Source organism: Pontibacter rufus (assembly GCF_015694705.1).
In the GTDB taxonomy this organism is placed as follows: Bacteria; Bacteroidota; Bacteroidia; order Cytophagales; family Hymenobacteraceae; genus Pontibacter; species Pontibacter rufus.
Genome location: NZ_JADQDR010000013.1, coordinates 1 through 57,671, shown reverse-complemented (window position 1 = coordinate 57,671; position 57,671 = coordinate 1). Strand labels below are relative to the sequence as shown.

The following is a 57,671-nucleotide window of genomic DNA, read 5'->3' as shown; positions in this document are numbered from 1 at the left end:
CATTCTGTAAATTCCGGCCGAGCCCGCCCACGAGTTTCGACAGCGCGGCTACGAGCCATACAAGGCCATCTACCACCAGCCTGTCGAACCAGCTTACTATTTTGGCAAACACGACCAGCAGCTTGCTGCCGAAATTCAGGGTATAATCTATCACCCGTTTGTCTATGCGGTACACGCTTCTGGCAAGCAGCAATACCGGCTTTATAAAGGCGACGGTATAAATACTGTTCAGATAGAACTGATGGTAAGACAGCCTGGCGAAAGCTCCTTCCGGCTCCTGCCGCCACAACGCCTCCTGCGGTTTGTTTTTATACTTGCTGATGGCGAAGCTTATACCTGCCACGCCCAGCAGTGTAGAAAATACGCCGAAAACAATATGCAAGGTATGATTGGCTTCGCCCTGCGCCAACACCGCCTGTACCAGGTTATCGGCCAGCAAAGTATACTTTGTGCCCGGTGCCTCTAAGCTGATGCCCTGCAGAAACCAGCTGCCGCTGATGCTGAGCGGATTCAGCGAAAAGAAAATCCCCAGCGAAAGTATAGCCAGCAAAATGACCGGCAGCGCCATAACGTTTTCGATTTCCTTTTTAGCAGACAACCGCAATTCCCGCACCTCAAAAGAAGCCCGGAAGCTGCCGAAGAAGATGAACCACATGTGGCGGGCCATGTAAAAAGCCGTGAGCAACACCACTGCAAACCCAATAACCGGCACGACAAAGTATAGCAGATTGCCTCCCCTGCTCATGGTTTGCGCCCAGGCCCAGCTACCCGAAAGAATTGCATCTTTGGATAGAAAGCCCGAAAACAGCGGCAAACCCACCAGCGCGGCGGTGGTCAGCAGGTACGTGTAAAAGGTAAGTGGTAAGATTTTGCGTAAGCCGCCCATGTTGCGGATGTCCTGCGGGTCGAGGTGCGTGAACGGGTGCGAACGGTGCAGCCCGCGGTGCATGGCGTGGATGATGATACCGGCATTGAGGAAAAGCGCCGCCTTGAAGAAAGCATGCGTGGTGAGGTGAAAGATGGACGCACTGTAAGCGCCCGTGCCCATGCCCATGACCATATAACCCAATTGCGAGATGGTCGAGAACGCCAGCACCGCCTTAATATCGTATTGCGTCAGCGCAACTATCGCCCCGACCAAAGCCGTAATGGCCCCGATAAAGGCAATTACGGTAAGCGCATCTACCGTAAAAAAGGCGTAGCAGCGTGCCAGCAGGTATACACCGGCCGCTACCATGGTGGCCGCATGTATGAGCGAGGAAACCGGCGTGGGGCCCTGCATGGCATCGGGCAGCCATACTTGCAGCGGAAACTGCGCCGACTTGCCCACACAGCCCATAAAAAGCCCCAGCCCCGCCAGCGTCAGCAGCAGCGGACTCAGTTCCAGCAGCCACGGCTGGCCGTTTAAAGTATAGCCAAGTATAAATCCGTTGCCGGTCCAGTGTCCAGCGGTAACAAGCGTGCGCAGCGCCTCCAGGTCGAAGGTGCGGAAGCAGGTATAAAAGGCAAACAGCCCAAGCAGCAAACCAATGTCTCCTACCCTGTTCAGCAGAAAAGCCTTTTTGCTGGCCGCCGTTGCTGCCGGGCGCTCAAACCAGAAGCCGATAAGCAGGTAGGACGAAAAGCCCACCAGTTCCCAGAACATGAACAGCAGCAGCAGGTTATCGACCAGCACAATGCCCAGCATGCTGAACGTAAACAGCCCAAGGTACGCAAAATAGCGGCTGTAGCCTTTGTCGCCATGCATGTAGCCCACCGAGAACAGCTGCACCAGCGTGGAGATGAAGGTAACCAGCACCAGCATCAGCACCGTCAGGTTGTCGATAAGGATGCCTGCCGTAAAATTGGCCGTGAATACAGCAGGAAGGCTAAACCAGGTGATGCGGGTATGAAAAGTAGCTGTGTTCCAGGTTTGGACAAACAGCCAGACAGACAAGGCAAAGGTGATGGCCGAAATACTGATGCCCAGCCAGCCGCCCTGGCCCGGCAACCGCCTCCCGAAGAAAAACAGCACGGCAAAAGCCAGCAGCGGCAGCAACAGCACCGCCAGCGCGGTAGTGGTTTGGGGCGTGCCAGCAAGCGGCTCTAAAAGTGCGGAAAGCTCCAAATTCTGTTTTGTCGTTTCGGGTTGTGGTTGTCCGGCTACAGTGTTGTGCTGTAACGGCGGCCAAAGTTAAGTATAAAGGACTAGGATTTATAAGATTTAAGGATGAATAGGATTATTATGCCAGTTATTACCCAGTTATTGAATCCTATAATCACTAAATCTTATAAATCCTAGTCTTAAATCCTAGTTGTTCTCTTTGCTTACTATCTCGTTCAGGTTGGCGGTTCTGAAATACTGGTACACACGCAGCACGATGGCCAGCGCCACGGCAGCTTCGGCGGCAGCTACCACCATCACGAAAAGCGAAAAAAGCTGGCCCTGCAGCAGCGAAGGGTCGTGGCGGCTAAACGCGACGAGGTTGAGGTTGGCGGCATTAAAAATCAGCTCAATGCCCATCAGCACCACCACCGCGTGGCGTTTGGTGATGACGGCCAATATGCCGAGGCTGAACAGCACGGCGCTCAAAATAAGGATATGCTCCAGCGGAATCTGCATCATACTTATACTTTGGGTTTATCGGTGGCGATGTAGGCGGCGCCAATCAGGGCGATGAGCAGCAGCAGCGATGCAAGCTCAAACGGCACCACAAAATCTGTCATCAGTTTGATGCCTACACGTTGCACCGTACTTTTCTGCTGGCCCAGCACATCGGTTCCGGCAGCCTGCAGCCACGGCAACGCGCTGATGTTAGCGTTCAAAATCGTATAGCTTAGCCCGACAAGTATAAACCCGGTCACCACAACGCCCCATACTTTGTTCACGCTCTCCGACAATACCGATTTGTCGTGTACCCGGCTGCTGAGCATGATGCCGAAAAGTATGAGCACCAGCACACCGCCCACGTATACCATCAGCTGCGTTACGGCCACAAAATCAGCGTACAGCAGCACGTAAATACCGGCCACACTCAGCAATGTTACCAGCAGCGAAAAGCCCGCATACAGCAGGTTGCGCGTCAGTACCATGTAAGCAGCCGAAAGTATAGCCAGTGTAGCGAAAAGGTAGAAAAGCATGGGTTTGGTTCTTTGAATTGATACTTGTCAATCAGCGCTGTAGCTATGATTTTGCAAAAACATTAATCATTTATCACTTACGTGAAGCGATTACAAAAATACCTATTACGCCGGCAAAGACAACAACAAAGCCTCCGAAGAAAAGGACAGAAGACAAGGGTTGCTGTTTTACCGCCTCGTACCCATACCAGGACATCACGCCGCCCATCAGTACAACAAACAGGAAGAATAAAATTTTTGCTACTTTCATATCTATAAAGCCTTCCTCAACTATTTAACTGTTAACGTTTAAGCCTGCTTCCGCGCTGCGAGGGCAGCCGCTTTGGCCGCGGCCATTTCTTCCTGCTGCCTGGCCAGTAGCTGCTTCTTTTCTTCAGCTTCTTCTGGCGTGAGATCGGTGAAGTGGTAAATCATGTTTTTGATGTTTACTTCCGCGAAATCATATACGGGCGTCATCGTCAGGCAGTCGGTGGGGCACACGGTGGTGCAAAGGCCGCAATAACAGCATTTGGCCATGTCGATGTCAAAAACCGGGGCAAAAAGCCGCTTTTTGGTGCCGTCTGAGGTAGCGCCGATTTCTTCGGTCGCCTTTACTGATTCGATGGTGATGCAGTTAACGGGGCATACTTTGGCGCACAAATCGCAGACAATGCAGTCGTCTATTTCGTTGTGCAGGCGGTAGCGGCCGTTGTCGGGCACGGGCAGCGCCTCGTACGGGTACTTCAGCGTTACAAGTCCGTCGGGCTGGCTGAAGTAATTCTTATCGGATACATACTCCGGCGTGCGGCGGCTTCTGGCGTTGCGGAAATGCCGCCACGTCAGGCGCAAGCCGCTCAACAGCGACTGCACTGATTCCCGAAACCCGCTTTTATGTTTAATTGCTTTTTCCATTTCAAATTTCCCTGCCGCAAGTTTAGCGAAGCGTAACTTGTGGCACTGCATAAAGCAAGTTTTCAACTTGCGAAATCATACTTTATACTATAGCTACGCAAGTTGAAAACTTGCTGCCAAGTATAACCACAAGTTACGCTTCGCTAAACTTGCGGTATGATTATTTTTAACTCTCTAACTAATTTCATACCATCAGCAGCCGCCAGATGCCGGCCAGCAAAACCACGCCCAACGCCACCGGTGTTAGCACTTTCCAGCACAGGTGCATGAGTTGGTCTACACGCAGGCGCGGGTACGTCCAGCGGATTTGCAACTGCAGAAACAGCAACACAAACGTTTTGCTCAGCAGCCAGAACGCGCCCCATAGTATACCTGACAGTTCTCCCACAGTGCCGCTCGTCCAGTAAGCCAGGCTGACAGGGCCGATGTTCGGGAGCGGCGTGTTCCAGCTTCCCAGGAAAAGGACTACCGCTACCAGGCTCACGAGCACCATCATACTATACTCGGCCAGAAAGAGCACGGCAAACCGGAAGCCCGAATATTCCACATGAAAGCCCGCCACCAGCTCCGATTCTGCCTCCGGAATGTCAAAAGGCGCACGGTTGCTCTCGGCCAGCGAGGCGATAAAGTATAGCACAAAGCTCACCAGCAGCATAGGCGCCCGGAAAATGTTCCAGGTCAGTATGCCGCCAATTGTGGTGGTATTGATGCCCAGTTCCCGGATGCCGAACAGCCAGTTCATATCATACTCCAAACCCGGAAACTGGTTGATGAGTGCCCCCTGCTGGTAGCTTATTTCCTGGAAATCCAGCGACTGGCAGACCATCACGGCCGAAAGTATGGCCAGTCCCGCCGGAATTTCATAAGAAACAATCTGCGCTACCGAGCGCATGGCCCCCAGCATGGCATACTTGTTATTAGAGCCCCAGCCTGCCATCAGCAAGCCTACCACATCCAGCGAAATAATGGCTAATAAATAAAATACGCCAATGCCAATACCGGCCGGCACCAATGCGGGCGCAAAAGGTATCACCGCGAAACCCGCGAACACAGCGGCAAAAATGAGGATGGGCGCCAGCTTAAAAAGCTTTTTATCGGCGGCGGCAGGCACAATATCTTCTTTCTGCAGCAGTTTCAGCACATCCAGCACCGACTGCAGCGAGCCGTACGGCCCAGCCTCCGTCGGCCCCAGGCGGTCCTGCATAAAAGCTGCCACTTTCCGCTCTGCATACGCCAGCACGATGACTATCCCCAGCAAAAGCACAAGTGTGAGCACAAAAGCAAGCATACGCGGTTGTTTGTTTTAAGCAAAGATAAGGGTTTAATCTGAAGATTTGGGATGAGCAGATTGGTTAATGTGCTGCTGTTTTAATGTGCTATTGTGGCAGTATAGTTGTAAACCGGATTTTCGGCCCCTCAGGATACCCCGGGCCTCACAGTATCTACAAAGTCACGGGCCGGAAACCCGCGCCAGCGGCATCACTTCCTATTCGTAACTTATAATTCGCACAGCGCACACCTACTCCCACAGCGGATAATGCTTCAGGCGTACCTGGCGTTTAAAGAAGATACGGGTGCTTTCCTCGAAAGAGCGGGTAAAGTCGGAAACGTAGAACTGATGGTCGCCTTTCCGCTTTTCGGCGGCCAAATCGTGTTGCTCCAGGAACGCTTTTACGTGTGCAGCTACTATCTGGCTGGCATCCAGCACATCTACTTTGCCTTCGTAAAACTGCTCTATCTGCTTTTTGATAAGCGGGTAATGCGTGCAACCCAGTATAAGGCCCTCAATATCGTTCAGCTCTGCGTTAGAGAGATAAGCATGGATGACGCTTTCGGAGATGGAATCGTTAAAAAAGCCTTCCTCTATCATGTCGGCCAGCAAGGGCGTGGCAAGCGATTTCAGCGTAATTTTTACATCCAGGTCGTCTATCTTCTTCTTGTATACATTGGAATTTACGGTTTGCTTGGTGCCAATCAGGCCGATGGTTTTGCCGGGGTAAGTATGGCCGATGTACGCAACGGTGGGGTCAATCACGTTCAGCACTTTGGCCTTGCTGCCTACATATTCGCGCACCAGTTCATAGGCAGCCGCTGAGGCTGAGTTGCAGGCAATCAGAATCAGTTTGCATTGCTGCTTAATCAGCAGGTCGCATATTTTTATGGCGTAGGATTGTATGGCTGCTGTAGATTTATCGCCATAAGGCAGGTGAGCGGTGTCGCCAAAGTATAGCAGGCGCTCGTTTGGCAATACATTAATAATTGCCTGCGCCACCGTAAGGCCGCCGATGCCGCTGTCAAAAATGCCGACAGGCCGTTGTTTCAGTTCATTTACCATCAGAAGCGAAATTATATAAAAAGCAAATAACCCGCTACAGACTTACAAATTATATCCGTTCACTAGTATTTTCAGCCTGGTTGAATTTTCAGGCACATCAAAAAGTTAAGCTTTTAAGTGCTATCCCCATGCTTTATATATTTGCTATTATTATAGTTTAAAAATTTGTTTGTTTTAAACTATATAAGTATATTTAAATACACTAAATACGGGCTGCGGCTCTAAAAACAGACACCTCGTCGGGTACATCCCTGTAACTCCTTTCATCCAGGCCAGCTTTCATTTGTTATTTTATTTTTAACCGGTCCGTCAATGCAAACTGCTATACCTTCTCCTATCCTGCTGAAGCGTTCCACGCTATACGGCAGCCTGACAAACCGGTTTGTCGCCTTCCTGGTTGATACAACGCTGCTCTTTTTCTGGTATACTATCCTTTTATACGCTATGGCCAAAAAGCCTGAGCACCTGTATACCTGGAAGGATTTATGGCAGGAAAATAACCTTAACCTGCTGAACATGATCCTGATCGGCAAAACGCTGTTTTTTAACCTTTATTTTCCGGTATTGCACTGGCTATACTATACCCTGCTGGAGGCTTCGCCCAAACAAGCTACTATCGGCAAATTTACCCTGGGGCTGGAAGTAACAGATGTGCGGGGCAACCGCATTGGCCTGGCACAAGCCAACCTGCGTTACTTTTCTAAATTTGCCTCTGCGCTGCCCCTGTGCCTTGGTTTTCTGCTGATTCTGAATACCCGCCGCAAACAGATGCTGCACGACTACATAGCGCAAACAGTGGTTACAACCAAGTAAGTATTTACCACCGGAGCAAGTACTTCCCTCCGAAAAATCAGTATAAAAAATTGCACCTTTTTTGTTACGCCTCTTAAAACCATCTCGTATAAAAGCCTGGAAATTAACCACAAAGGAGACAAATATATGAGATTCATTCCAACCCGTTTTCACGGCATATTAGACTATATCGTGGGAATCATTTTTGTGATAGCCCCCTGGGTATTTGATTTTGCAGACAGCTCTGCTGCTACCTGGACCATGGTGATTGCAGGTATAATAGTACTGGTACAGGCAGTCTGCACCAACTATGAACCCGGCATTATCAAAAAGATACCCATGACATCGCACCTGATGATGGACTTCGGCCTTGGCGTCATTTTGGCCCTGACACCCTGGATGTTTAATTTTGCCGATGAGGTATATGTTCCGCATGTAGTAGGCGGCATCTTCTCTATTCTGGCATCATTAACCACACACCGCGTACCCAGCACCTCTTACCGCACTGTACATCCGCAGCACGACAGGGTAAGGCCCTAGTTTAGCTGAAGCGCTTTTCCGGTAAAATAAAAGAGGCAGGCCAAATGGCCTGCCTCTTTTATTTTACCGTGTGGCTTACGCGCAGAATAGCTAAATTTGCGCCATGAATTATTTATCAGCAGAAAATATTTCCAAAAGTTTTGGCGAGCGGTGGCTTTTCAAGAACCTGAACTTCGGCATAAGCCAGGGTCAGCGTGTGGCTTTGGTGGGCGTAAACGGCTCGGGCAAAACAACCTTGCTTAACGTACTGTCGGGCAAGCTGCCGCCCGATGAGGGCAGCGTGAGCGTCCGCAAAGGTATAAGCATCGGCTACTTAGGTCAGAACCCGGAAATGGACGAAGAACTGACAGTGCAACAAACTATTTTTTCGGGCCAAAGCGAGGTGGTGGAACTGGTGCGCGCGTATGAGGCAGCCCTCGAAAACCTGGACACCAGCGCCAATCACATGCAGCAGTTGATGGAGCGCATGGAAGAATTGCAGGCCTGGGACTTTGAGGTGAAGGTAAAGCAAATCCTCTCCAAGCTCGGCATCCATAACCTCGACAATAAAATAAAACACCTCTCCGGCGGTCAGCGCAAGCGTGTGGCCATGGCGCGCGTGCTCATAGAAGAGCCCTCCATGCTGATACTGGACGAGCCGACCAACCACCTGGACCTGGACACCATTGAGTGGCTGGAAGGTTTGCTGGGTACGCAGAATACCACGCTGCTGATGGTAACGCACGACCGTTATTTCCTGGACAGGGTGGCCAACGAAATTGCAGAACTCGACAATGGCGAGATTTATACTTACAAAGGCAACTACAGCTATTTTATTGAGAAAAAAGCTGCGCGCGAAGAAATGGATGCCGCCGAAACCGAGAAGGCACGCAACCTGATGCGCAAAGAGCTGGACTGGATCCGGCGACAGCCCAAGGCGCGCGGCACCAAAGCCAAGTATAGGGTGGATGCCTTTGAGGAACTGAAGGAAAAAGCAGCAAAAAAAGTAAGCGGTCCGGCACTGGAGCTATCGGTAAAGACGACGCGACAGGGTGGAAAAATCATTGAGGTGGATCATCTTTCCAAATCGTTTGGCGACAAAAAAATTGTGGCTGACTTTACCTATGTTTTCAAGAAGAAAGACCGCATCGGCATTGTGGGCCCGAATGGCACCGGCAAGTCCACCTTCCTGAACATGCTGACAGGGCAACTGCAACCGGACACGGGCACCATTGATGCCGGTCAAACTACTGTGTTTGGCTACTATACCCAGGGAGAACTCACGTTTAAGGACGACCAGCGGGTTATCGATATTGTAAAAGAGATTGCCGAGGTAGTGGAAATGGCCAATGGCGAGGTGATTACCGCCAGCCAGTTTCTGCAGCACTTCCAGTTTGCGCCGGCACAGCAGTATACGTTTGTGAGCAAGCTGAGCGGGGGCGAAAAGCGCCGTTTGCAACTGCTGCGCGTGCTCATCAAAAATCCGAACTTCCTGATTCTGGATGAGCCGACCAACGACCTCGACATCATCACGCTCAACATCCTAGAGGATTTCCTGCTCAACTTTGGCGGCTGCCTCCTCATCGTGAGCCACGACCGCTATTTTATGGATCGGCTGGTAGAGCACCTGTTTGTGTTTGAGGGCGAGGGCAAAATACGCAACTTCCCCGGCAACTACAGCGAGTACCGCACCTGGCAGAAAGAACAGGAGCAGGAAGAAGCCGCACGCATCGCCGCAGCACCCGCTATCGAAAAAAAGCAGGAACAATCATCAGACAAACGCAAAGCTACTTATGCCGAGAAAAAAGAGTATGAGCAGCTGGAAGAAGAAATCTCGCAGCTGGAAACCCGTAAAACCACGCTCATAGATACCATGAACGCTGGTGGCACCTCTGATCATGAGCAGCTGGCGGCCTGGGCCATAGAGTTGAAAAGTATAAACCAGCAACTTGAAGAAAAGGAATTTCGCTGGCTGGAACTGGCAGAATTGATGTAGCAACTTATTATTAAGTATAAAGGCAGCCCCCGGGCTGCCTTTATACTTACCGCTATATTTATACTTAGCTCACGTTCAAAATCAGTTATTCGCTATTCCACTTCTTCTAATCCCTTTACTACCACATAGCTTTTCTGATTCTGCTGCCCTATCCGCACAATAGCAGTGCGAAAAGCCTTGGGGTTGTTAATTGTCTCATAAAAATCATCCAGATAAGACAGGGTTTGCTTGAGGTACTTCTTATCCAGCAATGTGCAGCCTGTGTATACTCTATATATATCTGCCTGGTGTATGTTAAAGAAATTAATTACCTCCCTGTAAGTTTTATCCGGAAAATGGTAGCCCCGGTATAACCGCTGCCGCACAGTCCTGATGCCCAGTTCGGGAGGCGGTACCGCATAAGGTGCCGCTACTATGCCGGCATAGTCGTAATCGTATGGAACAGCAACAGGTATCATGGCGGTGTCCGCAGCTATAACCTTTATGTTGTGCCGGTATGGCACCGACCAGTCGGTGTTGCCAATCAAGTACTGGAACAGCGCCAGTTTCGCCATGGCATACGCATCCGTTTGATCCATTCTGATTACGTGCGCATCAGGTACTATCTTCGCCTGGAGCCGCTTAGCCATTTCTTTATCATCTTCGATCAGGAAAGCATACCGGGTTTCCGGCTTTCGCTTGCCCTCCATATCCACATACTCTACCTGGCACAACCTGACCCGGAAGCTCTTCTCGTTTACAATATTATACACCTTATACACCAGGTACTCCCGTATTACATACTCGTCGCCGATGCAGTGGGTAACCAGTTTCAACTTGTTTACCTTTTCGAATACAGTATGGGGAGTGGTTTTCCGGGAAAAATTAAGCATTAGGGGCGGAAATTTACAGACAGCGGGGTCGCGGCGGCGGTTTCCGCGGACCATAACCTTCAGGTCTACCTGTACGGGCGTGCCGGCTGTATCTGTGTAAGTGAGCGTGGCTTTATGATATACGCGCATCTCTTCCCGGTCTTTCTGCAATTCCTGATAATTGAAAGTGAGCTTAAAGCGGAGAACCTCTTCGTCAGTGAATAGCGCATTTTCTTCTGCAGGAGTTGGTAGCGGCTGAGAATAAAGTATAGCAGGTTGCGGCCATGCCTGTATCTGAGGGCAGCAGGCTATAATCAAATAAACAATACAGGATATAACACGTTGCATTGCTCCTGCCACTTTCCCTTTCGACATCTCTCAAAATTTAAGGTTGCGTTTAATCAGTTTCAGCGCCAAAACTAAACCTGCCGGAAGGCAGCAGATTCTTACGGGAGAGGTATGTTAAGCCTAAATAGTATTTGAAATCACTTAAAGGGCCGGTATCCGAAGCACTTCTGTGGCAGCGCACATCATTGTCAGGCTGGTTCCCGTCGGTTTATGTCCGTTTTCACAAACTGTTTGCAACAGGAGCGCTGTACCGGCTTTGTGCTACAGGTTCAGTTCTTTCAGCCTTTTCTTCGGAAACAAATCCGGAATAACATGGCCTTGTGCCTGCTCGAAGTTAAAACCCAGCAGCCAGGCTATGGTAGGCGCAATATCAACCAGCGTATACTGCGTTGCCACCATCCTGCCTTTTTTAAAATCCGGCCCCAGGGCTAGCAGGCTTATATGCTGGCAGCCTGCACAGTTATCGCCATGTTCTATCCAGCCGCCATCAATGCCATCCAGATGCCGGCCATGATCATTGGTAACCAGCAAAGTAGTGTTGTTCTTATAGTTCTTATTTTTTCTCAGAAAGTCCCAAAGCTGTTTTACGTACCTGTCGTCTCTGGAAATACCCTTGAGATAGTAGTCCCAGTTGCCTGCGTGGGCATAGCCATCCGGCTCCATAAAATTAATCAGTACTAGGTTAGGCTTGTCTCTGGTTAAAATCTGCTTCGCAACTGCCAGCGTCAGCGAATCTGCCCGGTAGCCGCTTCCAGGACCGTTTACACCGCAATTCTGCGAAGGCAGATATTTGTTCTGCCAGTCGGGGTGCAGGGTGTTGCCCAGTATGTTCAGTTTATCCTTGCTGGTAATAATCCAGGCGGCTGTGGCAGGCTTGCCGGTGCTTTTAAGCCAGTGCTGGAAGATAGAAGGATTGGCCGGCAGTTCGTTGCCGTTGTTATCTATAGGCTGGTTGATGCCTGTGGTGATGGCCGTGTGCCCCGCGTTCGTATAGGTATAAGCATCATTCAGAAAATTACTGAAAAAAACTCCTTTCGGCCGCATCCGTGCCGACATTGCAGGAATATAGCCCGGCACATTGCCCCATGTTTCAGAATACCGCGGCCCGTCTATTACCACAATAATTACATTTTTGGTACGGAAAGGCTTGGGTTTGGCAGCAAAACTGCTGAACGAAGCCAGCAGCAGAAGTATACCGGAAAGAACGAAGGTATAGAATTGCTGATAAGTATACCTTGTCAGCAATTGTTGTTTAGCTGGAGAATAACAGAAACGTATAGCCATTGCCTTTTACGGAAAGCTGCATTATGCCTATAGTATACGAGGTTTAAACAGGAACAGCAATATTATTACCTACTGAAAATCAATTAAATACAAGTATACTTTACATCAGCTGTGCCAGCTATAAAGCGGCTGCAGAAGCCTGCCGGAAAGGGTAAGTATGGAAAAGCATACCCGGACCATGCTGCCCGGGCGCTTTATACTTCTATCTTATACTTCCTTTGGCAGAGATGTTTAGTTTGTCAGCTCGTGCACTATCTGGAAACCGAGTTTGTGTGGCCTTGTCAGGTGGGTGTTTTCCAGTTTTTGTTTGAGGGTAATACGCTCTATTTCGCTTATGTCCTGTCCCATCAGGTCGTTGTTTACGGCAGCAATCATCGCGCTTTCCACAATAACACGGAGCGTCTTGTCAGTTATCTCGTTGCGGGCAATGTCGGAGGCCTGCTCGAAGGACAAGTCCAGCTGCCTGACGCCCTCAATACAGAAATGATTCTCGATGTTAACCAGCATCCGCCCTACCAGGTAACCTGGGTCATCGAGGCGGTTATACTTGATGGTATCAGCCATAAAATTATAAGCCATAATGTGGCCAAAGAAGCGGCGGCGGAAATCTTCCTGCACATACACACTCTGCATAATTTCAGAATCATCCGGAAAAGTGATGATGTTGGAGTGCATGACAAACACCAGTAAATCGCCGGAAAATTTTACGTGAAATTCGTGCTCATTCAGGTTCCGGTATTCTATCAGCACTTCTGCATCCTGCTTTGTTACGCGCTCCGTCAGCTCGGCCACCAACGCCTGCGAGATCTCTTTCATGCGGTTAAAAGTCTGTTGCGTGTTGCGGTAGATGGTCTGCTTGGTTTTCGACTTCTGGTGAAGCCCGTTTATAATGTCATCTAATCTATCTTCCATAACCTGTTTACAAAGTGTAGTGAGTCCTCAGATTACCTATTTTACCTAATTGCGCTATACTTTGTTCAGCTGGGCACATGGTTGTTATAGCCGGGCGGTGAGGTCAGGGAGGCAGGCTGCTGATTATTCAGCTTAAAAGCTACCTGCCGCACGCCGGGCTTGGCAGAAGCACTGTACAGCAGCATACTTTGCGCCGCAGGCAGCTCAAAAACTTCGGCCACAGTGTTTACAGCACCGGCGGGTACGTGCTGCCGGTAAAGCGCCTCCAGCAAAGGCTCCCGATTCTGAAGGGCTATCAGTTGCCGCAGTTGCTCGTTTACTTCCGCACGGTGCTGCACGCGGTTGTGGTTACTGCTATACTTTGCATCATCGGCCAGCGCTGGTGCACCCAGCACCCCGCATAGCCGCCGGAACTGCCGGTCATCACCAATGGCCAGCACCAACTGCTTTTGGTCTTTAGAGGTATATACGCTGCCATAAGGCACAATATTGGGATGCCCGGAGCCCATACGTTGCGGATTATGGCCGGCCACCAGGTAATTGGTCGCCTGGTTTGCCAGCGCCGAAACCGCAGCCTCCAGCAATGATACCTGTACCAGTTGCCCCTTTCCGGTACGCTCCCGCTGCAGCAGCGCCACCAGCAGTCCCTCCTTCAGTTGGTGCGCCGTTAGTACATCTATCAGGGCTACCGGCATTTTGGTGGGCGGCCCGTCCGCCTGCCCGTTCAGGTACATAAAGCCGCTCTCGGCCTGCACCACCGCATCGTACCCGGCCCGCGCATCGTCAGGACCATACCCGGTAATGTGGCCATAAATCAGGCGCGGATTTATACTTTGCAGCGTTGCATAATCGACTCTCAGCTTTTCAGCATCACCGGGCTTGTAACTGGCAACAACAAGGTCGGCTTTGGCAGCTAAAGTGTAAAACTGCTCCAGGTGCTGCTGTTGTGTGAGATCCAGCGCCAGCGAGCTTTTACCCCAGTTTACGGCCGAAAAGTAGGCGGGCACATCTGTGGTGGCGTCTTCTGTTTTAAGTTTCCAGGTGCGGGTTACGTCGCCTTTGGTGGCCGCATTCTCCACTTTGATGACGCGGGCTCCCAGTTCAGCGAAAAACTGCCCTACACTTGGCCCGGCCAGCACACTGGCCAGTTCCAGCACCAGTAAATCTTTAAACACAGGTTCTGCCATACTTTATATTTATACTTAAATCCACCTTGATCCCTCCAGAGAGGGGAATTAAGGTAGTTTCATAAAAGTCCTAAGGTTATTTCTCCTGAACAAAAATGCCGCAAACTTATAGGCTTACGGCGCTTTTTATACTTTGATGGCTTTATAAGTACAAACTAGTACCTAGTCAATTTAATTATTAGATTCTCCAAACTATACTGTTTCCTTCAACTTTACAGCAATTCTTTAGCTTTTCGCCTCGCCGGCTAGGCCTTACTTTTCTCCTTGATGAGAAAAAGAGAGGGCCCCTACCCCCGTAAGCAAAAGAATCAAGACCCTCCAAACTCGCTGAACGCTCGAACAGTGGAGGCTCAAATAATGCACTTAGCTAAGGTATCTGCTTCGTAGCTTTGAGCGGTTAAAATATTATAAATTTTAAATTTACCGTTTACATCAGGCTTCCAGTTCGGCCAGCACCTCTTCGTTCAGCGCCAGGTTATGGTATACTTGCTGCACATCGTCGTCGTCTTCCAGTGCGTCAATAAATTTCAGCAGCTTGCGCACGGCGTCCGGGTCGTCTACAGCAACCGTGGTTTTCGGAATCCGCTGCAGTTCGGCGCTTTCCAGTTCCAGGCCCAGCTCCTCCACTTTTTTCTGCATCGAGCCAAAATCCTCCATGGCGCAGGTTACGGTTACCACATCTTCTTCAAAATCTACCTCTTCGGCGCCGCCGTCTATCATTTCCAGCATAAACGTATCTTCGTCGTAAGTAAAATTCTCGTCTTTCTTTATCACAAAAACGCCTTTCCGGTCGAAGATAAATTCCAGGGAGCCATTGGTGCCGATGCTGCCGCCGTTTTTATTGAAAATGGTGCGCACGTTCTGGAAAGTGCGGTTGATGTTGTCGGTCATGGCTTCCACAAAAATGGCAACGCCGTGGCTGGCATACCCTTCGTAGCTTACTTCGGTGTAATCGTTCCCGCCGCCTTCGCCTTTTTTGATCGCCCGCTCCATGTTGTCTTTTGGCATGTTGGCTGCTTTGCTGGCTTGTATGGCTAGGCGCAGGCGCGGGTTTGCAGCCGGGTCAGGGCCGCCGCCCTCTTTAACCGCTACGGTAATTTCTTTGATGAGCTTGGTGAATATTTTGGAGCGTTTGGCATCTAGGGCTCCTTTTTTACGCTTGATGGTTGACCATTTGCTATGTCCTGACATGGCTGTAAGTATGGTTGTGCTGTTAATAAGATGGTTTTACGCTTGTCCAGATAACAAGCTAAAGTAAAGTATGAATTCCTTAATATAGCATAAAAAAACAGCCCTACCAAAGGCAGGGCTGCTACTTTGTAAAGTATAGCCAGAAAAATATAAGTGCTGCAGGAGCTCCCTAACGGATAAGCATAAAGATGGCATTGATAATGTTGAGCGCCACCAGTAAAAAGAAGTTGGGGGAATTTTGTATGATTTTTTTCATCGTGAATACATAATAAATAGTTTATTTAATCTACAAAGCTTATTTTGATGATTTACGCGCTGACAGCCTAAAAGTTGCTATAACATATTAGTTTTACTATATTTAATATAACAAAACTATACATACTACCTTAATCATGGCTTTCCGCGATCCGGAATCTACGCTACAGGCCTGGTTTTGCACAACAAGGGAGGCCACACAACACCACAGCGAAGGCTGGTACACAGGTTTTTGTAAACAGCTGGCGTGGCAAAGTTGTTTATACGCATAAATCAGCGGGCTACTACCCGGATTTTGCACTTGCCAACTATATTTTTTGTATCTTTACCTAGAATAGGAATGCTTTGCTTCAGTGGCGGAGGTTTCTTTATTGTTAAAACATAACTTAATTGACTTTTGGATTTTCGTTCCTTTAACTTACACGACGACGTACTGACCGGTATTGAATCGATGGGATACCGTACGCCCACTCCTGTGCAAGAGCAGGCCATACCGCTCATACTTGAGAATAAAGATATGATTGCCTGCGCTCAGACCGGCACCGGCAAAACTGCCGCCTACCTGCTTCCGCTTTTAGACCGGATTTCACATGGCAACTACGACCATACCAGCACGCTGGTACTGGTACCTACCCGTGAACTGGCCAAGCAGATTGATGAGCAGGTTGAAGGCTTTGGCTACTATGTGTCGGCCAGTTCTATTGCCATCTATGGCGGCAGCAAAGGCGATGAATGGGATCAGCAGAAACGCGCCCTCACTGGCGGCGCCGACATTATTATTGCCACGCCGGGCCGCCTGATGTCGCACATGGCGCTGGGCTACGTGAAGCTGGACAAGCTGAACTACCTGGTGCTGGATGAGGCTGACAAGATGCTGGACATGGGCTTTATGGATGATATTCTGAAGATTGTGCGCTCGCTGCCAACAAACCGCCAGACGCTGCTTTTCTCGGCTACCATGCCTAAAAAAATCCGCGACCTGGCGCAGCAGATTCTGCAGGACCCGGCCCAGATAAATCTGGCCATCTCTAAGCCGGCCGAAGGCATCGATCAGCGTTTATACCTGGCTTACGACAACCAGAAGCTGCCTTTGCTGGAGCACCTGCTGCAACAGCAGGACGTGCAAAGTATGATTATCTTCACCTCGCGCAAATCTAATGTGAGCCAGATTGTACGCTCGCTCCGCAAAATGGGCTTTGCCGCCGATGGCATCCAGTCGGACCTGACGCAGGAAGAGCGCGAGAAAGCTTTGCAGGGCTTCAAAAACAAGCAATACCAGATTCTGGTGGCCACCGATATCATGTCGCGCGGCATTGATATTGACAGCCTGAGCCATGTGGTGAATTTTGATATGCCGCAGGATGCCGAGGATTATGTGCACCGCGTGGGCCGTACAGCACGTGCCGCCTCTACAGGCGTGGCTATTACTTTTGTGAACGAAAAGGATATGTACCGCGTGCGCAAAGTAGAGCAACTGATAGAGCGCGAGCTGCCGAAATTACCGTTACCGGAAGGCTTTGGCGCAGCACCGACCTACGACCCGACCCGCCGTGATGATGGCCGGGGTGGTGGCCGCGGCGGACGGCAAAGCAGCGGCGGAAGCCGCAGCAGTAATGGCCGCCAGAACAACCGCAGAAGTTCTAACCCGGGCAGTTCCGGCACTCCGCGCAGCGTAGATAACAACCGCCCGATAAAGCCGGCCAACTACAAGCCCCGCCCGGAAGGCGAAAGAGCCCCACGCGCAGAGGGGCAGCCGGCAAATGACAAGCGCAGACGCGACAACCGGAACAGCAACAAGGCAGCAGGCGCAACACCTGAAGCGCAGCAAAACCGGCAAAATCCGCCGCAGGAGTAAAATATCATCTATTATAAACAAGAGGAGCCGCCTTTACATAAAGGCGGCTCCTCTTGTTTAAGCCCATCGCTACAACTCAATATACTATAGAAACCCTGCTGCAGCTTTGTAAAATATGCAGGTACGGCTTAAACACGAGCAGTATATTGTGACGGCATATAAAGTTATTTATACTTTAATTTAAATTTAATTAAACTAAATTTTTAGTTTAAAATGAAAGTTCTTATATTAGCAAGCACATATTTAAAGCGTATGCATCAGTTGCTGATGCACATTACAGGGCATCCCGGCAAAGAAGGCGCTATTTTAAGACAGTAGAGAGAAGTTCGAAGGCGTTTCAGAGCAGCACAGGCTGTCAGAGATCAGGATATTATTCTTAATGTATCAATAGTTTTATACTTCCTAATCTTATTTACATGAAACGAACTTTGTTTGTGGCGCTACTGTGCTGCTTCCTCTCCTCCTTTGCCCTTGCGCAAAGCGGCACCGTTAAGGGCATTGCCATCGATTCGGCCAGTGCCAAACCCCTGAGCTATGTAACCGTTGTGGTGCAGGAACTGGGCAAGGATGACGCTATCAAAAGCACTTTTACACAGGAAAATGGCGCCTTTGAGTTTACAGGCCTGCCAACCGATAAGCAGTACCAGGTGCTGCTGACTTATGTGGGTTATAAAAGCAGGACCGTAAAACTGCCGGCCTTTTCCGCCACCAATCCACTGATAGAACTCGGCAATATTTCCCTTGCGAGCACCGCCAACAAGCTGCAGGAGGTGGAAGTAACTGCCGAGAAATTGCTGGTAACGCAGGATATTGACAAAATCAGCTATAACGTAGACGCCGACCCCGAGAGCAAAACCATGACTGCGCTGGACATGCTGCGCAAAGTGCCGCTACTCACCGTTGATGCTGAAGATAACATAAAGCTGAACGGCAGCGGCAGCTACAAAGTACTGGTCAACGGCAAAAGCTCCTCGCTGTTTGCCAACAGCCCCAAGGATGTGTTTAAAAGCATGCCTGCCAGCTCCATCAAAAGCATCGAGGTAATCACCAACCCGCCATCCAAGTATGAGGCCGAGGGCATTGGCGGCATCATCAACATCGTTACCCACAAGAAAAACACTGACGGCTACAACGGCTCTGTCAATGCCAGCGTCAGCAGTCCCAAGGGCGCTTATGGCAGCGGCTACTTTACGGCAGTGGTAGGCAAATTCGGCTTCTCCGGCTATGGCGGCATCAGCAGTTACACCTCGCCCAGCAACCAAAGTATCCTGTACCGCCGCGATCAGGCAGGGAACATACTGAACCAGGATGGCACCAGCAGCAACAGCGGCCACTTTCAGTACCTGTCCGGTGAGCTTAGTTATGAGCTGGACACGCTCAACCTGTTTACGGCAAACTATAGCATGAACACCAGCAACGGACATAACAACCTGTTACAGAATATCCGCAATACATCTGGTGAGGGGCAACTGCTCGGTGCTTACAGCAGGACGAGCAACGGCACCAACCACTGGGGCAGCCAGGAGTTCGGTGTCAATTATCAGCACACGTTTAAGCGCAACAAAGAGCAACTGCTAACCCTATCATATAAGTATGACGACAGCAACAACGGCAGCTTCTCTGACTTTATTTATAACGAAGACAGGGGCAGAACGGATAATGACGGCGAGGCAAAGGAGCAAACCGTGCAGGCCGACTATGTACATCCTTTTGGCAAGCACATGCTGGAACTGGGTATTAAATCCATCTTCCGGGAAAACACCAGCGATTACTACTATAAGAGCTTCGACGATGAGCAAAACGCTTATATTATCAACCCGGCGCTGAGCAATAGTTTTGCCCATGACCAGGACATCAACGCGGCCTATACTGCCGTAAGCCTGAAGAAAGATAAATGGGGCCTGAAAGTAGGCGCACGCCTGGAAGCCACATCTGTGGATGCCGACTTTAAATCATCGGGCACCGTGGCTAAAAACGATTATACGAATCTGATCCCCAACGTAGCACTCTCGCGCATGCTGAAAGGCATGAGCACTATCCGGCTGTCTTATACCCAGCGTATCGAGCGCCCCAGCCTGTACTACCTGGACCCGTATGTGAACAGAATCGATCCTAAAAATATCAGCTACGGTAACCCGAGCCTGAATGCAGCCACCAGCAACGTGTTTAACCTGTCTTACAACACGTTTGTGAAGGGCACTTCCATCAATGCCAGCCTGTTCCATAACTTTACCAACAGCTCTATCCAACGGTTAACCACCTACAACCCGGCGGATTCGGTGGCCAGCACCACTTATAGCAACATTGGCAAAAACAGTACAACGGGCTTGTCGCTCAACGGCAATACCACACTTTTCAAAAAGCTGAATCTTAACCTGAATGGCGGCATCAACTATGTGGATTTGCACAGCATGCTCTACAACAACAGCGGTATAACTGCCAATGTGTTCGGCTACATCAGCTATAAATTTGAGAAAGGATGGCGCGCCAGCACCAACATTGGCTATTACTCGCCCGACGTGATGCTGCAGGGCTCCTCCGCAGCTTATATGTACAACAGCTTTTCTGTAAACAAGCAGTTCCTGAAAGACGAGAAAGCCAGTATAAGTTTGTCAATCAGCAATCCGTTTCAGCAGAACCGCCGCTGGGTAAACGAGATTGAATACGACGGCTTTTATCAGAAACAGGAATCTTATTACCTTGCCCGCCGCGTTAATCTATCGGCCAGCTACCGCTTTGGCAAGCTGAAGGGCGGCATCAAGAAAAACAAGCGCGGCATTAAGAACGACGACCTGCAAGGTGGCGGCGGCGGTGGAGAGCAGAAATCCGGCGGCAACTAGCAGGTGTGAAACCAAGGTAAGTAGAGGGACAAAAAAGTATGACGAAGGACAAAAGATTTAAAGTATGGAGTTGCCCGTATGTCATTCATTTATACTTGTCTTGAGCTTAGTTTTGGTTGATTACTTATAAACCTGAATTTCACGCATGCCGGAAGCGCTGGTTCCACATCTGTCGCAAGGAAATGGTAGAGACGCAACATTTTGCGTCTCTACTGCTGTTTTATAACAGTACTGGTTATACTTACACTGCTTTTGGCGTTGAATTTTATACTTACCATATGAGAGCTTTACTGCTAATTGACATTCAGAACGATTTTCTGCCCGGCGGTTCGCTGGCTGTACCTGCCGGCGACCAGGTTATACCTGTCCTCAACAACTTACAGCCACATTTAGATCTGGTAGTGGCTACGCAGGACTGGCACCCGCAAAATCATAAAAGCTTTGCCTCCAATCATCCCGGCAAGCAGCCTTTTGAGGTAACAGCGTTGCAGGGCCTGGAGCAAGTGCTCTGGCCCGACCATTGTGTGCAGCATTCTGAAGGAGCAAACTTTGCGGAATCGCTGCACATGAATAAAGTAGAAGCCATCTTTCGGAAAGGTATGAACCCCGAGATAGACTCCTACAGTGGCTTTTATGACAACGGACATCTGAAGTCTACCGGCCTGGCCGATTACCTGCGGGGCAGACAGGTGCAACAGGTATACATAGCCGGTCTGGCCGGAGACTATTGCGTATACTTTTCGGCCAAAGATGCTTTGCTGGAAGGTTTTGATACGTTTCTGATTGAGGATGCCAGTCGCCCGATTTCGCAGGATGGGTTCGAGAAAGCCAAGGCGGATGTTGTAAGTATGGGCGGCCAGGTGGTGCAAAGCAGTAGTATACTTTAAGGTTTAGCTGGTGAATAGCTGCTTGCTGGTCCCGCTGAGTATAAAGCTCACTGAATATGATAATTGTTCAGTTTATACTTCTGAATTGGGTAACTTAAATGGAGTAATTCCTGCTAGCAGGTAGTTAGGCCTGATAAAAGAATTAATTTTGATGGTAAATCTGGAGAATCTTTAAATTCAACTGCAACCTATTCATAATCAAAATGCTCATATAGGTATAAACAGATTAAGTAAACCATGAAAAAGTTATTCCCTTTAATTTTTTTAACAATCCCTGTTCTGTTTTTAAGTTGTAATTCAGAATACGAAGATTCGTTCGACAAGACAATTATCTGTTCCAAACTGACGGATGCACTTATAGCAAATGATGAGGATGATGTAAGTGTAGGAATAAACAATTTACTCAATGCACAAGGCCAATTTAATGGGCAGGAAAAAAGTTTTGAGAAACTTATAGAGCAAGTTGATTCATGCCCCAATTTGCAGGTAACTGACTCTTGCTTTGGTTGTATTGAAACAAATCCTCCTCAATCAGAGATTCGGGTTACTGTTATTCAAAATAACCAAACAGTTAGCAGAGCCATAGACTTACAAAACTTTGAAAATAAGCTTATCTTTTTAAAAATACACGACTAGAAGCATTACCTCGCTTAACCTTGTGCATAAGCCACGCCAATGCCACGCACGCCTCATGCACGAGGCCTTTACAGATGATAAGAAATCATAGAGCTTTTTTATAGTTTATAGTAACTTTTAAGTTACATTTACTGTTGAAAATACAGCAGATGGAGAGAATCAGAGAAATCATCGCCTATAAAAATTACTTTGAAGATTTCCTGAAGCAGCAACCGACAAAGGTGCAGGACAAGATCTTCAAGATTTTGGAAGCGATAGAAACACTTGAGCGAGTGCCTCAAAATTACCTGAAGCACCTGGCAGGCACAGACGGACTTTATGAAGCACGCGTACAACTTGCTTCTAACATTTGGCGGGTGTTTTGTTTTTTCGATGATGGCAGATTAGTCATCTTGCTTAATGGCTTTCAGAAAAAAACACAAAAAACACCAAAGAAAGAGATTGAAAAGGCACTACAATTAATGGCTGAATATTATGAAGGAAAAAAATAAACAACTAGAAGTTAGTTCCTGGGCCGACATCAAGAACAGAGTATACGGCGTTAAGGGAACGGAAAGACGCGATAACCTTGAAAGAGAGTTCGAATCCTTTAAAATTGGACTTGAATTAAAAAAAGCCCGTGAAGCCAGGCACCTGACTCAGCAGGAATTAGGTGAAATCATTGATAAGAAAAGAACTTACATATCCAGAGTCGAGAATGATGGAAGTAATCTTACTCTTAAAACCTTATTTGACATAGTCGAAAAAGGCTTGGGCGGGAAAGTAAAAATCTCCATTGAGCTCTAAAAAGAATTACTACTCCGCAAGCTTACAGCACCTGCCCCAGCCCAAACAGCAGCACAAACAGCAGCGTAGTGAGCGCCATTTGCTTTAAATAAGGGTCTAATTCCCTAGAGGTCTGTTTGCGCCATACATTCATGCCGTTTACAACCACCAGCGGCAGCGCTAGCACAAACAGAAACTGCCACCAGCTGTAAAAGTTAAGCAGCACATACAAAAAGGCGCAACTTACGCCGCCAAGCAGCAGGAACAGGTGATAGAGGCGCGCACGTTTTGGGCCCATGCGCACCGGCAGCGAGCGCTTGCCGGCCAGTATATCAGACTTAATATCGCGGATGTTGTTGACATTGAGCACGGCTGTAGCGAAAAAGCCGCAGACCAGCGCAGGAAGTATAACTACCGGCTCCAGTGCCTGCGCCTGCAAAAAATACGTTCCCAGCACACCTACCAACCCAAAGAAGAGGAACACCGAAATATCGCCCAAGCCGGCATAGCCGTAGGGGTTGTTGCCCGCCGTGTAATTAACGGCTGCCCAAATAGCCACCAGGCCAAGCGCCAGGAAAAGCAGGAACAGCAGCATCCCTTCTGAGCCAAAAGCTACCCACAGCAGCAACAGCCCCGATGCCAGTGACAGCAATGTCAGAACAGCTATTCCTTTTTTCATCTGAGCGGCTGTAATGTAGCCGGCCTGCACCGCCCGCATCGGCCCTTCGCGGTGTGCACTGTCGGCCCCGTGTTTGGAATCACCGTAGTCGTTGGCCAGGTTTGAGAGGATTTGCAGGAACAGCGTGGTGAGCACACAAAGGGCAACGACAGTGCCGTTGAAAACACCGTTAGCGGCAGCCATAAAACCGCCCATACCAATGCACGACAAAGCGAGTGGCAGCGTACGCGGCCTAAAAGCCGAAATCCAGGCCTTTGCCGGACCTGGATTTGCGGTAACTTGTTCTGTGTTGTTCAATTTGGGAAATCGTAAATAATTCTACTTCGATATAGCTGCCAGAATCTCCTCTCCCATCGGGTTTACTTTGGAAGGATAAAAAGCCACAACCCTGCCTTTTTCATCTACCAGGTATTTGCAGAAGTTCCAGCTAGGTTCTTCGTGGTTGGGCGCGTTTTGCTGCAGCCATGCATACAGCGGGGCCTTGTCGTCGCCTTTTACTGATATTTTTTCAAACATCTGAAATTCAACGCCATAGTTCTTCTCGCAGAAGGTAGCAATTTCTTTATTTGAGCCCGGCTCCTGCCCGCCAAAGTTGTTGGCCGGAAAACCAAGTATCACCACGTCGTCGCCATGCTTTTCCTGGAGTTCCTGCAGGTCTTTGTACTGGGGCGTAAAGCCGCATTCAGAGGCCGTGTTCACCAGCAGTACCTTTTTGCCTTTATACTTTGAGAAATCAATTTCTTCGCCGTCCAGCGATGTCATTGTGAAATCATAGAAATCGCTGGACTGTACGTTAGCGTTGGTTGTGTTGTCTGTTGCCATACTTTCGTTATCTGTTGCCATAGTCATCGGAGTAGTTGATGTGGTGCTGTTGGCAGAAGGTTGGTTGCAGGAGACCGCACTGCCCAGCAAGCCTGCGAGCGCCACTATTTTTACGAAGGTAAATGTTTTCGCCATGGTTATTCAGGTATAATTTGAGGTTCAGAATGATAAGCGATGTGTACCCGCTTTTGTTTTGAAATTAGATTATATATTTTGTTTGCTTCCGTTTCGCCAGTTGCCATTGCCTGGTGTTGTCAGCAGGAAGCTATACTTATACTTGCAGATACCCTGGTGCAGGGTATCTGCAAGTATAAATTATTCCGAAAACAGACATCAGAGTCACGTATCGGAAGTATAAAATTACTGTCTTTACTTCCATCGGCTTCTCTACATACGATCCGGCACATTTATACCCAGCAGGCGCATGCTGTGGCGCAGCAGCCGCGCCACCATCGCCGATAAGGCAATACGGAAGCGGCGTGCCTGCTCGTCAGTTTCGTTAAAAATGGATACTTCCTGGTAAAAGCGGTTGTAAGCTTTTGCTAGATCATACGCATAATTTGCAATAACGGAGGGTGCATACAGTTTGCCGGCTTCCGCTATCACCGCCGGATAATTTACCAGCTGCGCAATTACCTCCTGTTCCGTTTCGTGCAGGTTCTTAAAATCATCAAAAGAGGCCGCTTCCACCTGTATTCCCATCTCAGCGGCTTTGCGGAGTATGGCTGAAATACGGGCATGGCTGTACTGCACAAAAGGGCCGGTGTTGCCCCGGAAATCAATAGATTCCTGCGGATTGAAGAGCATCCGCTTTTTCGGGTCCACTTTCAGCAGGAAGTATTTGAGTGCGCCCATCGCCAAAGTATGGTACAGCTCGCGCGCCTGCTCTGGTGTAAAGCCTTCTATTTTGCCCAGTTCCTCAGTTTGCTGGCGTGCCGTGTCCTCCATTTCCAGCACCAGCTCGTCGGCGTCCACTACGGTTCCTTCCCTTGACTTCATTTTGCCCGACGGTAAATCCACCATGCCGTACGACAGGTGGTAAATACCTTCAGCGTAAGGTTTGCCCAGCTTTTTGAGCACCGCCTTCAGCACCTGGAAGTGGTAATTCTGCTCATCAGCCACCACGTACAGCGACTCGTCGTACGGGAAATCGTTATACTTGAGCTGCGCAGTGCCGAGGTCCTGCGTAATGTATACAGAGGTGCCATCGGCGCGCAACAGCAGTTTTTCATCCAGGCCTTCGTCTGTCAGATCTACCCAAACGGAACCATCGTCTTTCCTGAAAAATACTTCTTTCTGCAGGCCTTCCTCTACCAGTTCCTTGCCCAGCATGTAGGTGCCCGACTCGTAGTAAAATTTGTCGAAATCAACGCCGATGTTACGGTATGTTTCATCAAAGCCGGCGTACACCCAGCTGTTCATCTGTTTCCAGAGATTGACTACAGCCGGATCGCCTTCTTCCCACTTTTTCAGCATGTCCTGCGCTTCCAGCATCAGCGGCGCTTTCTTTTTAGCCTCTTCCTTGTCCACACCCTGCGCTGCGAGTTCTTCTATCTGCTCTTTATAGGCTTTGTCGAACTGCACATAATATTTGCCTACCAGGTGGTCGCCTTTCAGGCCGCTGCTCTGGGGTGTTTCGCCGTTGCCGAACTTCTCGTAAGCCAGCATCGATTTACAAATATGAATGCCGCGATCGTTCACCAGATTAGCTTTCAGCACGTTGTGGCCGTTGGCTTTCAGGATCTCGGACACCGAATACCCCAGAAAGTTATTGCGCAGGTGGCCCAGATGCAGTGGCTTATTGGTGTTAGGCGACGAATACTCTACCATCACGTTTCTGCCGCTGGCTTCGGCCTGGCCGTAACCGGGCTGCTGCATCATCTCCCGAAACAGGCGCAGCCATTCAGCTTCCTCCACTTCCAGGTTCAGAAAACCTTTCACCACGTTAAAACCCTTTATTTCGGCAGCATTTTCTTTTAGATATTCGCCCAATGCCTGCCCGATTTGCTCCGGCCCTTTGCCCGCTTGTTTGGTATAAGGAAAAGTAACGAACGTAAAGGAACCCGCAAATTCCTTACGGGTGGGCTGCAGTGCTACCTGATCGGCATCAACAGCAATCTGGAATATGGACTGTAGTGCCTCGCTGATGCGTTGGCTGATGGTCTGTTGAAGTTGCATTAATGTAGAATCTTGCTTTTCGCTTCTCGGTGTAAAATTGCCCCGGTGGCTGCCTCCAGAATATCAAAGGCATTTTCGGCCATCGTGTTTTCGGTATCTAATGTCGGGTTGATTTCGGTCATTTCATAACATACTACGCGTTCGTCCTGCAGCAGGTAATGGCAAAGCGCTTTCGCTTCTTCCACGGTCAGGCCAATTTCTACCGGCGTGCCGGTGCCTTTGGAGAACTTGGAATCGAGGCTGTCCACATCAAACGACACGTAAATCATATCGCAGCCGCGCAGGCGTTCCAGGGCCTCCTCGGCTACCTGCTCCACGCCTTTAGCCGACAGCTCGTTGTAAGTATAGTTTTTGATGCCGAGTTTGTTTATCAGGTAGTCTTCCGGCTCCTCGGTGTCGCGCACCACCATGTATACCAGGTGTTCAGGCTTTAGTTTCGGACCCGGAAAACCCAGCTTCTTGAGCGAGCTCCAGAAAAAGGCTGTTTCCGGCGCCGGATCATTTATCTGCCTATCCAGATTATCGAGGTTGAGGGCCATGGCCAGCGGCATGCCGTGTACGTTGCCCGACGGTGAAGTATAAGGCGAGTGAATATCGGCGTGGGCATCAATCCAGATCACGCCCAGCGTTTTATCCGGATAGGCGGCTTTGATGCCGGCAATGGTGCCATGCGCGTTGGAATGATCGCCGGAGAGCACCAGCGGGAACATATCCATGTGAATAGTTTGTTCCACAGTGTTGCTGATGTTTTTCTGCACGGTCAGGATGCTGTCGATGCGGTGCGCATTCGGGAACACGTCTTTGTCGAATAAAGTATAGTTGAGGTCGGGTACGCTGACAGAGTTAAAGCGCCTGAAATAATCAGAGCCTTTGTCCCAGCAAGCTACCCGCAGCGCGTCGATGCCCATGCTGGCGCCACGCGTGCCGGCGCCCAGCTCAGACCGCACTTCTATCAGTTTCACTTTTTTCATAGTTTTCGAACAAAGTTTTGCAAAGATGGTAAAATACAAACAATATTGCATGTTTTCTTAATTCCTAACCCAGATAATCCCGCAACCATAAATGGATAAATACACGGACCTCATCCACCAGACATTTGATTTTCCGACAGAAGAGTTTACAGTAGAAAATAACGAGCTGCAGTTTAATGGTATTCCGCTAATGGACATTATCCGGGAATACGGCACCCCGCTGAAGCTCACCTACCTGCCTAAAATCAGTTCGCAGATTCAGCGGGCCAAACAGTTTTTTAAGCAGGGCATGGAAAACCTGGACTACAAGGGCACTTATACTTACTGCTACTGCACCAAGTCCAGCCAGTTTTCTTTTGTGCTGGAGGAAGCGCTTAAAAACGACATTCATATCGAAACCTCTTCTTCTTACGACATTCCGATTATCCGGGCATTGCATAAAAGGGGGAAACTGACAAAGGATACCTATATCATCTGTAACGGTTTTAAGCGCGAACTATACCGCCAATGGATTTCGGAACTAATTAACGATGGTTTCCGGAACTGCATGCCTATATTGGATCACCTGGGCGAGATTGACTACTACAAGGAGCACGTAACCGAAAAAACCAAGGTCGGCATCCGGGTTGCCTCCGATGAAGAGCCTAAATTCGAGTTCTATACGTCGCGCCTTGGTGTGCGATACGGCGATGTGATAGAGCTATACGAAAAACAGATAAAGGATGATCCGAAGTTTGAGCTTAAAATGCTGCACTACTTCATCAACTCCGGTATAAAAGATACTTCCTACTATTGGTCGGAGTTGAGCCGGTTTGTGCACAAGTATGCCGAACTGAAGAAGGTTTGCCCCGAACTGGATTCGATTGATATTGGCGGCGGTTTCCCGATTAAAACGTCTATCCAGGCAGATTACGATTACCAGTATATGACGCAGGAAATTCTGCGCACCATCAAGCGCATCTGCAATGAAGAAGGCGTGCCGGAGCCAAACATTTTTACCGAGTTCGGCATTTTTACCGTTGGCGAGAGCGGCGCGACTATTTACTCTATACTGGACGAAAAGCTGCAGAATGACAAAGAGCTGTGGTACATGATCGATGGCTCTTTTATTACAAACCTGCCGGATGCCTGGGCGCTAAACCAACGCTGGCCCCTGCTGGCAGTAAATCACTGGAACAAGGAATACCGCAAGGTACAGATTGGCGGCATGACGTGCGACAGCCAGGATTACTATAACTCGGAGATGCACTCGTTTCAGGTGTTTTTGCCGAAGTACCCGAAAAAAGAGCCACTATACATTGGCTTTTTCCACACGGGCGCTTACCAGGAATCGCTGAGCGGGTATGGCGGCATCAAGCACTGCCTGATCCCGGCCCCGAAACACATTCTGGTAGACAGAGCGGCAGACGGACAGCTAAAAACATGGCAGTTTGCGCCGGAGCAATCCAGTGAGTCGATGATGCGGATACTGGGGTACGAAACGCAGCCAGGCGAGCGTTAAGATTTTAAGCCGTTTGTTTTTGCTTTTCAAGTAATTAGCGTATTTTTGATACCTAATTCCCCTAACTGTTTACCATCATGAAGAAAGTATTTTTTTTAGGAGTTGTTTGCCTGGCTTTAGGAATGGCCTCCTGCAAAACATATTGCCCGGCTTACAGCTACGCCAAGCCTGACAAACAGACGAAAACAACTGTTTCGGCTGCTGTTGCAACAGATAAAACAGCGGATCGCGCGAACAGCTAAGTATAATAAACAGGCGAAAGTTTTTCGTTGGGATTGGGTAAGAGTTCCCCTGCGCCTCCATGTTTAAGGCTAACCTTATAGGAAAAAAGAAGCCTTAGATTGAATACAAGTACTTTTGATGCTGGTGCGAGCTTGCAATTTGTACCTCGTACTTCTGAAGCCCGCGGACAGCGGTAAACGGCTTTAAGATCAGCTTGTAAGGAAGTATCCAAAAGCAGTAAAGGCATACGGTTCAGTAAGCTAAAGAGCAGGCAACCTGGTACGAGCTGCAAGCTCGCACCAGCCATAACACGCTTTTGTTTCTCCCTGCAAGATGAGCTTCAGCAAGAGAGATTTCTGAATGACTATTATAAAAACCGGCTCAGGCCGGTTTTTTTGTGTCTGCCAGTATAAGTTGCGCTGCTTCCCATAAGTCTTCCGCTTCCAGGGTATGCGCGTCAGCTGGCCGGTGGCGGCCGCCTACCATAATGGTACGCACACCGGCTTTCAGGCCCGCTGCTATATCGCGCGGCACGTCGCCTACCATCCACGACTGGTCAGGGTCGATGTTATACTTGGCAATGGCTTTCTCCAGCATCAGGCTGTCAGGCTTACGCGAGAGCGAGGCGGAAATAGTCTGATGGCCGGGCGCGAAATAAAAATCGTCTATCAGGTGGTTACAGGTGTCCTGCAGTTTGCGGTGGCAGGCTTCCATATCCTCGCGCTGGAATATGCCTTTGGCAATGCCGCTCTGGTTCGTAATCACTATCAGCAAAAAGCCTTGCTGTTTCAGCAGCGCCAGCGCTTCGGGCACGCGGGGCAGCACTTCAAAATGATCTAATCTGTAGGCATAGTCGCCAAGTTCGCGGTTCAGCACCCCGTCGCGATCCAGGAAAACACACTTTTGCTTTTGCATCGGGTTTTATTGGTTGAGGCGCTAAGGTATAAATTTATACGTTGGAACAATATAAACTCCAGTGGCAGGAGCACAAACAGGCTGTACAATTTTAAATGATTGAAGCTAATAATTAGCTGTATAATCAAGAAGAAGGAAAGTATACAGCTAATGCAACCACCAGACAACAATCAACGCACAACCACCAACGCCAAACGAAAATTAATTTGAAGCTAGATCATGCCTGCAATAGCTGATTGCCTATATTTGAGACATGAAAGACGCGCTGGTCATCATCCCGACCTATAACGAGCGGGAAAACATAGAGGCTATAATACGCAAGGTGATGGCGCTGGCGCACCCGTTCGAGATACTTATCGTGGATGATGGCTCCCCGGATGGTACCGCTGATATGGTGCGTGCCCTGCAACCGGAATTTCCGGGACGGCTGCACCTGGAAACACGCGCCGGCAAGCTGGGCCTGGGCACGGCCTATATCCACGGCTTTAAGTATGCGCTGCGTCACGTCTACGAATACATCTTCGAGATGGACGCCGACTTCTCGCACAACCCAGACGACCTGATCCGCCTTTACCAGGCCTGCGCCGTGGAAGGGTACGACATGGCCATTGGCAGCCGCTACATTCAGGGTGTAAACGTGGTAAACTGGCCGATGAGCCGCGTGCTGATGTCGTACTTCGCCAGCGCTTATGTAAAGCTGATTACGGGCATGCCCATCGAGGACACCACCGCGGGTTTTAAATGCTACCGCCGCAAAGTGCTCCAGACCATCCAGCTCAACAAAATAGATTTTGTGGGTTACGCCTTTCAGATCGAAATGAAGTTTCTGGCTTACAAGTATGGCTTCCGGATAAAAGAAGTGCCGATTATCTTTACAGACAGAACCAGGGGCGAATCCAAGATGTCGTCGGGCATTTTTAAGGAAGCGGTGCTGGGCGTGCTCAGGATGAAAGTAAGCAGCTTTTTCCGCCATTTCGACCGCTACTAAGCACCTGCTTTCAGTATAAAGAGCAACTTATACTTTCTATTTGTCCTGATCAGCACTAATTTTACGTTCTACCCACGTATACACCAAGCTTTGCACCAAGCATCTTCCGAATGAACGACGACAATAATATCATCTTCTGGATTGCTTTTAATCTATTCGTACTCCTGCTGCTGTGGCTGGATTTGTTTGTACTCCACCGCAACAAGCACGAGGTAAAAATAAAAGAGGCCCTGCTTACCAGTCTTTTCTGGATTGTGCTCTCTCTGGGTTTTAACGTGCTGATTTACTACTGGGAAGGAAAAGATGCTGCCCTGGAGTTCCTGACGGCTTACCTGATCGAAAAATCGCTGAGCGTTGATAACCTGTTTGTCTTTATCCTGATTTTCAACTTCTTTAAAGTACCGCAAAAATACCAGCACGAGGTGCTGTTCTGGGGCGTTATCGGGGCGCTGGTGCTGCGCGGCCTGTTCATCCTGGTAGGTGTGGCGCTGATTGCCAAGTTCCAGTTTATCATCTATATCCTGGGCGCTTTTCTAATTTATACGGGTATAAAAATGGCCTTTTCGCAAGGCCAGGAGGTGGATCCGGAAAGCAACCCCTTGGTAAACTGGGCCAGCAAACACCTGCGGATGACCAAAAAACCGGCCGGCGGCAAGTTCTTTGTCAGAGAAAACGGCAAGTTGTTAGCTACGCCGCTGTTTCTGGTGCTGCTGATGGTAGAGAGCACTGATGTTGTTTTTGCGGCCGACTCCATCCCGGCTATCCTGGCCATCTCCAAAGATCCTTTTATCGTTTACACGTCCAACGTGTTTGCGTTGCTGGGGCTGCGGGCGCTATACTTTGCCCTGGCGGGTATTATGCAGCTGTTTCATTATCTGCACTACGGCCTTTCGCTTATACTTGTATTCATCGGCGTCAAGCTGCTCATCAGCGAGTTTTACCATATTGATATGCGGTTTGCGCTGCTTGCCGTAGGCGGTATACTTGCTCTTTCTGTTGTTGCTTCGCTGCTGTTCCCTAAAAAAGAAGAGGATCGTCCGAAGCCGCCGCATGCGGAAGAAGATCAATAAGACGTGAAATGTGTAAATTTTTCCTCAAAAATTTGTTTATCTGAAAAATTTTAGTTTTAATTGCTGAATAATTAAGAAGAAATGATTTTCACCTGCGCTATTATGTTTGCCAAAAATCTAAAGGTCCTCTCACGGGGCTCCGGTGGTAAACTATTGCGCTAAATATAAAAGCATATAAGATACCAAAGAAGCCCCGCCCATGTGCGGGGCTTCTTTGTTTTAAGGCATTTACAATTCTGATATAACAACCATGTACACATCACCTATCCTAAAGCTTGGCAAGCGCGATGGATTGCTTGCCAGAACCACGCATCCTGTTGTGATAGCGGGGCCGTGCAGCGCCGAAAGTGAGGAGCAAATGCTCCAGACAGCCCGCGGTCTGAAAAAGCTGCAGGGTGTTTCTATTTTCAGGGCCGGCATCTGGAAGCCGCGTACCCGCCCGGGTAGCTTCCAGGGTATGGGCACAGCGGCCCTGGATTGGCTCAAAACAGTAAAGCAGGAAACAGGGCTGCGCACCGCCTGCGAAGTAGCGGGCACCAGCCATGTGGCCGAAGCGCTGAAACACGGGGTTGATGTCCTGATTATTGGTGCTCATACTACGGTTAACCCCTTTCTGGTGCAGGAAATTGCTGATGCATTAAAAGGCGTGGATATACCCGTGCTGGTGAAGAACCCCGTAAACCCGGATTTATTGCTCTGGCTCGGCGCTCTGGAGCGCCTGCAGCAGTGTGGCATTTCGGATTTGGGCGCCATGCACCGCGGCTTTTCTACGCTCGACAATGCTCCTTACCGCAACCATCCGAAGTGGGACCACGTGGTGGAATTAAAAAACACACATCCTGATTTGCCCGTTTACTGCGATGCCAGCCATATTGCCGGCCGCAGAAGCCTGTTGCGCCCGGTAAGCCAGCGGGCAATTGACCTGGGCTACGATGGATTGATGCTGGAAGCACATCATAACCCCGCCACGGCGCTGAGCGATGCCGGCCAGCAACTTATGCCCCAGGAACTGGATATGTTGCTGCAGTCGCTGAACTATAAAAGTATAGATCCTGAAGCAGCCAGGCTGGGTGTAGAAATGGAGGAACTACGCAAGCAGATAGAGCACCTTGACGATGAGTTACTGGATCTGCTTTCACGCCGCAGCAAAGTGTCGGCCAGGATGGGGAACATACCCAGACACAGCATAACAGAAGCGCCGCAGGTAGTACACTGGGATTTGGTGCTGGACAGCCTGCTGCTGCAGGCCAGCAATGCAGGAGTTAACAAAGACTTTGTGCAGACTGTTTTCCAGGAAGTACGCAAGCACTATGCCCAGACCTATCTGTATCAGGCATAGGGACAGGATATGGTATTAAGAGTATGTTTAAAATTCGCTCATTGCGCTGCAAAAACGAAAATTAAACATACTCTTAAATTATTTTTTTATAAAATATTTTGGATATCTCGGATCGCTTTCCTAAGTTTGGAGCTCATAACAACAAAATGACACTTTTCAACGCATATTACTTTAGCTTTTACTTTTTTGGTACCCACCAGGGGCTCCAGAAGTAAGGCTATTGCGTTCTGATAACGATAAAAAGCTTTCACTTACAAGCCCCGCCCCAAGCGGGGCTTTTTGTTTACATATGGCAACAAAAATCAACATAGCGATTCAGGGCGGTCCGGCCTCTTTCCACGACATGGCTGCGCGGCAGCTTTTCGCAGCCCACAACGCGGCGGATATCCTGCCTTGCGCCACTTTTCAGCAACTATGCGATGCCCTGCAGTCGGGACAGGCTGATTTTGCTGTAATGGCGATAGAGAACGCAGTAGCAGGCAGTATACACACCAACTACACCTTGTTGCAGCAGCATGATTTCAGCATTTTAGAAGAGCTCTGGCTACCGGTAGATCAGAACCTGATGGCGCTGCCGGGCCAGCGGCTCCAGGATATTACCATGGTATGTTCGCATCCGGTGGCCCTGCTGCAGTGCGTCACCTTTTTGCAGCAGTATCCGCACATGCAACTGCAGCAAATGACGGACACCGCCGACAGCGCGCGCCTGATAAAGGAAAAGCAACAATACGGCGTGGCAGCCATTGCAAGCCATATGGCCGCCCAACTCTACGGTATGGAAATACTCCGGGAAAACATCGCAGACCAGAAAGGCAATTACACGCGCTTTTTGTTGCTCTCGCGGCACAAACCCGCCGACGATGAAATAGCCGAAGCGAACAAAGCCACGCTTCTCCTGGATCTGCCGCTTGCGGATATTACTTTGAAAGCTGTAAAGGATAAACTGCACATGCACGACATGCATATTTCACTGGTAGAACCTTTCCCTCCTGCTCCCTTATCCGTCGGTGGTGCGCATGTAGCCATTGATGTGGAAGGAGCAGGCTCCCAGGAACTTTTAGATGCAATCGACGAACTGCGGCCTTTGGTGCGGCAGCTTCAGGTGCTTGGTCTGTACCGGCGCGCCAGGAACCCGCTGCAGCCTGCGCCTAAACAGCATGCCCTGGCTGATGTGAAAAAATAATAGCTGGAACTATGAATAAATTATATCTCTTTGATGTTGCATCAACAGGTATAAGACATTTACTGCCAATAATATAAGATAATGAAGCCCAGTGTATTGATACTTGTTCCTTTTTTTTCAGAAAAATCATGATTATACCTAAAGCCGAACGGTTGGGGCAGGTGCAGGAATACTACTTTGCCAAAAAGCTTGCAGCAGTAAGTGCGCTGAATGCGCAGGGTAAAAAAGTCATTAACCTGGGCATCGGCAGCCCTGACTTGCCTCCCTCTCCTGCCACTATTGAAGCGCTTACTACTTCTGCGGCACAGCTTACCGGGCACGGTTATCAGCCGTACAGCGCCCTGCCCACGCTTCGTCGCGCTATTGCCGAGTGGTATGATTCCACCTTTCACGTACACCTGAACCCTGATACAGAGGTGCTGCCGCTGACGGGCTCTAAGGAAGGTATATTTCATATTTCGATGGCCTTTCTGAATCCCGGCGATAAAGTACTGATCCCGGATCCAGGCTATCCAGCTTATGCGGCTACTGCCCGGCTGGTTGGCGCTGAACCTGTATTTTATACTTTAAGCGAAGCAAACAACTGGCTACCAGACCGCAACCAGCTGGAAGAACTGGCCAGCCAGGGTGTAAAGCTGATGTGGATAAACTATCCGCACATGCCTACCGGGGCGCAGGCAACCGCCGAAACTTTGCAGTGGCTTACAGAGTTGGCGCACAAGTATAAATTCCTGCTGGTAAACGATAATCCGTACAGCCTGGTGCTGCCTGCCGCAGCGCCGCTGAGCCTTCTGAGTATTCCGAATGCAGATGCCTGCTGCTTGGAACTCAACTCTCTCAGCAAATCGCATAACATGGCCGGCTGGCGTGTGGGTGCTGTGCTGGGCAGGCAGGAGTATCTGGCTGCCATACTTACTGTAAAAAGCAACCTCGACTCGGGTATGCTGCAGGCAGTGCAGCATGCTGCCACAGAGGCGCTGCACAACAGCAGCGACTGGCACCTGCAGCGCAACGCCGAATACGCCCGCCGCAGGCAACTCGTATACCAGTTACTGGACACACTGCAGTGCACTTACCAGCCCGACGCGGTAGGTATGTTTGTGTGGGCCAAGGTGCCGGATCATATTCTGGATGTGGAAGTATACCTGGACGAGTTGCTTTATGAAGCAGGCGTTTTTCTGACGCCGGGCAAAGTGTTCGGAAGCCAGGGCGAGCGGTATGTCAGGGCATCACTCTGCGTACCCGTTCCGCAGATAGAAGAAGCTACTAAACGAATCAAACAACATCAATTTATAACTTTACATCATGAATGCTAATAACGCAAACCTTACCCTGGCTGCCAAGTCAAACATCCTGAACGGTGGTCCGCTGCCAACTGTAATCGCGGGCCCCTGCAGTGCCGAAAGTGAGGAACAAATGCTCCAGACGGCCCACGATCTTAAAAAAGATAAGCGGGTAACTGTTTTCAGGGCAGGTATCTGGAAGCCGCGCACGCGTCCGGGCCTGTTCGAAGGCGTAGGCAGGGTCGGACTGGAATGGCTGCAAACCGTAAAACAGGAAACCGGATTGCTGACAGCCTGCGAAGTGGCCAACACCAAACATGTGGAAGAAGCGCTAGAATATGGTGTAGACATACTTTGGGTAGGTGCACGCACCACGGTAAACCCGTTTTCGGTGCAGGAAGTAGCAGATGCGCTGCAGGGCGTATCCATACCTGTGCTGGTTAAAAACCCCGTTAACCCCGATTTACAGTTGTGGGTGGGCGCCCTGGAGCGCCTGAACCGCGCCGGCATTACGGACTTAGGTTTGATACACCGCGGCTTCTCCACGCACAACAACAAGCCGTACCGCAACCACCCGAAATGGGAAACCATTCAGCAGATCCGCAGCATGCTGCCGGGCGTGCCTCTGTTTACAGACCCTAGTCACATTGCCGGAAGGCGCGATTTGCTGCAGACCGTAAGCCAGCAGGCACTGCATTTAGGTGTAGATGGCCTGATGATTGAGACGCACAACAACCCGGATGTGGCAATGAGCGATGCGGCCCAGCAAATTACGCCGGAAGTGCTCGACAAGCTGCTTACTTCTCTGGATTTGCAGCATGAACTCGTGGCTAATAACGAGCAGTTACAAGACCTGCGCGACCTGATCGATCGCCTGGATAATGAGCTTATCAATGTGCTGTTCCTGCGTTCTGATGTTTCCAAGAGAATAGGTGCGTACAAGCGGGCACATGCGCTGGATATTTACCAGGCGAATCGCTGGAGCCAGATAGTAGAGAACAGGAGAGCTATTGCCAGCGAGATCGGCTTAGATCCTGATTTTATAAATGTGATTTATGATGCGATCCATCAGCACTCCCTGGGTGTGCAGAACGAGGTTTTCACTACCGCAACGCCATCTGCCAGTAAAGCCGTACAATAGACCCGCTATCTAAGGCAACAAGTATAAGCGAAGCCTCCCGCATAAAAATAAGCGGGAGGCTTCTTATCTTTAGCACTGTTCAGCATGCTGTGGTGTTAAACAGACGTATTATTTTTATCATTATGAACCAGAAAAATTCTAACGCGGCGATAAAGCGCCTGCGCCTTATTGGCATACTGGAGGGTATCTCTTACCTGGTGCTTTTGGGTATTGCCATGCCCCTGAAGTATATGGCCGATATGCCTGCTCCCGTAAAATACGTAGGATGGGCGCACGGCCTGCTGTTTGTATTGTTTGTGGCTGCTGTGGCAAATGCAGCCATTGCAAAACGATGGTCTGTACTTAAAGTGCTTGCCGCGCTGGTTGCCTCCGTACTGCCATTCGGCCCGTTTATACTGGACGCCAAACTGCTGAAGCAGGAAGAAGTCCAGCCTGCTGCCCCGAAACAGAAAGTAGCCTGATTATACTTATTCGCCGGAAGCATCTATGCCTGCTTTGCGCGCCTGCGCTTGGGCAATAACGCTGGCAGCAAGCAGCTGCAGAGCATGGTACAGCATAATGGGCAGCAGCATGATACCGGCCATACTTGGGTTAGGAAACAGCACTTTGGACATAACGGTGCCGTGCACCAGCGACTTTTTGGAGCCGCAGAAAACGGCCGTAATCCTGTCTTCGCGGTTAAAGCCCAGTAGTTTGCTGACGCCGTAAATAATGCCGAACATCAGAAAGAACAGGCCGGCCATCCCTATTCCAAGTATAAGTATATCGGCTATGCTGTAGGCTGCAAACATGTTGCGGGCAAAAGATTCGCAGAACGAAGTATAAACAATAAGCAGGATGATGATCTGGTCGAAGTAGCGCAGCTGCTTTTTATGACGATCTGCAAAGTTTCCCCAGTAGCGGTGTAGCAGTATGCCTAGCACCACCGGCAGCAAAACCTGTAAAACCAGTTTGCCCAGCACACTCCAGATATCAAAGCCTTCGGCACTGGCAGTCAGGAACAGGCCCATCCACAATGGCGTAATAAAAATGCCGATGAGGCTGGAAATGCTGGCGTTGAAAATGGCCGCCGGAATATTGCCACCTGCTATCGATACCATCACCACCGACGACGAAACTGTGGAAGGCAGCGCCGCTAAATAAAATACACCCAGCCAGAGCAAAGCTTCCTGCTCGGTACCCGTAAATAAACTCCGCAGGGGCAATATCAGCAGCGGAAAAAGTATAAAGGTGCTCAGTTGCACCACCACATGCAGCCTCCACGTACGCAAGCCAGCCTTTAACTTTGCCGGGCTGAGGCGCAGGCCATAGAAGAAGAATATCACCGACACGCCATAGTTGGCCACATCACCCAGCGACAGCGGTTCCCGATCCACGCCCACCTGCGGCCACAGATAGGCCAGCACAATCATCCCTATCAGGGCCAGCAAAAACCAGTCTAAACCGGCACGCGCCGCCAGAGATCCTATTTGTGGCACCAGTCCTACGGCTTTTTGTGCTTCTTTTTCGTGTTGTGCCGGGCTCATTATATCAGATTGATTTTAAAAGATGGACTTGTTTATGATAGGTTTGCTGAAATAGTGGCGCAACAAACCCGGTAGGTTTCAAAACCTACCGGGTTCAGAAATACTTACGTCTTCTTTATTTCAATTTTAGTATCAGAACAAGTATATGGTATAAATAAAGTATAAAAATACAGCAGCCCCGCAGGTTTGGTTGCGGGGCTGCTGTGTTATCTGCTGCTATGCTGCTTAAAAATCCAGCAGGTCAATTGTTTCCAGTTCATACTTTATACTGTCTTCCTGTATGCTGGTGGTGTCCGGCTCGGTCACGATCAGGTCGCGGGCGCGGCCGTATAACTGCACATTAGGATACAGGTTGTCGTAAGCCTCTCTGGAGATAAGGCCGCGGCGCAGCATGTTGCCGCCAATCAGGCGATAATAGCCGCTCTTCCAGTTGCGCAGGTTGCCGTGGCTGTCGAAAGATGCTCTGTAGTTTTTCGGACTCGGGATAATGCTGGTCAGGAAGATGGCTTCAGCCAGGTTCAGTTCTGAGGGCTGCTTGCCGAAGTAAAAGCGCGAAGCATCTTTGGCGCCGTACACGTTTGGCCCCCACTCGATGATGTTGAGGTATACTTCAAACATGCGGTTTTTCGACACCAGATCCAGGTTCTCTATCAGCCACACGATAATGGCTTCTTCCACTTTACGGGCTACGGTTTTTTTGCGCGTCAGGAATACGTTCTTCACCAGCTGCATCGAGATGGTGCTGGCTCCCCGCGCAAATTCGCCTTCCTTGATATTTTTGGCAATGGCCTGCCGGAAAGCTTCTTCGTGGAAACCTTTATGGGTATAGAAAAAAGCATCTTCGGCGGTAAGTATGGCATTGCGCAGGTAAGGCGAAATCTCGTTCAGGCGGGCATAAAAAGGGTTAGAAGGCCCTACTACAAAAGTGCGGACCGGCTTGCCATACTCATACACAGTGTGCACAAAAGAACCGTTTATCTTCTCGATGTTGGTATTGCCCCACTGCACAATTTTAAAGTCTTTGGAAGCATCTAAATCAGAGTTAAACTTCACCCTGTCCACGCTATCCATGTTCAGGTGGAAGCTCATCTTATACTGCAGCGTGCCTTTGGCTTTTATACCCTCCAGATTTTCGAAGAGGCCCTGCGGCAATGAATTAAAAAAGTCACTGCCCTGCATCTGCCCTGTCTTCACGCGCAAATCTATTATTTTGGCGTCGGCATTATGATAGGCGGCGTATACATTGGCTTTCACCTCGTTTACACGCACTTCGGTCAGGCTGTCTATCACATACAGGTCCGGCCCCAGGGTCACAACATAATTTACTGCGGCTTCTTTTACACGAATATCCTCATCTGATAATTTCGGTTGGTTCACCACAAGGTGGCTCACCTGCCCGCGGCCACGCACCGTCAGTTTATCCTGCTTAAATGTTTTATCCGTCAGGCTCAGGTGCAGCGTATCAAAGGATACTTCGGCATTATACTTGTCTTTAATGTAAGGTATCTTGATATCCTGCTGGCCCGTGGCATACAGGTTGGCCGCAATCTTATACTTACCCGGATCGATAGTACCTGTTACGCGTAGTTTGTTCACCAGAGAATCCGTGCGGATGGCTAATTGCGTATCAAAATGGCCATCATCCATTTTCAGGTAAGGCATTTTTATGTCGATGGTACGGTGCGTGGAATGGTAAGAAACGTTTAGGTTGTTGAAGTCTACCAAATCAGGCACATTGTCGAAAGCAGTCTCGATGAGGCGGTTCAGCAGCTCGCCATAGTTCCGCCCTTCACCGGAGCTTGTATCTGGCGGCGCAGCCTTGTTGCCTTCCAGCAGAAAAGAGTAGTTGTTCTGATTTTCCTTCTTCACCGCCGTCAGGTAACCATCGCGTACCTCCAGGCGCTTAAATACAAGGCTGCCCCTGAAAATAGAGCGGATACTCACGGTGGCATACACACTATCTGTTACAAAAAGCGTATCGCGGTTATCCGGTACAAAAGAGATGCCCGTAATCAGTACAGAATTAAGGTCTACAAAATCTGCATTTTTGATGTTGAGATCGGCCGGATACTTAGCCTCCACTTTGGCGACTACGCGCTGGATAGCGTAGTCCAGTAACCTGCTTCTGAAAATAAGGAGCAGGGCAATAACAACTAAAAAGAAGGCCAACACGCCGCCGGCCCACCAAAGGATTTTCTTTTTCAAACGCTGATTCAAAATTTTGTGCTGCGAATTTACATTAATAAGGTTCAGATACCAGAAAGCAGGACTTAATAAAAGCCGTGACTAAACCCTGCGTTCCGCTAAATATAATTTATACTATACTACCTTTCATACGCGCCTGCGCCCGTTAAGATATAATTTAAGGCGGTTGGCTGTAGGGGTAATCAATAACATTTTACTGATTACTCCCTTGCTCTAGCAGCAACCATACCAAAGTATAAATGCTACCCAAAGTATGGTGGCCAAGTGCATTCTGGCTTTAAAGCGCAAAGCTGCTTATCTTTGAACAAAGAATTACTCCCGAGATGAACCTGACAACCCTTACTGCTATTTCGCCGGTAGATGGCCGCTACCGCCGCAGCACTTCCGAACTGGCCGCTTTTTTCTCTGAGTTTGGCCTGATACGCTACCGCGTGCTGGTGGAAGTAGAATATTTTATAGGCCTGTGTGAACTGCCGCTGCCACAGCTGCAAGGTATAACGCCGGATATTTTTCCGCAGCTCCGCGCCATCTACGAAAACTTTTCAGAAGACGATGCCCTTGCCATCAAGGAAACTGAAAAGATTACGAACCACGATGTAAAAGCGGTTGAATATTTTCTGAAGGAGAAGTTTGCCGCCCTGGGCCTGGACCAGCACAAAGAGTTTATTCACTTCGGCCTTACCTCGCAGGATGTAAATAATACGGCTATACCGCTTTCGCTGCGCGATGCCCATACCCAAGTGTTGCTGCCGGCCTACGATCGCCTGCTGTTAACGCTTACGAACCTGGCGCATACCTGGAAAAACGTACCCATGCTGGCGCACACCCACGGCCAGCCGGCTTCACCTACGCGCCTGGGCAAAGAAATGATGGTGTTTGCCGAACGCCTGGAAGCACAGTTGCAGCAATTAAAGGCAGTGCCATTTTCGGCCAAGTTCGGGGGCGCTACGGGCAATTTCAACGCCCACCATGTAGCCTATCCAGGTATAAACTGGCCTGATTTCGGGAATAATTTTGTGCAGCAGCGCCTCGGCCTGAAGCGCAGCCAGTATACCACCCAGATAGAACATTACGACAACCTGGCCGCTTATTTCGATGCTTTAAAACGCCTGAATACCATCCTCGTTGATTTCTCAAGAGACGTGTGGCAGTATGTGGCGATGGGTTACTTTAAGCAGCGCATCAAGGCAGGCGAGGTTGGCTCTTCGGCGATGCCACACAAAGTAAATCCTATTGATTTTGAAAATGCCGAAGGCAACCTGGGCATCGCCAACGCGCTGCTGGAGCATTTGTCGGCCAAGCTGCCCATCTCCCGCCTGCAGCGCGACCTCACCGATTCTACCGTATTGCGCAATGTAGGCGTACCGTTGGCGCATGCGCTTATTGCCCTGAAATCACTGGAAAAAGGAATCGGCAAACTGGAACTCAACCATGCAGCCCTGAACCACCACCTGGAAGAAAATTGGGCAGTGGTGGCAGAAGGCATCCAGACGGTGTTGCGCCGCGAAGGTTACCCGCAGCCCTACGAGGCACTCAAAGCGCTCACACGCAAAAACGAAAAGATAACCGAACAGGCCATCAGAAGTTTTATTGATACTTTGGAGGTGAACGAAGCAGTGAAGGCTGAGCTGCGCAATATCACCCCGTTTAATTATACAGGCGTAGATCTGGCATAGCTATACTTGCAACAGGTATAAGATAAGGTATAAAGATTTACCAGCCCTTCCTTTTAATCCCGGCAGGTCTTAAAGACCTGCCGGGGTTGCCTTTACTTTAAAGCCTCAAGCTGCTATTTGATAATCCTGTAGCTTACAAATGCCAGTTGTTTGCTGTCCGGCGACCAGGAAGGAACATTGATGGTGCCCTGACCGCCAAAGAAAACAGGTGTCAGATCTTTAATTTTTTTATCTTCAAGAGACATCAGGCGGAGTTTAACGTCTTTTCCGAACGGATGCGTCTGCCCCTGATCCTGCAGGTAAGAGATAAACACAATCCACTTTCCGTCAGGTGAAGGATGGGCAAACCAGTTCGCGTAAGCATCATTGGTTAGTTGCTCCTGTTCGCTCCCGTCCGGCTTCATGCGCCATATCTGCATACTCCCGTTCCGGAAAGCATTAAAATAAATGTACTTCCCATCAGGAGAATATTCCGGCCCATCGTCTAAACCTTCGCTTGTGGTCAGTCTTTTTTCCTGTCCGCCAGCTGCTGGAATGGTATACACATCAAAGTTGCCATTCCGCTCAGCACAATAAGCCAGGGTTTTGCCGTCCGGCGACCAGCCATGCCAGTAAGAAGGTGTGGCGGAGGTTACCGGTTTTGGTGTGCCGCCCGCAATGGGCAAAGTATAAATGGCTGATCCTTTTCCTTTTTCAGAATGGCTGATGGCCAGCTGCTTTCCGTCGGGAGAAATGCCGTGGTCGTTGTTACAGTTATCCGCGAAGCCGGTATTAATCATCTCCATTTTACGGCTATCCAGCGGCATTTTATACAGGTGGCCGTGGCTGTTTACGATCAGGTATTTGCCGTCGCGCGACCAGTTGGGCGCTTCGATGTGGCGCTGCTCCTGGTAAACAGTTTTGGCCGTTCCGGAGTTGATATCGATGATTTTAATGGTGCTCTCTACCGTATCAACGCTTTGGCTGAAGCCGGCATGAGCCAGCAGCAAAGCAAAAATCAAAAAGTTTAGTTTCATCGTGCTTCTAAGTAAAGGGTTTACAGGTATGATTTCGATCAGCACAGGTTGCGTGCGTTCCGCCCGCTTTAAGCTGCCCTGTTCTATAGCGGTTGCTTTACTTCAAATGTAATTACTTTGCTGCCGGCCAGCCCGTTTTTTGTGATGCCCTGCACCACAGCTACGTAAGTGCCGGCCAGATCGGATGTGTAAAACTGTACAGCCACTTTCCCGCCCGCACCAGTCAGCACATCAGGCGACCAGTAAAGGAGGTTCCTGAAATCCGGCAAACGGCTTTGGCGTTGCAGTGGGGTATCGTAGGCGGGGCTGTAAAACTCCCGTTGCTGCTGCAGCCCCTCATACTCCTGCAGCAGCGCACGCGCATCCAGCGGAAAGCCTGCTAAGTCGCCCTGGTAGGTCGTATAACTTACAAGGCCGTCGTATACCTGCGAACCGTTAAAGTACTTGCTGGTCATCACATCCAGTTTACGCACTTTACGCGGATCAAAAGCCATTATTTTGTCTATGTCAAAAACAGGCACACCATCCAGCAACACCATGGGGTCATCCTGAAATATCCTTTCATTCGGGCTGTCGTGCACCATATAATGGAAACCATCGCGGCGCAAACGTACCTGTACGCCCGGCACATACTCACGCATTACCTCTTCCATTACCTTGAAGCGGGTATAATCATCCAGCAGGTAAGTCGCGTCTGGCTTGCCGTAAAAGGCGATGCTGTCGGTGGCGGGTGCACGGAAGAGTGCCTGGTACTTGCCGGAATAAGTGTTTTGTACCTGCAGGGCCAGGTGGCGGTCTGTCAGTTCCTGCCTCAGGCTTTCCGGCAGGCTGAATGGCGAAAATTGCTGCTGCGCATACTTTTCTGAGAACGGATTGAAGATTTCAAAATGATAGATGCTGTCTTTCCGGAAGTCTGACTGCACCACAATTTCCTTAGGCCCGTAAAAATCCTTTACCTCAAACCTGATGTGCCCGTTGGCATCGCTGGTTGAATTATAGGTCCGGATAAGCCTGGAGGGAGCCGCCAGGTATGCTGTAATATGTGGCGCAGGAGTGCCTGTGGCAGCAACTGTAACTTTTCCTTTGATAAAATGCCCGTCATACTCCGGCACATAAGTATAAGCGCTGCGCTGTTTCTGCAGGATATCGTGCCAGGCAAAGCGGCTCCAGCCGTGCGTCAGCATCAGGTTGTCGGTTGCTTCTTCAACCTGCGGCCCCGTTGCGGTCAGGTAATACTCCGGTTGCTCTATAGTGCCTTTTAAATCGGATGTGAGCCACAGGTAAGTATACATATCGGTTGCCCCGCTTGCCTGCAGCGAATCGAGCCGGTAAACGGCCAGCGAGAGGCTGGCTGCCACCGGCTGACTGGCTGACGCTTGTGTTTGTATATCCAGCATAACTTTGTCGCGCGCCAGGTATTGCTTTTTGTCGGTTTCAGCGGTTAGTTGCAACCTACGTGCAGGGCGCTTAAAGTATAGCCGCTCACATACAGGCTGTTTGCGGCTGTTGAAGATGGTAAAATGCGTAATGCCTTCTGCCAGCTTGCCTTTATCTACCACAAAGCTGGTGGTGTTAGCGTTAAAAGTTGCAGCCTCTGCCACTGAAATCATCTGTCTGGCATGGCCCAGCAGGTATACGGGGCCAGCCTGCTGCCCTGCGCCCGCAATGCTAAGCTTCAGCTGGTCTGCATTCAGTTCCTCCAGGTGTAGGCTGTAGCCCTGCGCATATACTTCCGGTAGGGGCCGACGAAGCACCTGCCCGTTCGGGAGCCGCACAAGAGCGGTATAGGTACTTGCTGCTGCCGGGGTAAAGGTAAAGTTTCCGATGCCGAACTTCAGCGTCTGCAAGGTTGTTACCACGCGGCCATCCGGATCTATGATCTCTCCTGATGCTGCGACGCCCCTGCCTGTTTTTTTATCTACTACCTGAAAAGCTACTTTACTGCTGATATCCTGGATGAGATTGCCGCCTTCCGGGAAAAACTGTACTGCGTACGCAGCCACATCCTGCTTCGCTGGCAGGCCCGGCGGCACAAATGTATTGACAATGGTAACCGGCGACTCAAAATAAAATTCCGGATTGAAGTTTTTCATCCAGTTGGTGTAGGCCCTTATGCTATACCTGCCGGAGTTCAACGCCATCGGCAACACAAACGAACCGCTGCATGTGCCATCCTTCAACGCGACTTTGGCCTGCAGTACCGGTTTCTGCAATTCATCCAGCACCTCTACATAAGCTACTTTACTCATGCCCAGCGGCTGGTGCAGGGTACCGTCCACGGTGTATATCTTAAACCACATGGTTTCGCCGCACACGTAAAAAGGCCGATCGTGGTGCAGGTATACTTTCTCCTGGAGCGTCGCTTTGCGGTATGCATCAAAATGCTGCACTAAGTTGCGCAGCGTATCAGTCTGGGCAAACGAAGGGCTTGCAGCAACCAGCAGGAATGCAGCGCCAAGTATAAACCGGCAGCAAACTCGCATAGTCTTTGCCCGGAACAAGGCAGATGGGATGAGACGGACTTTCGTGGTCATAGCTTAAGATTTTATTGCCAGAACACAGGCTTTACGTTAGTGCCCCGCAGCCTGCAGTCCACACAAATGTCTCTTGCTATGGTGTAGCCAAGCAATACAGGAGGCCCCATAGCCGGGTAAATCCCTCCTACGGGCAGGTACGCGCGAGATTGTCCGAAATATACCGGTACCTGATCCAGTTCAATGCTGTCAAGTGGAGGGCAGATTGGAAAGCCTGTCCGCCAATCATGCGGGAGCTCTTCGCGGCTTACAAACACCCTTTTTTCCTGCACCGATGAGGCTCCTACGTAACCAATAACTACTTCGTCGGGATCTGACAGGCTATGTATGTTGCCCGTCAGCTGGGTAGGCAGTGGATCGAACAGTGTGCCGATGCTTTCAGTATTCTTCTTAAGTGTTTCCCAATACTGGTAGGCCTCCTGTGTAAGGCTGTACTGCTTTACCAGTAAGCTGTATTTAAGGCGCAGTTCCTCGGAATCAGAAGAAACCGCCATCACCGGAAATGCATTTATCACATCCTGGCTAAGCCTTACCGAAGTAGCCAGTTTGATGTCTGTTGACAGATCCGTTTTCCAGCAACGATAGATATCCTCATCGCTGCTGGTCCGCGGCACCATACTGGCGCTGGCCTCATCGTATTTCAGAGATGATCCATAGGCGGCCGTATACTCCCAGGTACCTTCATATTCCCAACGGTAATAGCGGGCATTGTTCTGCGGGTCGTGGGTGTTTACAAAAAACTGCAGGGTATTGTTCTCTGCTGTCCAGGTAATTTCATCTATAGGCGGTGTCTGCTTTACCTCTACAAAATCAGAGGCATACTCCTTCCCTGAGGCTGTGCGCACCAGCAGGTGATACCTGCCCGCATTGTTTAAGTCCAGGCCGCTTACGGTGTAGGTGCCAGGTTCAGTTTCAGCCAGCGGTATCTGTGCACCCTGTTCGTCTTCTATAAAAATGTTGGCCCCGCTTTCGGTTACAGGAGCGCCCTCGTCGTCGATGCTTTGCGTGCGCGACAGCCTGAAAGTAGTTGTACCGCGGGAGTTAATAAACCCGTCTACCACCAGGTAGCTGTTGGCGGCATCCGGCACTTTGGGCGCATAGGGCTCTACGCAGCTAACCACCAGCAGCAGCAAAAGCCAGGCAGCACTTTTCATCCGGTTCGGGGTACACATACGTGCTAAAATTTAAAGTTATAGGTAACAGTAGGAATGGGGCGGCCAAAGATGGACAACTTATACCCGTTGATTTTCCCGTTTTCCGATTTAAAGTATATCGAGTAAGGATTCTGCCGCCCGGTGAGGTTGTAGATGGCCAGCGTCCAGGAACTATGGGCCAGCTTTTTCACTTTATGGTTGCCTTCTATGTTCATTGCAAAATCCACGCGGTAGTAATCCGGCACCCGGTAAGCGTTCCTGTCGGAATAGAAAACCCGCGGGCTGTTGCCTACATAATACTTTGCCAGCGGCAGCGTAATAGGGCGGCCGGTGCTATAGGTAAAGTTTAAAGAGGTACTAAAGCGCTGGCTGAACCGGTAGTTGCTGATAAGGGTAAAATCGTGAGGTTTGTCGAAATTGCTCGGGTAGTAAGCGCCGCCGTTTATCTTTTCGCCTGTTTCGGGGTCGTCCACGCGCACCAGCGTGCGGGCGTAAGTATAGCTTACCCAGCCGTTCAGCTTGCCGGTTGCCTTTTTCAGCATCACCTCCACACCGTATGCTTTGCCCTGAGCGCTGGCCACATCCGTTTCAATGTGGTGGTTCATAATCAGCGTGGCGCCGCTTTTGTAGTCCAGGAAATCCTGCATCCATTTATAGTAGCCTTCTGCCGAGAACTCGATAGTATTTGCCCGGAAGTTATGGTAATAACCCAACGCTACCTGATCGCCTACCTGTGGCTTGATGTTAGCGTCACTCAGCTTCCAGATATCTGTGGGCGACATGGTAGTGGTGTTGGAGAGCATGTGGATATACTGCCGCAACCGGTTATAGCTCAGTTTTACCGAAGAATTATCCGTGAGCCCCAGCCGTGCCGAAAGCCTGTATTCCGGGCCATGGTAGGTGGCAAAGGACTCGCCTGATTTGTAAGTAGCTGTATCCTGAATTGTACCTTCAGATTTGGATGCGCCGGGCGCATAGGTGTATACCTGTCGTGGCCCCAGCGCCTTAAAAGCAGAATAACGCAGCCCGAATATCACGGAAAATCGCGGGCTTACATCAAACCGGTCGGAAGCGTAAATGGCGCTCTCCAGCCCGCGCTCCGTTTGCAACCGGTCAGGCGTTACCAGCGATTCCGCACCCAAGGGCATCAGGCTGCCGGCGTTTACATTGTAGTAAATAGAACTGGCGCCAAAGTCAATGTTGTGTTTTGAGGTCGGGAAGTAGCTGAAATCGGCCTGCAGGTTTGCCTGGTTGATGCCAAAAGTGAGCTCAGACGCATTCACTGCGTTCTTTTCGCTTGTTACTTGATAATCATAATGGCTGTGTGCGCCGGTGAGCACGCCGTACAACTGGTTCCGGAAAATATGCTTCCACTTTATACTTGCCGTCTGGTTCGTAAACTGATATACGGTATCGGCTGCCAGCTTAAACCTGTCTTTGCTACGGTAGCCCGTCAGGTATAGCGTGTTCTTTTCATCTATCTCATGGCTGATATGGGCGTTGAGATCATAAAAAGAGGCTTCGCTTTCGTTAAACGATTTGTTAGGTAATTTCTTCAACAACCAGTCGGAGTAGGTACTGCGGCCGCCCACGATAAAAGAAGTTTTGTCCTTCTGGATGGGACCTTCCAGCGTCAGCCTGCTTGTCAGGAGACCGATACCACCGGAACCAGCAAAGCTCTTTTTATTGCCATCGCGGCCCATCACCTCCAGCACCGACGACAGGCGGCCGCCATACCTGGCCGGAATACCGCTCTTATACAGCTCCACCGTTTTCAGCACATCCGGATTAAAAGCCGAAAAAAAGCCGAACAGGTGCGAGGGATTGTAAATGGTGGCATCGTTAAACAGAATCAGGTTCTGGTCGGTAGAGCCGCCGCGCACGTTCATGCCGGTGCTGCCCTCTCCCACTGATTTTACGCCGGGTAGCGTGAGCACCACCCGCAGAATATCCGTTTCGCCAAAGGCCGTAGGCACCTGTTTGATGGTACGTATGTCCAGCCGCTCCATGCCCATCTGCATCCCCGACACGTTGCGGTCTTTTTCCGCTTCCACCAGCACTTCTTTCAATGTGCGCACGTCCTCCGCTACTTCAATGTCTAACTTTCCGTCGGAATACAGCATGATCTGGCGGCGGGTGTTTTGCAGGCCGATGGCTTTTACTTTCAGCTCGTGGCGGCCAACGGGCAGCGTGAGGGAGTAGTAGCCATACTCATCCGAAGTGGTACCCACCAGCGGCGACTCAATATAGACAGAAGCGCCGATAATCGGCTCGCCTGATTTGGCATCGCGCAGGTGCCCCGCCAGGTTAGCATTGCCGGTAGGGTTGCTGCTTTTCAGGCCAATTTCATACAACTTAAGCTCCGAAGCAGCTTTCCTGGTGCTCTTTTCTTCTGTTCCGAAAATTTCTGGGGCTACCTGTTGCGGTTTATTTTCTGTTATGGTTTCGGGCTCAAAATATCCCTCCGGCAGCGCCACGCTGAGCTGCCGACCTTTTGTAATAAACACCCGCTGCCGGGCATCAACAGCAAACTGAAAGGTCGTATCTCCCAGGATCTGACGAAGAACTACAGGCAGCGGCTGCTCCTTTACCTGCAGGGTAACAGAGAGGCTGTCGAGATCAGCAGGATCAAAATAGAAGCGGTAGCTGGTCCGGGCCTCCACTGCCCGGGCAAAATCCTCAAAAGTAGCCTGCTTAAAATCGCCGCTTATCAGGGAGGACGCGGTTTGCTGCGCCTGTGCCTGCGTAAGGCAGCATATCACCACAAAAGCCAATGCAACAATGCGGTACAGGTGCGTCATAAGGGAAATCTGGTGTGGCGTTAAAAGCTTTTTGCAGGTATCGTATTGCCCTTTGCAGAAAGTATGCTGTTTTATTTCTGTAGATGAAATATTAATTTGTTTTAAGTTCCTGCGCACTTTCGGCTGAGATATCATCGTAATGCTTTACCAAAGCAAGTATGGCTGCTTCGCGTTTTTTCCTGAACTGCAAATGCTGCTGAGAGGCATACTTCCGCAACTGCTTTTTCCTGTCTTTCAGCGCCGCATAAACCGAGCGCTTGCTGCTGACCGGATAGCAAGTGCTGTCTTTGCAGATGTACAGCTCGTCCTCGACCCGAAACTCGCCTTCCATACCCTGCTGCATTGCCCTTTCCTGAATACTCTTATCTCTCCTGACCAGAAACTTTAAATCTTTGCTGTATAGTACATCATAAAAGCCGGGCTGCAGCAATGCTTGCTTGTTGTTGAAATGCACAAAGGTGTGGCCGCGCAACCGGAAGGTATCAATTTTGGCGTTAATGAGTTTTAATTTGTCGCCGCTGCTGTTATGCATCGTCACTACAGCGTCATTCATCACATCATACAGTATAGGAACATCCGTGTACCAGGTGCCGTCGTAGTAAATACTTCCTGGCGAAAAAGCGTCTGTTTCAAAAAACTGATTTCCTTCCAGGTATGGCTTAAAATGATAGACATATTCGGCGCCGTTGTATAAATGCGTCTGCATGCCCACAGCTTCTCTATATACTTTTACAGCATGGCTGACTGCACTTTGCACAAAAGCAGTATCAGTGGCGCTTTGCGCATAGCAGGCAGCAGTACGCACAAAAAGCAGCATTATCAGAAAAAGAAAGGTAAAGGCGTGCGGTTTAACGGGCTGCATTATTTTGGACAAATTTCATGTTTAAACCCCAGTAAGTTATACATTAACCCCTTTAAAACAAATATTGCTGCAAGTATATTTAGCGTGCTGTAAAATGGCGAGCCAGCGGGTTTGCCGGCAGCCAACTGTTGATGTGTATGAGCCTGCTTGCCATTGCCCTTAAACCTGGCAGGCTTTAAAACCTGCCGGATTTGTTTTAAATTATACTTTCTCAGCCAGTTCCCATACGGCCTGCACAAAACGGCTCCAACTGAAGCGCTTTTTATAAGTATGGATATGCTGCGGAAAGTATAAACCCTTATCTGAAGTATAGAAATCAAGTATAGCCGTGGCAATTTCAGTTGGCTCCGGCGCCACCACATAGCCCACTTCGCCATCCGGCACCAGTTCTGCCAGGCCACCCACGTTGGTTACCACCATGGGTTTATCGAAATGATAGGCAATTTGCGTTACGCCGCTTTGGGTAGCATGCCTGTAGGGCTGCACCACCAGATCGGCAGCGCAGAAGTAGTGGCGCACGGTGGCATTAGGTATGAAATCGGTGCGCAGCACGAGGCGCTCCTGCAATCTTAGTTCCTTTATGAGTTTATGGTATAGCGCCGCATCTTCGTAAAATTCACCGGCAATAATCAGTCTGATATCCGGGCGCTGCGCCAGTCTTGTATCCGCCATCGCCTGCAACAGCAAGTCCAGCCCTTTGTAGGCGCGTATAAACCCGAAAAAGAGAATGTAGTTATACTTCGTGTCCAGGCCCAGTGCTGCGCAGGCTTCGGCCCTGCTTTCAGGTGCGCCAAAGTTATCGTAAAGCGGATGCGGTAGGTATAGGGCCGGCTTTTCAGGTTCAAAACGCTGCAAATCCTGCTGCACTGCCCCGGACATGGTGATGAAGCCCTGGCACGCGCTTAGGAAATACCTTGTTAATGCTACATCACCGGGCCTTTTCTCATGTGGCACCACGTTGTCCGTAATCGCCAGCACTTTGCTATACTTGTTCCGGCGGATGAGGCGGGCAATTGTGCCCAAAGCAGGGCCCATAAACGGCAGCCAGAACCTGAAAATCACCAGTTCCGGCTTTTGCCTGCGGATATAATTGCCCGCGCGCCACCAGCTAAGGGGATTGATAGAATTTATCAGCACATGGATGTGGAGTCCTTTCGGAGCGGGTTCATCGGAATACTGGCTTTTGCCGGGGAACAGGAAGGATGGATATTGCAGGCTGAAGGTTACGATTTCTACCGCATCGCCCGCCTCTTGAAAAGCGTAAGCCAACCGCTCGTTAAACGTAGCCATGCCGCCGCCCCGCAGCGGGTGTGCCGGCCCCACGATAACCACACGCCGCGCCATTATTTCTGCAGCGCCCCTACCCGGTCCCGGATCAGGTACTCGTTCTTTTTATTGGAGGCCAGCGAAATCATTTCGGCCAGGAAACCGGCCAGAAACAGCTGCACTCCGAGTATAACAGCTACCAGCGCCAGGAAAAACAATGGCTGATCCACCACATCACGCGGATGACCATAGGAATACAAGATGAAAAGCTTTTGCAGGATGAGCCAGGCAGTAATGCCCAGACCAAGCACGAACATGAGCGTGCCCAGCGTACCGAAAAAGTGCATGGGGCGCTTTTTAAAACGGCTCACAAACGTAATAGAGAGCAAATCGAGGAAGCCGTAGATAAAGCGCTCCAGGCCGAATTTGGTGGTGCCATACTTGCGCTCCTGGTGCTGCACCGGCTTTTCTGCAATCTTTGTAAAACCATTCCACTTCGCAATAACGGGAATGTAGCGGTGCATCTCACCATGAATCTCAATGCTCTTAACCAACAGTTGCCGGTAAGCTTTCAGGCCGCAGTTAAAGTCGTGCAGTTGTATGCCCGATAGTTTGCGCGTGGCAGCATTAAAAAGCTTGGTAGGAATGGTTTTGCTTAGCGGGTCAAAACGCTTCTTTTTCCAGCCGCTTACCAAATCAAACTTCTGGTTTTTAATCATGTCGTACAGGGCCGGAATTTCTTCCGGGCTGTCCTGCAGATCAGCATCCATTGTAATCACCACCTCGCCGGTGCAGCGCCGGAAACCTTCGTTGAGAGCAGCTGACTTGCCATAGTTGCGGTTAAAGCTGATGCCTTTTATGGTACTGTCTTCCGCACTCAATTCGTTGATAACGTCCCAGGAGCGGTCGGTGCTGCCGTCATCTACCAGTATTATTTCATAAGAAAACTCGTGCGCATGCATCACCCGCCGGATCCAGCGCACAAGTTCAGGCAACGACTCCTCTTCATTAAAGAGCGGAATCACCACCGAGATATCAAAGGCATATTGCATCTATTCTATTCAAACTCAGGCCGTTTATTTTTTATGATGGCCGCAATTATAAGTGATAGTATAAAGCCGATAATCAGAAACACGGCCATAGAACCAAAAATCATGGTAATGGGATTCTGGAATTTCTCCGCCATACCCAGTGCTGTGTCTATCTGCTCATCACTCAGACCCTGCTCCAGCATCTTGGTGCGCTGCACTTCCTGCATCCTGGCCATAAACTCCGGATCGATGTAAGTAGTATAGATCCAGGAGAAAATGCCCGATAATAATCCGAAAATAGCAGAAAGGAGCGATCCTACTCCCAGGCCCTGCCCATACGACATGTAGCCATAGTTGTTTGCCTTAAAGTCCTTCATGGCCAGCACCAAACCCGCAATCAGGATAAGGTATGACAAGGAAGTAAGCCATTGGTTGGTAGCCAGATCCAGCACGTTGAGGACTAACGAGTATACAATGCCAACCAGGGCTGTGATCAAGCCATACTTGAGAGCCACGGCGGTAACGGAGGGTTGATTTTCAGTCATAGTTTTTGGTTTATGGTTTAATTCTTCTACTTCCGGAAAAACACCGCTGCGACCAGTGAGAAAATCAGCCCTGCAAAAATCCGCCGCAAGAAATCATCTGCCGCCAGCATACCTGGTGTCATCGAATTAATAGCCTCGTAGCCCATCTGGTATGCTTTCTCACCCAAAAGCTTTATCTGCTCCTCGCGCGTTTGCTCCAGCAATGCCAGTGTTTCGTTAATGTGCAGTTGCAGCAAATCAGGACCGGCTATATAAATGAGTATAAACACGAGCATCGAGGTGCAGAGCGACGTATACAGCGACACAGCCAGGCCTACCCGCAACCCCTTCAGAAAACCTATCTCCCCCTCATGAAACTTCTTGTAATAGCGTATGGCCCAGAAAACAAATAGCGGTATCGGAAAAAAACTGATGCGCCCCAAATCGCCGAAGGGATCAGTTCCGGCAAAGTATAGCACCAGCAACAGCACAAAACAAGCCAATCCGCAAAGCACGCCATAGCGCACGCCTACTCTGATTATCGTTTGATTAAACATTTTCGTTCAGCGTCCTGCCGGCTTTCACCCGCACAGCTCAATATAAGTATAAATATATTAAAAAGAAGAATTAAGCACCACCTGCCCTTTATGAATTATGCCAATTACTTTGCCCCTGAGCGCCTGCCCGAAGAAAGGGCTGTTGCCGGACTTGGATTTGGTATGCGCCAGCGTGGGTGTCCATACTTCGTCTGGGCTGAAAAGCGTCAGGTTGGCTGCTTCGCCTACTTCCAGGCGTGGTGCAGGTAAACCAAGTATACGGCGCGGGTTTGCAGCGAATTTTTCTACCAGTGCCGCAGTGCTCAGCGTGTCGCCCAATGTGGTGTTTGCCACAGCAAAAGCGGTTTCTAAATTAATAATACCAAATTCGGCCAGGTCGAACTCCAGCTTTTTAGACTCTGTATCCTGCGGCATGTGCGCCGACACCAGCGCGTCAATGGTGCCATCCTGTAGCCCCTCCCTGATGGCTGCAGCATCGGCCTCCCCTCTGAATGGAGGCAACACTTTATAATTAGTATCAAATGGCGGAATGGTTTCGTCGGTAAAAGCAAGCTGATAGCTGGCCACATCGCAGCTTACCTGCAGACCGGCTGCCTTTGCCTGCCGGATTGCCTCGATAGCTGCTGCCGTAGAAACCAGCGAGAAGTGCATCCTGCCGCCCGTATACGCCAGCAATTGCAAATCGCGCGTCACCATTACTTCCTCGGCCAAAGCCGGAATACCTTTCATGCCCAGCCGTGTGCTGGCCTGGCCTTCGTGCATCTGGCCATGTTCGGACAGGCGCGTATGCTCGGGGCGGTTCAGCAGCAGGCCATCAAAAGTTTGCAGGTATTGCAGCGCCTTCAGCAGCACATCAGCGCCTTGTAAAGGCTTTGTTCCGTCGGTAAAACCTATGGCGCCGGCCTTATATAAATCTATCATCTCGGTCAGATCCTTGCCCTGCGTTTCTACCGTTAGCGCCGCCAGCGGGTGAAGCGTAACCGGCAGCAAAGCTGATTTACTTTTGATGAAATTTATACCTGCCTTGCTCTGCACCACCGGGTTTGTATTGGGCAGGCACAGCACTTCGGTAAAGCCACCGGCAGCGGCAGCGGCACTCAGCGTTTCAAGGTCTTCTTTATACTCCAGCCCCGGCTCGCCGGCGTAAGCAAACATATCTATCCAGCCGGCAGATACGCAAAGGCCTTCGACTGTAATAATCTGATCGGCCTGCTGTTCATCGGCCCCGATGTAGGTGATGATGCCGTTTTCTATAACAATATGCTGTTGCTGCTGGTGAAAGGCTGATGATGCATCGAAAATGGTTGCTGCCCGCAGAAGTATTTTCATGTCAGAGGAGTCGGATTAAAGCTATTTCAGCTATCAGGAAAAACAGACACAATATTAGGCAATATTTCCAAAGCTTGGTGCCAAAAAATTGTTTTTCAAAATCTGCCTTCGCCGAAAATCCATCGCCGTAATCGTATACGTGTATGTTGGGATGATTTTTGCCAACCAGTTCGCGCAATTCATCTGGCGTATACTGCGCCAGCTGCGATTCCTGCTTTGCATAGTTGAAGGCCAGTGTGGCAAGTGTAGAACCCTGCAGCTGTAAAGTATAAAACCCGGCGCCCGCCATGGCAGGCGGCACATTAAAAAACAGCTTCCCGGCGCGCACCTGCTGCTCAGGAATATAGGCAAGACTGTCTTTCTTTAAAGTATAAACACCCTCCTTCTGCATACTTCCGGCAGCCGGCACTTCAATTGTTTCGTTGTTAAAGGTATAGGCCAGTGCCTGCTCCTGCTTGTATCCTGCAATAGCTACTTTAAACATAATGGGCACAAACAGCGCATGGCTGGCCAGGGTGTTGTAATCCGCATCCAACGGCGCAGCCAGCAAGTATAAATGGCCGTTGCCCCTGTCGAACCTGGACAAATAGGGTGCTCCCCCCCTGAATTTAAGAATATCTTCGGAGGCTCTCGTCCAGGCTATACTTCGCACAGAAGCTGGCATTTCCATTTTGGCATCATAAGCAGAAAAGATGCTCCTGAAAAACGGATTATCCGGTTGCGGCGCCTGCACCTTTGTTTTAACACTACCGGCTGTCGTTCCCGTAAAACTTGCCGGAATATTCAGATTCTGAAAGAGGTTTCCGTAGCTGTTCCTGTCGGCTTTTACGGCAGGGATAAGGGCAACAGTACCGCCAGCCTTTACGAAATTGGCCACAGTGGCTGCCAGGGCCGGGCTTATACTTTGCAAGCCATTCACAATCAGCACGTCAGCATTTTCTACTTGCCCGTAATCAATCTGGCCGCTGGCATATTCAGTGAAAGTAAAAGCAGGCTCGCTTTTGTACAGGTCCGCTAATGAATTTTGCGGATCATCTGTCAGGGCCACAATCGTGATGTTGGCTGATGGCGCCAGCGTGAAAAAGTATGTATTGTCGAATGTTACCGGAAAATCATCAATGGTGATATAGGCCTGGTTGGTCTGTTGTCCATTCACCCTAAAGCTGATAATAGCTTCTGCCGACTGCTTTGCCGGAACATCTATACTTAAAGCAGCTGCTTGTGCATCCTCCATGAAAAGCTTTACCGGCAAGCCTGCCACAGTTTCCGCGCCGCTGTTAAACAATTTCACGTGCAGTACATTTTCAGCATCCCGGCGTACAAACTCATCTTCCAAGTAAACCGAATCAATCGTCACATTGTTTATCTGCGCTGCCTGCAGCGGCACCAGGTGCACCTGTGTCACACTGTCTATGGCGTTAATGAAATCAGGATGAAAAGTGCTCTTCTGGAAATCTGAAATCATAAAGAGGCTTCCCCCCATTGCCTGGCTGCCTATCCCCTTGAATTCTGAAGTGGCGCCAAATGTAAGCGCATCCAGGGCCGCTATAGCATCTTCGCGCTGGTGCACCCCTGCATGAAACTGGCCTGGGGTAATCAGGGCAAAAGATGCTGTTGGAGGAAACAAGGAAGCAATGCTTTTAGCCCTTTCCACCGCTATACTTAACAAAGTTAAGTCCTGCCCGGCACCCATGTTCTCCATACTGAACGAATTATCTACCAGCAGCGACACGTGGGAGGTATCAGCAGGCACCTGATCATCTGAGGCAGGTATAAAGGGCTGTGCAAAAGCAAGCACCAGGAAAACGATGAACAGAATACGACACAGCAGGATGAGCAGTTGTTTGAGGTTTCGCTGGCTCGCAGTTAGATCTTTAGAGGCCTGAATGAACCTAACATTACTGAACTGGATACGCTTGGCCCGCCTTAGCTGCACCAGATGTAAGATAATGGGTACGGCCACAGCGGCTAGTGCAAAAAGGAAAGTCGGGTAGAGCAACGTCATCGCCTCAAGTTATAGAGGATAAAAAGAAAAAGCAATGAAGTAGCCGGAAGTGGCAGAAACTCTTTCAGGAAATCAAAAGGCAGAAGATAATTACTTACACTCAGTGGAAGGGATTTCAGATGAGTTTGCAGCTACTATACCCATCGCAGTGCAGGCAGCAGCTATCTAGCCTCCATCCAGTTGCTATTGGATTGGCACAACAAAGAGATGCCCCCTGTAGATTTCTCTA

The 57,671-nt window shown here is 49.8% G+C and carries 49 protein-coding genes (1 of these 49 running past the window's edge); 19 read left to right on the top strand and 30 right to left on the bottom strand.

The features are described 5' to 3' along the window. The 7 genes from nuoL to murI all read right to left on the bottom strand — a co-directional run. Positions 1-2,107 carry the 5' portion of an NADH-quinone oxidoreductase subunit L gene (gene nuoL / locus I2I11_RS18845; protein WP_196269302.1) on the bottom strand. It extends 74 nt beyond the left edge of the window, so 2,107 of the gene's 2,181 nt are visible here — the first part of the coding sequence; it begins with the start codon at positions 2,105-2,107; its stop codon lies off the left edge, out of view. 183 nt (positions 2,108-2,290) lie between these two features. After that, positions 2,291-2,605, bottom strand: coding sequence for an NADH-quinone oxidoreductase subunit NuoK (gene nuoK / locus I2I11_RS18840; protein WP_196269301.1), 315 nt, complete (start codon positions 2,603-2,605; stop codon positions 2,291-2,293). Positions 2,606-2,607: 2 nt separating this feature from the next. Then, positions 2,608-3,120, bottom strand: a complete 513-nt coding sequence (locus tag I2I11_RS18835; RefSeq protein WP_196269300.1) for an NADH-quinone oxidoreductase subunit J family protein — start codon at positions 3,118-3,120, stop codon at positions 2,608-2,610. 73 nt (positions 3,121-3,193) lie between these two features. Further along, a complete protein-coding gene (locus tag I2I11_RS18830) occupies positions 3,194-3,370 on the bottom strand; it encodes a hypothetical protein (protein WP_196269299.1) in 177 nt (58 codons plus the stop codon). Positions 3,371-3,408: 38 nt separating this feature from the next. After that, positions 3,409-4,011, bottom strand: coding sequence for a NuoI/complex I 23 kDa subunit family protein (locus tag I2I11_RS18825; protein WP_196269298.1), 603 nt, complete (start codon positions 4,009-4,011; stop codon positions 3,409-3,411). A 184-nt stretch (positions 4,012-4,195) separates the two neighbouring features. Continuing rightward, entirely contained in the window at positions 4,196-5,299 is a 1,104-nt protein-coding gene (locus I2I11_RS18820) for a complex I subunit 1/NuoH family protein (RefSeq protein WP_196269297.1), read from the bottom strand. A 231-nt stretch (positions 5,300-5,530) separates the two neighbouring features. Beyond that, positions 5,531-6,346 (bottom strand): glutamate racemase, encoded by an 816-nt coding sequence (murI, locus tag I2I11_RS18815; protein ID WP_196269296.1) that lies wholly within the window; start codon positions 6,344-6,346, stop codon positions 5,531-5,533. Between the two features lie 312 nt (positions 6,347-6,658). Here murI and I2I11_RS18810 point away from each other — a divergent pair, with 312 nt between their 5' ends. The 3 genes from I2I11_RS18810 (at position 6,659) to I2I11_RS18800 (ending at position 9,653) form a co-directional block, all read left to right on the top strand. After that, entirely contained in the window at positions 6,659-7,159 is a 501-nt protein-coding gene (locus tag I2I11_RS18810; RefSeq protein ID WP_196269295.1) for an RDD family protein, read from the top strand. Positions 7,160-7,285: 126 nt separating this feature from the next. Continuing rightward, a complete protein-coding gene (locus I2I11_RS18805) occupies positions 7,286-7,678 on the top strand; it encodes an SPW repeat protein (protein WP_196269294.1) in 393 nt (130 codons plus the stop codon). Between the two features lie 103 nt (positions 7,679-7,781). Continuing rightward, a complete protein-coding gene (locus I2I11_RS18800; protein ID WP_196269293.1) occupies positions 7,782-9,653 on the top strand; it encodes an ABC-F family ATP-binding cassette domain-containing protein in 1,872 nt (623 codons plus the stop codon). 92 nt (positions 9,654-9,745) lie between these two features. On the opposite strand, the gene I2I11_RS18795 is transcribed toward I2I11_RS18800, so the two are convergent. The 5 genes from I2I11_RS18795 to I2I11_RS18775 form a co-directional block, all read right to left on the bottom strand. Next, the gene (locus I2I11_RS18795; RefSeq protein WP_230680419.1) at positions 9,746-10,879 is read right to left on the bottom strand and encodes a hypothetical protein; all 1,134 of its coding nucleotides are present in this window, start codon (positions 10,877-10,879) and stop codon (positions 9,746-9,748) included. Positions 10,880-11,113: 234 nt separating this feature from the next. Beyond that, on the bottom strand, positions 11,114-12,136 hold the full coding sequence (locus tag I2I11_RS18790) for a sulfatase-like hydrolase/transferase (RefSeq protein ID WP_196269292.1): 1,023 nt from the start codon (positions 12,134-12,136) through the stop codon (positions 11,114-11,116). A gap of 231 nt (positions 12,137-12,367) precedes the next feature. After that, on the bottom strand, positions 12,368-13,048 hold the full coding sequence (locus tag I2I11_RS18785; protein WP_196269291.1) for a hypothetical protein: 681 nt from the start codon (positions 13,046-13,048) through the stop codon (positions 12,368-12,370). 65 nt (positions 13,049-13,113) lie between these two features. After that, positions 13,114-14,235: a CaiB/BaiF CoA transferase family protein gene (locus tag I2I11_RS18780; RefSeq protein WP_196269290.1), complete on the bottom strand. Its 1,122-nt coding sequence runs from the start codon at positions 14,233-14,235 to the stop codon at positions 13,114-13,116. Positions 14,236-14,667: 432 nt separating this feature from the next. Beyond that, positions 14,668-15,426: a YebC/PmpR family DNA-binding transcriptional regulator gene (locus I2I11_RS18775; protein WP_196269289.1), complete on the bottom strand. Its 759-nt coding sequence runs from the start codon at positions 15,424-15,426 to the stop codon at positions 14,668-14,670. A gap of 706 nt (positions 15,427-16,132) precedes the next feature. Here I2I11_RS18775 and I2I11_RS18770 point away from each other — a divergent pair. The 6 genes from I2I11_RS18770 (at position 16,133) to I2I11_RS18745 (ending at position 22,685) form a co-directional block, all read left to right on the top strand. Next, a complete protein-coding gene (locus I2I11_RS18770; RefSeq protein ID WP_196269376.1) occupies positions 16,133-17,536 on the top strand; it encodes a DEAD/DEAH box helicase in 1,404 nt (467 codons plus the stop codon). A gap of 416 nt (positions 17,537-17,952) precedes the next feature. Continuing rightward, positions 17,953-20,376: a TonB-dependent receptor gene (locus tag I2I11_RS18765; protein WP_196269288.1), complete on the top strand. Its 2,424-nt coding sequence runs from the start codon at positions 17,953-17,955 to the stop codon at positions 20,374-20,376. A gap of 278 nt (positions 20,377-20,654) precedes the next feature. Then, positions 20,655-21,263, top strand: coding sequence for a bifunctional nicotinamidase/pyrazinamidase (gene pncA, locus I2I11_RS18760; protein WP_196269287.1), 609 nt, complete (start codon positions 20,655-20,657; stop codon positions 21,261-21,263). Between the two features lie 237 nt (positions 21,264-21,500). Beyond that, positions 21,501-21,899, top strand: a complete 399-nt coding sequence (locus I2I11_RS18755; RefSeq protein WP_196269286.1) for a hypothetical protein — start codon at positions 21,501-21,503, stop codon at positions 21,897-21,899. A 149-nt stretch (positions 21,900-22,048) separates the two neighbouring features. Continuing rightward, positions 22,049-22,390, top strand: coding sequence for a type II toxin-antitoxin system RelE/ParE family toxin (locus tag I2I11_RS18750; protein ID WP_196269285.1), 342 nt, complete (start codon positions 22,049-22,051; stop codon positions 22,388-22,390). Continuing rightward, positions 22,374-22,685, top strand: coding sequence for a helix-turn-helix domain-containing protein (locus tag I2I11_RS18745; protein ID WP_196269284.1), 312 nt, complete (start codon positions 22,374-22,376; stop codon positions 22,683-22,685). Before I2I11_RS18750 ends, I2I11_RS18745 begins: the two co-directional genes overlap by 17 nt. Positions 22,686-22,707: 22 nt before the next feature. Here I2I11_RS18745 and I2I11_RS18740 read toward each other — a convergent pair whose 3' ends face one another. From I2I11_RS18740 to rocF, 4 genes are all read right to left on the bottom strand, one after another. Then, on the bottom strand, positions 22,708-23,640 hold the full coding sequence (locus I2I11_RS18740; protein ID WP_196269283.1) for a 1,4-dihydroxy-2-naphthoate polyprenyltransferase: 933 nt from the start codon (positions 23,638-23,640) through the stop codon (positions 22,708-22,710). Between the two features lie 21 nt (positions 23,641-23,661). Further along, positions 23,662-24,300 carry a glutathione peroxidase gene (locus I2I11_RS18735; RefSeq protein ID WP_230680417.1) on the bottom strand — a complete coding sequence of 213 codons (639 nt, stop codon included), beginning with the start codon at positions 24,298-24,300 and terminating at the stop codon, positions 23,662-23,664. 252 nt (positions 24,301-24,552) lie between these two features. Continuing rightward, positions 24,553-26,343: an arginine--tRNA ligase gene (gene argS / locus I2I11_RS18730; protein WP_196269282.1), complete on the bottom strand. Its 1,791-nt coding sequence runs from the start codon at positions 26,341-26,343 to the stop codon at positions 24,553-24,555. Next, complete coding sequence (gene rocF, locus I2I11_RS18725) at positions 26,343-27,314, bottom strand: arginase (RefSeq protein ID WP_196269281.1); 972 nt, start codon at positions 27,312-27,314, stop codon at positions 26,343-26,345. The genes argS and rocF overlap by 1 nt, the downstream gene beginning before the upstream one ends. 91 nt (positions 27,315-27,405) lie before the next feature. On the opposite strand from rocF, the gene I2I11_RS18720 reads away from it, so the two are divergent. Next, a complete protein-coding gene (locus I2I11_RS18720; RefSeq protein WP_196269280.1) occupies positions 27,406-28,815 on the top strand; it encodes a type III PLP-dependent enzyme domain-containing protein in 1,410 nt (469 codons plus the stop codon). A gap of 77 nt (positions 28,816-28,892) precedes the next feature. Then, positions 28,893-29,057, top strand: a complete 165-nt coding sequence (locus I2I11_RS18715) for a hypothetical protein (RefSeq protein ID WP_196269279.1) — start codon at positions 28,893-28,895, stop codon at positions 29,055-29,057. A gap of 361 nt (positions 29,058-29,418) precedes the next feature. Here the strand turns inward: I2I11_RS18715 and I2I11_RS18710 are convergent, their stop codons facing one another. Continuing rightward, positions 29,419-29,952, bottom strand: a complete 534-nt coding sequence (locus I2I11_RS18710; protein WP_196269278.1) for a D-glycero-alpha-D-manno-heptose-1,7-bisphosphate 7-phosphatase — start codon at positions 29,950-29,952, stop codon at positions 29,419-29,421. A 253-nt stretch (positions 29,953-30,205) separates the two neighbouring features. On the opposite strand from I2I11_RS18710, the gene I2I11_RS18705 reads away from it, so the two are divergent. The 7 genes from I2I11_RS18705 (at position 30,206) to I2I11_RS18675 (ending at position 37,417) form a co-directional block, all read left to right on the top strand. After that, positions 30,206-30,940: a polyprenol monophosphomannose synthase gene (locus tag I2I11_RS18705; protein ID WP_196269277.1), complete on the top strand. Its 735-nt coding sequence runs from the start codon at positions 30,206-30,208 to the stop codon at positions 30,938-30,940. A gap of 110 nt (positions 30,941-31,050) precedes the next feature. Then, the gene (locus tag I2I11_RS18700; protein ID WP_196269276.1) at positions 31,051-32,010 is read left to right on the top strand and encodes a TerC family protein; all 960 of its coding nucleotides are present in this window, start codon (positions 31,051-31,053) and stop codon (positions 32,008-32,010) included. 250 nt (positions 32,011-32,260) lie between these two features. After that, positions 32,261-33,349, top strand: a complete 1,089-nt coding sequence (locus I2I11_RS18695) for a chorismate mutase (RefSeq protein WP_196269275.1) — start codon at positions 32,261-32,263, stop codon at positions 33,347-33,349. Positions 33,350-33,638: 289 nt separating this feature from the next. Continuing rightward, a complete protein-coding gene (locus I2I11_RS18690; RefSeq protein ID WP_196269274.1) occupies positions 33,639-34,532 on the top strand; it encodes a prephenate dehydratase in 894 nt (297 codons plus the stop codon). Between the two features lie 128 nt (positions 34,533-34,660). After that, entirely contained in the window at positions 34,661-35,848 is a 1,188-nt protein-coding gene (locus tag I2I11_RS18685) for a pyridoxal phosphate-dependent aminotransferase (RefSeq protein ID WP_196269273.1), read from the top strand. Beyond that, positions 35,838-36,956: a chorismate mutase gene (locus I2I11_RS18680; protein ID WP_196269272.1), complete on the top strand. Its 1,119-nt coding sequence runs from the start codon at positions 35,838-35,840 to the stop codon at positions 36,954-36,956. The genes I2I11_RS18685 and I2I11_RS18680 overlap by 11 nt, the downstream gene beginning before the upstream one ends. A gap of 122 nt (positions 36,957-37,078) precedes the next feature. Then, on the top strand, positions 37,079-37,417 hold the full coding sequence (locus tag I2I11_RS18675) for a DUF3817 domain-containing protein (protein WP_196269271.1): 339 nt from the start codon (positions 37,079-37,081) through the stop codon (positions 37,415-37,417). A gap of 6 nt (positions 37,418-37,423) precedes the next feature. Here the strand turns inward: I2I11_RS18675 and I2I11_RS18670 are convergent, their stop codons facing one another. After that, entirely contained in the window at positions 37,424-38,482 is a 1,059-nt protein-coding gene (locus I2I11_RS18670) for a bile acid:sodium symporter family protein (protein WP_196269270.1), read from the bottom strand. A 225-nt stretch (positions 38,483-38,707) separates the two neighbouring features. After that, on the bottom strand, positions 38,708-40,687 hold the full coding sequence (locus tag I2I11_RS18665; RefSeq protein ID WP_196269269.1) for a biosynthetic peptidoglycan transglycosylase: 1,980 nt from the start codon (positions 40,685-40,687) through the stop codon (positions 38,708-38,710). Positions 40,688-41,010: 323 nt separating this feature from the next. On the opposite strand from I2I11_RS18665, the gene purB reads away from it, so the two are divergent. After that, positions 41,011-42,363 carry an adenylosuccinate lyase gene (purB, locus tag I2I11_RS18660; protein WP_196269268.1) on the top strand — a complete coding sequence of 451 codons (1,353 nt, stop codon included), beginning with the start codon at positions 41,011-41,013 and terminating at the stop codon, positions 42,361-42,363. Between the two features lie 113 nt (positions 42,364-42,476). Here the strand turns inward: purB and I2I11_RS18655 are convergent, their stop codons facing one another. The 11 genes from I2I11_RS18655 to I2I11_RS18605 form a co-directional block, all read right to left on the bottom strand. Further along, the gene (locus I2I11_RS18655; protein WP_196269267.1) at positions 42,477-43,379 is read right to left on the bottom strand and encodes a TolB family protein; all 903 of its coding nucleotides are present in this window, start codon (positions 43,377-43,379) and stop codon (positions 42,477-42,479) included. An 83-nt stretch (positions 43,380-43,462) separates the two neighbouring features. Then, on the bottom strand, positions 43,463-45,913 hold the full coding sequence (locus tag I2I11_RS18650; RefSeq protein ID WP_196269266.1) for a hypothetical protein: 2,451 nt from the start codon (positions 45,911-45,913) through the stop codon (positions 43,463-43,465). Between the two features lie 11 nt (positions 45,914-45,924). After that, positions 45,925-47,085, bottom strand: coding sequence for a DUF4249 domain-containing protein (locus tag I2I11_RS18645; RefSeq protein ID WP_230680416.1), 1,161 nt, complete (start codon positions 47,083-47,085; stop codon positions 45,925-45,927). 5 nt (positions 47,086-47,090) lie between these two features. Next, on the bottom strand, positions 47,091-49,868 hold the full coding sequence (locus tag I2I11_RS18640) for a TonB-dependent receptor (protein WP_196269265.1): 2,778 nt from the start codon (positions 49,866-49,868) through the stop codon (positions 47,091-47,093). A 91-nt stretch (positions 49,869-49,959) separates the two neighbouring features. Then, entirely contained in the window at positions 49,960-50,742 is a 783-nt protein-coding gene (locus I2I11_RS18635) for a hypothetical protein (RefSeq protein ID WP_196269264.1), read from the bottom strand. A gap of 189 nt (positions 50,743-50,931) precedes the next feature. Then, a complete protein-coding gene (locus I2I11_RS18630; RefSeq protein ID WP_196269263.1) occupies positions 50,932-52,074 on the bottom strand; it encodes a glycosyltransferase in 1,143 nt (380 codons plus the stop codon). Next, entirely contained in the window at positions 52,074-53,048 is a 975-nt protein-coding gene (locus I2I11_RS18625; RefSeq protein WP_196269262.1) for a glycosyltransferase family 2 protein, read from the bottom strand. Before I2I11_RS18625 ends, I2I11_RS18630 begins: the two co-directional genes overlap by 1 nt. A gap of 5 nt (positions 53,049-53,053) precedes the next feature. Then, positions 53,054-53,572 carry a DUF4199 domain-containing protein gene (locus tag I2I11_RS18620; RefSeq protein WP_196269261.1) on the bottom strand — a complete coding sequence of 173 codons (519 nt, stop codon included), beginning with the start codon at positions 53,570-53,572 and terminating at the stop codon, positions 53,054-53,056. Between the two features lie 26 nt (positions 53,573-53,598). Continuing rightward, a complete protein-coding gene (locus tag I2I11_RS18615; protein WP_196269260.1) occupies positions 53,599-54,108 on the bottom strand; it encodes a DUF4199 domain-containing protein in 510 nt (169 codons plus the stop codon). A 57-nt stretch (positions 54,109-54,165) separates the two neighbouring features. Further along, positions 54,166-55,437, bottom strand: a complete 1,272-nt coding sequence (locus I2I11_RS18610) for a dihydroorotase (protein ID WP_196269259.1) — start codon at positions 55,435-55,437, stop codon at positions 54,166-54,168. 1 nt (position 55,438) lies between these two features. Continuing rightward, positions 55,439-57,442 carry a BatA domain-containing protein gene (locus tag I2I11_RS18605; protein WP_230680414.1) on the bottom strand — a complete coding sequence of 668 codons (2,004 nt, stop codon included), beginning with the start codon at positions 57,440-57,442 and terminating at the stop codon, positions 55,439-55,441. Between the last annotated feature and the right edge of the window lie 229 nt (positions 57,443-57,671).

Excerpts from the sequence above, each read along its gene's own strand:
- nuoK (WP_196269301.1), bottom strand. The coding sequence starts at position 2,605 with ATGATGCAGATTCCGCTGGAGCATATCCTTATTTTGAGCGCCGTGCTG.
- I2I11_RS18835 (WP_196269300.1), bottom strand. The coding sequence starts at position 3,120 with ATGCTTTTCTACCTTTTCGCTACACTGGCTATACTTTCGGCTGCTTAC.
- I2I11_RS18830 (WP_196269299.1), bottom strand. The coding sequence starts at position 3,370 with ATGAAAGTAGCAAAAATTTTATTCTTCCTGTTTGTTGTACTGATGGGC.
- I2I11_RS18825 (WP_196269298.1), bottom strand. The coding sequence starts at position 4,011 with ATGGAAAAAGCAATTAAACATAAAAGCGGGTTTCGGGAATCAGTGCAG.
- I2I11_RS18820 (WP_196269297.1), bottom strand. The coding sequence starts at position 5,299 with ATGCTTGCTTTTGTGCTCACACTTGTGCTTTTGCTGGGGATAGTCATC.
- murI (WP_196269296.1), bottom strand. The coding sequence starts at position 6,346 with ATGGTAAATGAACTGAAACAACGGCCTGTCGGCATTTTTGACAGCGGC.
- I2I11_RS18810 (WP_196269295.1), top strand. The coding sequence starts at position 6,659 with ATGCAAACTGCTATACCTTCTCCTATCCTGCTGAAGCGTTCCACGCTA.
- I2I11_RS18805 (WP_196269294.1), top strand. The coding sequence starts at position 7,286 with ATGAGATTCATTCCAACCCGTTTTCACGGCATATTAGACTATATCGTG.
- I2I11_RS18800 (WP_196269293.1), top strand. The coding sequence starts at position 7,782 with ATGAATTATTTATCAGCAGAAAATATTTCCAAAAGTTTTGGCGAGCGG.
- I2I11_RS18795 (WP_230680419.1), bottom strand. The coding sequence starts at position 10,879 with ATGTCGAAAGGGAAAGTGGCAGGAGCAATGCAACGTGTTATATCCTGT.
- I2I11_RS18790 (WP_196269292.1), bottom strand. The coding sequence starts at position 12,136 with ATGGCTATACGTTTCTGTTATTCTCCAGCTAAACAACAATTGCTGACA.
- I2I11_RS18785 (WP_196269291.1), bottom strand. The coding sequence starts at position 13,048 with ATGGAAGATAGATTAGATGACATTATAAACGGGCTTCACCAGAAGTCG.
- I2I11_RS18780 (WP_196269290.1), bottom strand. The coding sequence starts at position 14,235 with ATGGCAGAACCTGTGTTTAAAGATTTACTGGTGCTGGAACTGGCCAGT.
- I2I11_RS18775 (WP_196269289.1), bottom strand. The coding sequence starts at position 15,426 with ATGTCAGGACATAGCAAATGGTCAACCATCAAGCGTAAAAAAGGAGCC.
- I2I11_RS18770 (WP_196269376.1), top strand. The coding sequence starts at position 16,133 with ATGGGATACCGTACGCCCACTCCTGTGCAAGAGCAGGCCATACCGCTC.
- I2I11_RS18765 (WP_196269288.1), top strand. The coding sequence starts at position 17,953 with ATGAAACGAACTTTGTTTGTGGCGCTACTGTGCTGCTTCCTCTCCTCC.
- pncA (WP_196269287.1), top strand. The coding sequence starts at position 20,655 with ATGAGAGCTTTACTGCTAATTGACATTCAGAACGATTTTCTGCCCGGC.
- I2I11_RS18755 (WP_196269286.1), top strand. The coding sequence starts at position 21,501 with ATGAAAAAGTTATTCCCTTTAATTTTTTTAACAATCCCTGTTCTGTTT.
- I2I11_RS18750 (WP_196269285.1), top strand. The coding sequence starts at position 22,049 with ATGGAGAGAATCAGAGAAATCATCGCCTATAAAAATTACTTTGAAGAT.
- I2I11_RS18745 (WP_196269284.1), top strand. The coding sequence starts at position 22,374 with ATGAAGGAAAAAAATAAACAACTAGAAGTTAGTTCCTGGGCCGACATC.
- I2I11_RS18735 (WP_230680417.1), bottom strand. The coding sequence starts at position 24,300 with ATGGCGAAAACATTTACCTTCGTAAAAATAGTGGCGCTCGCAGGCTTG.
- argS (WP_196269282.1), bottom strand. The coding sequence starts at position 26,343 with ATGCAACTTCAACAGACCATCAGCCAACGCATCAGCGAGGCACTACAG.
- rocF (WP_196269281.1), bottom strand. The coding sequence starts at position 27,314 with ATGAAAAAAGTGAAACTGATAGAAGTGCGGTCTGAGCTGGGCGCCGGC.
- I2I11_RS18720 (WP_196269280.1), top strand. The coding sequence starts at position 27,406 with ATGGATAAATACACGGACCTCATCCACCAGACATTTGATTTTCCGACA.
- I2I11_RS18715 (WP_196269279.1), top strand. The coding sequence starts at position 28,893 with ATGAAGAAAGTATTTTTTTTAGGAGTTGTTTGCCTGGCTTTAGGAATG.
- I2I11_RS18710 (WP_196269278.1), bottom strand. The coding sequence starts at position 29,952 with ATGCAAAAGCAAAAGTGTGTTTTCCTGGATCGCGACGGGGTGCTGAAC.
- I2I11_RS18705 (WP_196269277.1), top strand. The coding sequence starts at position 30,206 with ATGAAAGACGCGCTGGTCATCATCCCGACCTATAACGAGCGGGAAAAC.
- I2I11_RS18700 (WP_196269276.1), top strand. The coding sequence starts at position 31,051 with ATGAACGACGACAATAATATCATCTTCTGGATTGCTTTTAATCTATTC.
- I2I11_RS18695 (WP_196269275.1), top strand. The coding sequence starts at position 32,261 with ATGTACACATCACCTATCCTAAAGCTTGGCAAGCGCGATGGATTGCTT.
- I2I11_RS18690 (WP_196269274.1), top strand. The coding sequence starts at position 33,639 with ATGGCAACAAAAATCAACATAGCGATTCAGGGCGGTCCGGCCTCTTTC.
- I2I11_RS18685 (WP_196269273.1), top strand. The coding sequence starts at position 34,661 with ATGATTATACCTAAAGCCGAACGGTTGGGGCAGGTGCAGGAATACTAC.
- I2I11_RS18680 (WP_196269272.1), top strand. The coding sequence starts at position 35,838 with ATGAATGCTAATAACGCAAACCTTACCCTGGCTGCCAAGTCAAACATC.
- I2I11_RS18675 (WP_196269271.1), top strand. The coding sequence starts at position 37,079 with ATGAACCAGAAAAATTCTAACGCGGCGATAAAGCGCCTGCGCCTTATT.
- I2I11_RS18670 (WP_196269270.1), bottom strand. The coding sequence starts at position 38,482 with ATGAGCCCGGCACAACACGAAAAAGAAGCACAAAAAGCCGTAGGACTG.
- purB (WP_196269268.1), top strand. The coding sequence starts at position 41,011 with ATGAACCTGACAACCCTTACTGCTATTTCGCCGGTAGATGGCCGCTAC.
- I2I11_RS18655 (WP_196269267.1), bottom strand. The coding sequence starts at position 43,379 with ATGAAACTAAACTTTTTGATTTTTGCTTTGCTGCTGGCTCATGCCGGC.
- I2I11_RS18650 (WP_196269266.1), bottom strand. The coding sequence starts at position 45,913 with ATGACCACGAAAGTCCGTCTCATCCCATCTGCCTTGTTCCGGGCAAAG.
- I2I11_RS18645 (WP_230680416.1), bottom strand. The coding sequence starts at position 47,085 with ATGTGTACCCCGAACCGGATGAAAAGTGCTGCCTGGCTTTTGCTGCTG.
- I2I11_RS18640 (WP_196269265.1), bottom strand. The coding sequence starts at position 49,868 with ATGACGCACCTGTACCGCATTGTTGCATTGGCTTTTGTGGTGATATGC.
- I2I11_RS18630 (WP_196269263.1), bottom strand. The coding sequence starts at position 52,074 with ATGGCGCGGCGTGTGGTTATCGTGGGGCCGGCACACCCGCTGCGGGGC.
- I2I11_RS18625 (WP_196269262.1), bottom strand. The coding sequence starts at position 53,048 with ATGCAATATGCCTTTGATATCTCGGTGGTGATTCCGCTCTTTAATGAA.
- I2I11_RS18620 (WP_196269261.1), bottom strand. The coding sequence starts at position 53,572 with ATGACTGAAAATCAACCCTCCGTTACCGCCGTGGCTCTCAAGTATGGC.
- I2I11_RS18615 (WP_196269260.1), bottom strand. The coding sequence starts at position 54,108 with ATGTTTAATCAAACGATAATCAGAGTAGGCGTGCGCTATGGCGTGCTT.
- I2I11_RS18610 (WP_196269259.1), bottom strand. The coding sequence starts at position 55,437 with ATGAAAATACTTCTGCGGGCAGCAACCATTTTCGATGCATCATCAGCC.
- I2I11_RS18605 (WP_230680414.1), bottom strand. The coding sequence starts at position 57,442 with ATGACGTTGCTCTACCCGACTTTCCTTTTTGCACTAGCCGCTGTGGCC.